This window comes from Streptomyces sp. NPDC085932 (assembly GCF_044540525.1).
GTDB classification, from domain to species: domain Bacteria; phylum Actinomycetota; class Actinomycetes; order Streptomycetales; family Streptomycetaceae; genus Streptomyces; species Streptomyces levis.
Genome location: NZ_JBITSJ010000002.1, coordinates 1,076,626 through 1,133,173, shown reverse-complemented (window position 1 = coordinate 1,133,173; position 56,548 = coordinate 1,076,626). Strand labels below are relative to the sequence as shown.

Sequence of the window (56,548 nt, the reverse complement as noted above, 5' to 3'; positions counted from 1 at the left end):
TGTAGGCGTCGTTGACGACCGTCACGCCGTCCGGGCGCTCGGTGACCTCCATCCGCCAGCGGGAGAGGGAGCCCGCCTCGGAGAGCGCGACGGCGATCTCGTCTGCGGACATGCCCAACTCGTGGGCGACGGCGGCCGCGGCGAGCGCGTTCGACACGTGGTGCTCACCGTACAGGCGCATGGTCACATCGCTTGCACCGGAGGGTGTGTGAAGCCTGAACGCGGGCTGTCCGGTGTCCGTGAGTCGCACGTTCTCGGCGCGAACGTCCGCTTCGTCGGACTCTCCGAAAAGGAGCACCTTCGCCTTCGTACGGGAGGCCATGGCCCGTACGTAGGGGTCGTCCGCGTTGAGGACGGCCGTGCCCCCGTCGGCCTCGGACGGCAGGGACTCCACGAGTTCGCCCTTGGCCTGGGCGATCTGCTCGCGGCCGCCGAACTCGCCGATGTGGGCGGATCCGACATTGAGCACCAGGCCGATCCTCGGCGGGGTCAGTTCCGTGAGGTAGCGGATGTGCCCGATGCCGCGGGCGCCCATCTCCAGGACGAGGAATCTCGTCTCCTCGGTGGCGCTGAGCGCGGTCAGCGGCAGCCCGATCTCGTTGTTGAGCGAGCCGGGCGTGAACACCGTCGGCGCCTTGCGCCGGAGCACCTGCGCGATGAGGTCCTTGGTGCTGGTCTTGCCCGCCGAGCCGGTGAGGGCGACGAGGGTGGCACCGAGGCGGGCCACGACGTGCCGCGCGAGGGCGCCGAGAGCGCTCTGGACGTCCTCCACGACGATCGCGGGCACGCCGACGGGACGGGTGCCGAGCACGGCCACCGCTCCCGCCTCGACGACCGCCGCCGCGAAGTCGTGGCCGTCCACGCGCTCCCCGGCGAAGGCCACGAACAGGCTGCCCGGCCCGGCCTCGCGGGAGTCCCGGACCACCGGTCCGGTGACCTGGACGGACGGATCCGGTATGTCGTGCGTCTGCCCGCCGACGACTTCTGCGATCTCGGCGAGGGAGAGGGCGATCACAAGTTCATCCCCTGGGTCTTCTGGATTTTCATCCCTGGGTCTTCTGGATGGCTTCGCGCAGCACCTGGCGGTCGTCGAAGGGACGGACCACCCCGGCGATGTCCTGGCCCTGCTCGTGGCCCTTGCCCGCGACCAGCACCGTGTCGCCGGGCTCGGCGCGGGCCACGGCGGCGGCGATCGCGGCGGCCCGGTCCTCGAAGACCTGCACCTCGCCGCGCTCGTGCGCGGGCACGGAGGCCGCGCCCTGCAGCATCGTGGCGAGGATCGCGAGGGGGTCCTCGCCACGGGGGTTGTCGGAGGTCAGTACGGCGGTGTCGGCGAGCCGCGCCGCCGCGGCGCCCATCGGCTCCCGCTTGGTCCGGTCCCGGTCACCGCCGCAGCCGAGGACGATGTGCAGCCTGCCCTCGGTGACCTTGCGCAGGGCGCGCAGCACGGACTCGACGGCGTCGGTCTTGTGCGCGTAGTCGACGACCGCGAGGTAGGGCTGCCCGGCGTCCACGCGCTCCAGGCGGCCCGGCACGCCGGGGACGGCGGCCACGCCGTCGGCGGCGGACTGCGGGTCGAGTCCGGCGACGGCGAGCGCGACGATCGCGGCCAGGGTGTTGGCCACGTTGAACGGGCCCGGCAGCGGCGACGTGGCGCTGATCCGCTCGCCCTTGGGCCCGACGACGGTGAACGTCGAGTCCAGCCGGCCGACCCGGACGTCCTCGGCGCGCCAGTCGGCGTCGGGGTGGCCCTCGGCGGAGTAGGTGACGACCGGGACGGTGGCTTCCTTCGCCAGCCTGCGACCGTACTCGTCGTCGACGTTGACCACGCCGAGCCTGCTCCGTTCCGGCGTGAACAGCTGCGCCTTCGCCTGGAAGTAGTCCTCCATGTCGGAGTGGAACTCCATGTGCTCCGGGCTGAGGTTGGTGAAGACGCCGATGTCGAAGACACAGCCGTCGACGCGGCCGAGCACCAGGGCGTGGCTGGAGACCTCCATGGCGACCGCCTCGACGCCGCGCTCGCGCATCACGGCGAACAGCGCCTGCAGGTCGGTGGCCTCGGGCGTGGTCCGCTCGGACTTGATGCGCTCGTCGCCGATGCGCATCTCGACCGTGCCGATCAGGCCGGTGGAGCGGACCGTCCTCAGGCCGCCCTCGACGAGGTAGGCGGTGGTGGTCTTGCCGGAGGTGCCGGTGATGCCGATCTGGAGCAGGTCCCGGCCGGGGTGGCCGTAGATCGTGGCGGCCAGCTCGCCCATCCGCCCGCGCGGGTCGTCGACGACCAGGACGGGCAGTCCGGACGCGGCGGCGCGCTCGGCGCCGGCCGGGTCGGTCAGCACGGCGGCGGCGCCCAGGCCCGCGGCCTGGTTCACGAAGTCCGCGCCGTGCAGGCGGGCGCCCGGGAGGGCGGCGTACAGGTCGCCCGGCCGCACGGCCCGCGAGTCATGGGTGATGCCCGTGACCTCGGCGGCGCCCTGCGGCGCGGGAGCACCCAGCTGAACGGCGAGTTCCGCGAGGGATGTGGCGGAGACCTGCACCGGCCTGGGCGGCCCGGGGTATGTCACGGGATGCCCCTTCTGGGTGGTTTGGGACTGATCAGCGTGTGGCACGGCGGTGAGCGTACCGGGCGTACCCGCCCGGGGGCGAAGTGAGGGGCCGGGGGTGCTCTGGTTCCCGGGGTCCGGGGTGATCGTCGTCACGAGGTGGTTCCTGGCTGTTTCGGTGCGGACCGGTGTGTGGGGCCGGTCAGCGCTGGAAGGTGACCGGGAGCTTGGCGGGCTTGGCCCCGGTCGGCGGGACCTGGAGGGACTTCAGCGCGAACTCCATGACCTGCTTGTAGACGGGTCCGCAGATCTGCCCGCCGAAGTAGCTGCCCTGGGTGGCGTTCTGGATGGCGCAGTAGACGGTGATGCGGGGTTGGTCGGCGGGCGCGAACCCGGCGAAGGACGAGGTGTAGCCGCGGTACTTGCCGGTGGCCGGATCCACGCGGTTGGCCGTGCCCGTCTTGCCCGCGACGCGGTAGCCGGGGATGCGCGCCTTGGTGCCGGTGCCCTCCTCGTCGTCCACCACGGACTCCAGCATCCGGGCGAGGGTCTTCGCCGTCTGCGCGCTCACGACCCGTGTCTTCTCCGGCTTGGGGGCGGGCGTGAAGCGGCCGTCGGGGCCCTTGGTGCCGCGGACGAGCGTGGGTTCGACGCGGACGCCGCCGTTGGCGATGGTCGAGTACACGGAGGCGGCCTGCATGGCGTTGATGGAGACGCCCTGGCCGAAAGGGATCGTGTACTGCTGCGAGGTCGACCACTTGTCCGGCGGGGCCAGGATGCCCTGGGTCTCGCCGGGGAAGCCCAGCCCGGTGTAACTGCCGAGGCCGAACTTGCGCAGGTAGTCGTAGAGGACCTTGTTGGCCTGCGCCTGCGTCTTGCCGAGCTGGCCGGTGGCGAGGATGGTGCCGATGTTGCTGGACTTGGCGAGGACGCCGTTGAGCGTCAGGTACCAGGTCGGGTGGTCGACGTCGTCCTTGAAGAGCCGGTCGCCGCGGTGCAGCCGGTTGGGCACGACCACGTGGGTCATCGGCGTGGCAACCCGCTCCTGGAGCACGGCGGCCATCGACATGACCTTGGCGGTGGAACCGGGCTCGAAGGCGTCCTGCAGCGCCGCGTTGCCGAGGGCGGCCGGGTCGGCGTCGGACAGGTCGTTGGGGTCGAACCCGGGCGAGTTGGCCATGGCCAGGATCTGGCCGGTGCGGGTGTCCTGGACGATGACGTAGCCGCGGTCGGCCGCCGACTCCTTCACCTGGTCGCTGATGGCCTTCTGGGCGGCCCACTGGATGTCCCGGTCGATGGTGAGCTCGACGTCGCTGCCCGGGACGGCGGGGGTCTCGGTGGCGCCCCCGGCGGTGGGGACGAGCCGGCCGCCGGACTGGGCGTAGCGGATCTTGCCGTCCTTGCCGGCCAGCTGCTTGTTCAGCTGCAGTTCGATGCCGCCGCCGGGCTTGCCCTCGCCGTTGACCCAGCCCAGTATCCCGGCGGCGAGGTCGCCGTTGGGGTACACGCGCTTGCTGGTGGCGACGGAGAACACGCCCGCGAGCACGTTGTGCGCCGACTTGTCCGTCTCCTCCTTCTTCGCGAGCGCGGACTTCAGGTCCTTGATCTGCTTCCAGACCTGCGGGGTCTGGCGGGAGGCCAGCTTGACGTAGCGCAGGGCCTTGTTCTTCGGCCGCAGCTTGCCGACCAGGGTCTCCTGGTCCTGGCCGAGGATCGGCGCGAGCAGGGCGGCGGCCTGCTCGGGCCCGTCGCCGATCTTCAGCATGCCGGGCGCGAACATGGTGGGGTCGGCCGTGATGTCGTAGGCGTCCTCGCTGGTGGCCAGGGCGACTCCGGAGCGGTCGGTGATCTCGCCGCGGTCCGCGGCCAGCACCTGCCCGACGTAGCGGTTCTGCTCGGCCTTGGCGGCGTACGTGCTCGCGTCGACGGCCTGCACCTGGAACAGCCGTACGACGAAGGCGAGCAGCACGAGGGTGAGCGCGAGCCCGACCAGCCGCAGCCGGGGGCGCGGGCTGCCCAGCCGGAGCGGCTTGGGCGCGGCCGGGCGTCCCGCTGCGGGCCGCCGGGCCGGCCGGGCACCGGGCCCGGGCCGGCGCCGGGCGTCGGGGCGGGCGGGCCTGGCGGGGCCGGGCACACGGCGGCGGGGCGGTTCCCTGTCGGACACTTCCGTCACCTGCCGGGGGTCGATGCGGTGCCGTCGGGCATGGCCTCGGGGGCGAGGACCAGGGGGACGTGGGCGGCGGCCGGACGGACGCCGGGAGCGGGGCTCGGGACGCCCTTGACCGTGCCGTCGGGGCCCAGGAAGGCGGGGTCGCCGCCGGGGACCATGCCGAGTTCGCGGGCACGGCGCTGGAGGGCCTCGGGCGCGGAGTAGGCGTCGATGTCCCGCTGCAGGGCCTGCTCCTCGTCGGTGAGGTTCTTGGTCTCGCGCTGGAGGTCGTCGAGCTGGAACGCGCCTTCGCTGACGGCCGAGTTCAGCACGAGGAGGCCGATGAGGCCGCCGCCGAGGAGGAGGACGACCAGGAGGACGAAGGGGGTGCGGGCGGCCTGCCCCGGGCCGGTGGGAAAGAGCCGTGCGAGACGCGCCGCCCTGCCGGTGAGTTCGGGTCTACTGCTCACGTCGCGCGCTCCCTCGGGTCCGCCCCGGCTCCGGCCCCCCGACCGGCGCTCCGCCGATCCGGAACGACCACCACCGGTCACCCGCTCGCGCTCCACCGGCCCGGGACGCCTGCCCGAGGCCCGCTCGCGCTCCACCGGCCCGAGACGCCCCCCGGTCACCGGCGCGCGCTCCACCCGCCCGGGACGACGGTCCCTCGCCCACCGGGGTTCCACCGGCCCGGGACCACCGCCCGGAAGCCGCTCGCGCTCCGACCGGCCGGGACGGCCGCCACCCGTCGCACACTCGCGTTCCACGGATCCGGGACGACGGTTCCCCACCCACCGGCGCTCCGCCGGCCCGGGACCACCGCCCGAGGCCCCCTCGCGCTCCGACCGGCCGGGACGGCCGCCACCCGTCACACACTCGCGTTCCATCGGTCCGGGACCACCCGTGGCTCACTCGACGTCCTCCCTGATGCGCTGGGCGCCGCGCAGCCGCGCCGGTGCCGCTCGCCGGTTCTCGGCGATCTCCTCCTCGGTGGGGAGTTCGGCACCGCGGGTGAGCAGCTTGAGCCGCGGCTGGTAGCGCTCGGGCACGACCGGCAGCCCGGGCGGCGCGGTGGTGGCGGCACCGGCCGCGAACACCTGCTTGACCAGCCGGTCCTCCAGCGAGTGATAGGACAGCACGGCGATCCGCCCGCCCACGTCCAGCGTCTTCACGGCGGCCGGGATCGCCCGTTCCAGGACGGCGAGTTCACCGTTGACCTCGATGCGCAGGGCCTGGAAGGTGCGCTTGGCCGGGTTGCCGCCGGTGCGCTTGGCGGCCTGCGGCAGGGCGTCGCGGATCAGCTCGACCAGCCGCGCGCTGGTGCTGAACGGCTCCTTCTCCCGCTCGCGCACGATCGCGCCGACGATCCGCTTGGCCTGCTTCTCCTCGCCGTACGCCCGCAGGATGCGGACCAGCTCGCCCGGCGGGTACGTGTTGAGGACCTCCGCGGCGCTGACCCCGGTCGTCTGGTCCATCCGCATGTCGAGCGGGGCGTCCTGGGCGTAGGCGAAGCCGCGGTCGGCCTCGTCGAGCTGCATGGAGGAGACGCCCAGGTCGAACAGGACGCCCTGCACGCGCGCGAGGCCGAGCCTGCGCAGCACGTCGGGGAGTTCGTCGTAGACGGCGTGGACGAGCGTGGCGCGCTCGCCGTAGGGCGCGAGGCGCTCGCCGGACAGGCGCAGGGCCTCCTTGTCGCGGTCGAGGGCGACGAGGCGGACGTCCGGGAACCGCTCGAGCAGCGCCTCGCTGTGGCCGCCGAGGCCGAGGGTGCAGTCGACGACCACGGCGTCCGGGCCCTGGAGGGCGGGTGCCAGCAGATCCAGGCACCGCTGGAGCATCACCGGGACGTGTCGACTCTCGCTCAAGGGGCCCTCTCAGATCCGGCGGGCCCGTACGTACGCGCCGCGCACGCGGGGAGATTCCCGGTCGTCGCCGGGGTCTCCGAAGAATTCAGTCCAGCGGGCAGAGTCTCGCCTCCCGCTTCGCGTCACTTTAGTCCACCCTGTCTCGCGGTCAATCAACCGGCCTGCGCGTCGCAGGCCCACGCCACACCACCCCTGTGGGTTACCTCACTCCAAGGACCGATGGCGTTCTTTGTCCCCTCTCACAGCGGGACGAGAACACAGGTGACCAGTAACGTCATGGTTATGACGACTTCTGCATCGGTTCCCACTGGCCCCCACGCCGCGACCACCGGCGGCACCGTCACCGACCGGCTCGTCGAAGCCAACCAGCGCTACGCCGAGGCCTTCACCGATCCGGGCATGGACGCGCGCCCGGTCCTGCACGTCGCCGTCGTGGCCTGCATGGACGCCCGCCTCGACCTGCACGCGGCCCTCGGCCTCGAACTCGGTGACTGCCACACGATCCGCAACGCGGGCGGCGTCGTCACCGACGACGTGATCCGCTCCCTCACCATCAGCCAGCGCAAGCTCGGCACCCGCAGCGTGGTCCTCATCCACCACACCGGCTGCGGCCTGGAGAGCCTGACCGAGGACTTCCGCAACGAGCTGGAGGTGGAGGTCGGCCAGCGCCCGGCGTGGGCCGTGGAGTCCTTCCGGGACGTCGACCAGGACGTCCGGCAGTCGATGCAGCGCGTGCGCACCTCCCCGTTCCTGCTGCACACCGACGACGTGCGCGGCTTCGTCTTCGACGTGAAGACCGGCCTGCTGCGCGAGGTCGACCCCGCCTGACCCGCGTCCTGACCTGGTCGCCCACCCCGTCCGGCAACCCCTGGTAGCTGTCGAAAACCTGTCAGTCACGCGTTCGAATGGTCGTAAGACCGACATATCGCGGCCAGTTGTCCACAGTCGAGTGACACGAATCGGTAACGGCAGCAAGAATGCGGGAGTGGCGTCGCGCGGAACTTTTCACGCGTGGTGTCCGTGTTCGGGGTGGGCCGGCCCGCGTCATGCGGCGTCGGCCCGGGAGAATGGGGTATCCCGTGCTTCCTGAGAGCAGGGGAAAGGCCGAGGAGGGCCGGGTGACGACCTATGACGATCGAGCGAGCCTCACTGATCTGACCGCCGTGGTGGAGCGCGTGCGGGAGTCGGTGGAAGGCGTGATCGAGGGCAAGCCCGAGGTCGTACGGCTCTCGCTGACCGTACTGCTCGCCGAGGGACATCTGCTGATCGAGGACGTCCCGGGCGTCGGCAAGACGATGCTGGCCAAGGCGCTGGCGCGGTCCATCGACTGCTCGGTGCGGCGCATCCAGTTCACGCCGGACCTGCTGCCGTCGGACATCACCGGCGTGTCCATCTGGGACCAGCAGCGCCGCGACTTCGAGTTCAAGCCGGGCGCGATCTTCGCGCAGGTGGTGATCGGCGACGAGATCAACCGCGCCTCGCCCAAGACGCAGTCCGCGCTGCTGGAGTCGATGGAGGAGCGCCAGGTCACCATCGACGGCAAGACCTACGAGCTGCCCAGCCCCTTCATGGTGGTGGCGACGCAGAACCCGGTCGAGATGGAGGGCACCTACCCGCTGCCGGAGGCCCAGCGCGACCGTTTCATGGCCCGCGTCTCCGTCGGCTATCCCAGCGCGGAGGCCGAGCTGCAGATGCTGGACGTGCACGGCGGCGTCTCGCCGCTGGAGGACCTCCAGCCCGTGGCGCACGCGCACGAGATCCTCAAGCTGATCGAGGCGGTGCGCGGCGTGCACGTGGCCGAGCCGGTGCGCCGCTACGCGGTCGACCTGGTCGGCGCCACGCGCACGCACCCCGACCTGAGACTGGGCGCCTCCCCGCGCGCCACGCTGCACCTGCTGCGCGCGGCGAAGGCGTCCGCGGCCCTGAGCGGCCGGGAGTACGCGCTGCCGGACGACGTGCAGGCCCTCGCCGTCGCCGTCCTGGCCCACCGTCTGCTGCCCACCGCCCAGGCCCAGCTCAACCGCCGCACGGCCGAGCAGGTCGTCGACGAGATCCTGCAGCGCACGCCGGTCCCGGCATCGCCCCAGCAGCAGAGCGGCTTCGGCGCCGTGGGACGCACCGCGCCCACCTATCCCTCACACCCGCCGCGGAGGCTGTGATGACCACCGCGGGGACGGGGCAGGCGGAGGCCGACCGGGGCGAGAAGGGCGGCGTCCGCACCGCCCTGGCCGGTCTGACCACCCGCGGACGCTCCTTCCTGGCCGCCGGCGTCGCGGCCGCCGTCTGCTCGTACGTGCTCGGGCAGGCGGACCTGCTGCGCGTCGGCCTGCTGCTGGCGGTGCTGCCGCTGGTGTGCGCCACGGTGCTGTACCGCACGCGCTACCGCGTCGCCGGCAGCCGCCGGCTCTCCCCCGCGCGCGTGCCCGCCGGCAGCGAGGCACGCGTCCACCTGCGGATGGACAACGTCTCGCGGCTGCCCACGGGCCTGCTGATGCTCCAGGACCGGGTGCCCTACGTGCTCGGTCCCCGGCCCCGGTTCGTGCTGGACCGGGTGGAGGCGGGTGGCCGGCGCGAGGTGTCCTACCGGGTCCGCTCCGACCTGCGCGGCCGCTACCCCCTGGGACCGCTCCAGCTGCGCCTGACCGACCCGTTCGGCATGTGCGAGCTGACCCGGTCCTTCTCCTCGTACGACACCCTGACCGTGATCCCGCGCGTGGAGCCGCTGGCGCCGGTGCGGATGAGCGGTGAGGCCAAGGGGTACGGCGACGGGCGGCAGCGCTCGCTCGCGCTCGCCGGCGAGGACGACGTGATCCCGCGCGGCTACCGCTACGGCGACGACCTGCGCCGCGTGCACTGGCGCTCGACCGCCCGCTACGGCGAGCTGATGGTGCGCCGCGAGGAGCAGCCCCAGCGCGCCCGCTGCACGGTGCTGCTCGACACCCGCGGCATCGCCTACGAGGGGGCGGGCCCGGACTCGGCCTTCGAGTGGGCCGTCGCGGGTGCCGCCTCGGTGCTGGTGCACATGCTCGAACGGGGCTTCTCCGTACGGCTGCTGACGGACACCGGCAACGCGGTCCCGGGCGAGGGCGGCGACGGCTTCGCGGGCGCCAGCCAGGAGTCGGCGGACGCGGCCGGGATGATGATGGACACCCTCGCGGTGATCGACCACTCCGACGGCGCGGGCCTGTCCCGGGCCTTCGACGTGATCCGCGGCGGGAACGAGGGGCTGCTGGTGGCCTTCCTCGGCGATCTGGACGAGGAGCAGGCGGCCGTGGTGGCCCGGATGCGGCAGCGCAGCGGGGGCGCGGTGGCCTTCGTGCTGGACAGCGGCACCTGGACGCGGGAACCGAGCGACGTGCCCGGTCCGTTGGACGGGAGCGGGGAGCGGCTGCGCATGCTGCGCGAGGCGGGGTGGACGGTCCTCGGCGTACCGCGCGGTGCCTCGCTGGACGAGCTGTGGCGGCATGCCGACCGGGAACGCCGGGGCGTGGCCGCCACGAGCGGCGGGGAGGGACCCTGATGAGCGGGCGGGTACGACTGACGCTGGGCGCGTGGGCGGCCACCTTGATGGCCGCGTGCGCCCTGCTGCCCCTCGTCGAGCCGGCCACCTGGATCGTGCAGGCGGCGTTCCTGCTGGCCGTGCAGGCGGGCGTGGGCGCCGCGGCCCGCCGGGTGCCGCTGGCCCGACCGCTCACGATCGCGGCCCAGGCCCTGGTGACGCTGCTCCTGCTGACCTTCGTCTTCGCCCGCGAGCAGGCCCTGGCCGGGCTGATCCCCGGGCCGCAGGCCTTCGAGCGCTTCGCGGCGCTGCTCGAACAGGGCGGGCAGGACATCGCGCGCTACGCGATCCCGGCGCCCCTGGAGTCCGACGGCATCCGGCTGATGCTCATCGGCGGGGTGCTCGTCATCGGACTGCTGGTGGACACCCTCGCGGTCACCTTCCGCAGCGCCGCCCCGGCCGGTCTGCCGCTGCTCGCGCTGTACTCGGTCGCTGCGGGGCTGTCCGACGGGGGCACCGACTGGCTGTGGTTCCTGGTCGCGGCGGCCGGCTATCTGATGCTGCTGCTGGCCGAGGGGCGGGACCGGCTCTCCCAGTGGGGCCGGGTCTTCGGCGGTGCCCCGCGCACGGGGACGGGCGAGCCGAGCGGCGCCGTCGCCCCGGTCCGCACCGGCCGGCGCATCGGCGTGGTCGCGCTGGGCATCGCCCTGGTGGTGCCGCTCGGCCTGCCCGCGATGAACGGCGGGTTGCTGGACTCGGTGGGAGCGGGCGCGGGCGCCGGCTCGGGCGGCGGTGGCACGATCTCCGCCGTGAACCCGCTGGTGTCCCTGCGGGACAGCCTGAACGCGGACGAGGACCAGCAGGTGCTGTCCGTGAAGACCGAGATGGCGGACGTCTCGGACCTGTATCTGCGGATCGTGTCCCTGGACGACTTCGACGGCACCACGTGGAAGCCGTCGCGACGGTCCATCACCGCCGTGCCCGAGGGCCCGTTCCCGACCCCGATCGGCCTGTCCCCCGACGTCAAGCGCGCGGAGGTCGACACCTCCATATCGGCGGCCGACTGGTACGCCCAGGACTGGCTGCCGATGCCGTACCCGCCGAGCGGGGTGCGCATCAGCGGCAACTGGCGCTACGAACCGCTGGGCATGACCCTGGTCGGTGACCACGGCCAGAACACACGCGGGCTGACGTACCAGGTCAGAAGCCTGGACGTGCAGCCGACGGCGCAGCAGCTGGCCTCCGCCGGGCCGCCGCCGGAAGCCATCCGGCGTGACTTCACCGAGCTGCCCGACTCGCTCCCGGCCGTGGTGGCCCGCACGGCCCGCCAGGTCACCGCGGACGCCGACAACCCGTACGACCAGGCGGTGAAGCTGCAGGACTGGTTCGCCGTGACCGGCGGCTTCGAGTACGACACGCAGGTGCAGGTCGGCAGCGGCTCGGAGGCGATCGCCCGGTTCCTGCGGGACAAGCAGGGCTTCTGCGTGCACTTCTCCTTCGCCATGGCGGCGATGGCCCGCTCGCTGGGCATTCCGGCCCGGGTCGCGGTGGGCTTCGCGCCCGGTTCCCCGCAGGCGGACGGCTCGGTCTCGGTGGGGCTGCGCGACGCGCACGCCTGGCCCGAGCTGTACTTCGAGGGCGTGGGCTGGACCCGCTTCGAGCCGACGCCCACCCGCGGTTCGATGCCGCCGTACACGCTGCCGGACACGCCGGGCAGCTCGGTGCCGGACGACGCCCGCCCGACCCAGTCGACGTCCGCCGCGCCGTCCGCGACGCCCTCGACGAGCGAGAGCTGCACGCCGGAGCAGAAGAAGCTGGACGGCGGCTGCGGCAGCGAGTCGCCCCAGGCGGTGCTGCCCACCGGCGACGACGGCCCGAAGTGGTACGCGTTCCTGGCCTGGGCCCTGGCCGGTCTCGCCGTACTGGCACTGCCCCTGGCACCCATGCTGTGGCGGCTGCGCACCCGCTCGGTGCGGCTGGGGGCGCACGGCCGCGCTGAGGCGGACGCGGCGCCGCACACCCTGGCCGTCTGGCAGGAGCTGACCGACACCGCGTGGGACCACGGCGTCCCGCCGGACGAGTCGCTGACCCCGCGCAAGGCGGCCGCCCGCATCGTCCGGCTGGGCGGTCTGGACGGCGCGGCGGCGGCGTCGGTGCACCGGGTGGCGGACGCGGTGGAACAGGTGCTGTACGCACCGCACCCCCGTCTCACGGCCGGTCTGACGGACGACGTCCGCCGTGCGGCGGCGGGTCTGCGGGCCGGAACCGGCCGCGTCGCGAGGCTCCGCGCGCTCCTGGCGCCGCGCTCCACCGCGCGCGTGCTGTGGGCGGTCGCGGACTGGTGGTCCGGCCTCCGGCAACGGGCCGTGTCCCTGCGCCCGAACTGGGGCAAGCAGGGCTGAGGGCTTGGCGGGGCCGGGCGGCCCCGCTGGGGGCGGTATGACCGGGGCCACGGAGGGCGGTGCGACAAGGCTGCCGGAGGCGGTACGACCGGGCCGGAACGACTGAAGCCGGCCGGACGTGGTGACGTCCGGCCGGCTTTCCCGTGCGGCTCGGTGGCGTCCGGCCTGCTCCCGGTCGGCCAGATGGCATCCGGTCGGCCTCCGGCGGCCCAGGGGGGCATCCGGCCGGCTTTCACGCAGCCCGGTGACGTCCGGCAGCTTCACCGTGCCTGGGGGGCCGGCGACACCCTGCCCACGGAAGCAGTCCCAGTCTGCCCCGGCCTGCCCAGCCGACCTCACCGGCACCAGCAACACCGGCACGGCACGGCACGGCGCCGGCACCGGCACCGGCACCGGCACCGGCAAGGTTGCCGCCCGGCGCATGCGTCAGGGGGTGACCACGGCTCGGTGGTCACCCCCTGACGAGAGGTTCATGGGGTACTGGAGAGGCTCCGCGCGGGGCTAATGGCCGCCCTGCTCGTCGCGGCGCTTCTGCCAGCGCTGCTCGATGCGGTCCATCATGGAGCGCCGTTGCCGGCCCTGACGGCGGCCCTGTGGGCCCGCGGCGGCACCGGCGGCCTGTTCCCCCGGCTTGGGGGCCTTGCGCCAGCCGGTCACGGCGAGCACCGCGCATCCCAGCATGACGAGGAAGCCCACGACGCTGAGCCAGACCTGCTTGGCGACCATTCCGGCCATGAGGAGCGCAATACCCACGAGGAAGCCCGCGACCGCCTGGTAGACCCGCCGCCGGGTGTACGTACGCAGCCCGCTTCCCTCAAGCGCCGACGCGAACTTGGGATCTTCGGCGTACAGCGCTCGCTCCATCTGCTCGAGCATGCGCTGCTCGTGCTCCGAGAGCGGCACGGAGTCCTCCTCATCGTGCAGTCGCCGGGGCGACCCGGGGGGTCCCTTCAGGATAGGCAGGGAATCGCCCCCGTGAAACCCGCCCCTCTACGCCAATTGGCCAACCGGGTTCCGCCATGGACATCCCGGCTCGCTGAGGCTTGCATTCCCCGGCGGCCGACCCGTCATGCCGGAACGGTCTCCCTCGATCATACGGCGCCAAGCCCCCATTCGGGGGGCCTGTGGCGTACTCCATCCCCAGCCAAGCCGCTGATCAGCGGCGGTACCCCAGGAGGCGGCTCAGGCCTCGCCGGCCCCGGGCGCCTCGTTGACCCCACTGGTTTCTGAGGTCTCACGGGTCTCGGCGAGCACATGGAGCTGGGTGGCCACGGAGTGGAAGGCCGGGAGCTCCGCCGCCGCCTCCTCCAGCTTCAGCAGCGCCTCCAGGGCTCCGGGCTCGGTGTCCACGAGGACGCCCGGCACGAGGTCGGCGAAGACCCGCACGCCGTGCACGGCGCCGACCCTCAGGCCCGCACCCTCGGCCAGAGCGGTGAGCTGCTCGGCGGTGAAACGGCGCGGGACCGGGTCACCCGAGCCCCATCGTCCGTTCGGGTCGTCGAGCGCCTGCCGGGCCTCCTTGAAGTGCCCGGCGAGGGCCCGGGCGAGCACGGCGCCGCCGAGCCCGGCCGCGAGCAGGCTGAGGATCCCCTCCGGCCGCAGCGCCGCCACCGCGTTGCGCACGCCCTCGGCCGGGTCGTCCACGTACTCCAGGACGCCGTGGCACAGCACCGCGTCGTAGCCGCCGCGCTCGGCCACGTCGAAGAGGCCGCGGGCGTCGCCCTGCACCCCCTTCACCCGGTCGGCGACTCCGGCCTCGGCGGCGCGGCGCTCCAGCGCGAACAGCGCGTTGGGGCTGGGGTCGACGACCGTGACCCGGTGGCCGAGGCGGGCGACGGGCACGGCGAAGTTGCCGCTGCCGCCTCCGGTGTCGAGGACGTCCAGCGACTCCCGGCCCGTGGCCTTGACCCGGCGGTCCAGGGCGTCCTGGAGGACCTCCCAGACCACGGCGGTACGGAGTGAGGCTCGGGGTCGCATCGGGTCCGACACGGCAGTTGACTCCTCGGCGCGGCACCGCCTCTTGCGCGGCGGAGCGAACGGGCTGCCTTCCCCGGTCCCGGCCAGGGGGAGGGAAGACTTCAGGCGTCCCCCACCCTATTGCCTCCGGCCCGGCACCCGGGATGACCCGGTACCGGGACTCTTCCGCCCGGTCAGCCCGCGTCCGGCATGTCCGCCCCCGCTCCCGCTTCCGGGCCGCCGGGCCGGTCCTGGTCCGGCCGGGGCTGCGGCAGCACCGGCTGGAGGACGAGCATGCGCTCGACGAGGCGGAGGAACATCGACACGTCGCGTATGAGGTCGTCGGCGTCCCGGACACTGGCCGCGCCCTCGATGCCCGCCTCGGCCCGGGCGCGGCGCCGGGCGCCGGAGGCGAACAGCGCGCTCCACTCGGACAGTTCGGGCGCGATCTCGGGGAGCACTTCCCACGCGCTTCGGATCTTGGCCCGGGCCCGGGGCGAGGTCTCCGGCCTGCCCCGGGCGGCGAGCACGGCGGCGGCGGTACGCAGGGCGGCGAGGTGTGCCGTCGCGTAGCGCTCGTTGGGGGTCTCCAGGACGGCGGCCTCGTCGAGTCCGGCACGGGCCTGGGCGAGCAGGTCGAGGGCGGCGGGCGGGGCCGAGGCCCGGCGCAGCACGGGATGCACGTCGCTCGCCGGGCCGGTCAGTGAGGGGGCAGGGCCGGTGGCGCGGCGCCGGCGGGCGGCTGCTGCGTGGTAGCTGGCCATGACGAACCTCCTGTCGTCTTGTGTGACGGCGCGTCCGTTACGGAGTGCCGTATGTGACCCATCGTGAGGTATGGCACTGACAATCCGATCTGACCTGCTGTTTTTCCAGCGAGGGCGGGAGGGTACGCCTACCGGGCTGCGGTTTCGCCGTAATCGCTGAGAGGTTCTCGATGTGGCTGTTCCAATGATCGTCGAGGAGGTCGCCGGAGGTTCCCTCCGAGGTCCGGGTGGAGCCGAGCACACGCATTTTCAAGATCGAAAAAACTGCAGCCACTCAGGCGCGTAGGCCCGGACAGCATGGCGCTGCCGGACTCACCCAAAGGCGTCGTCATCACCGGCGGCCCCGCTTTCACGTGTCCCCGCGTAGGCCGCGTACATGAGGGAATGGCAGGCCGCAGCGACGGTGGCGGCGCCTTTGAGGAAACGCATGTACCGCATGGCGGGATCCTCGCTCTTCACAGGCCGACGGGCCCGACACGTGCCTGTTGAGGCCCATCGATGTGCGGACAAAACCATGGGGGTCTGTCGTTGATGCGCTACAGGGCACACTGCAAGGCGTCGGCGTAGAGCTTGGCACCGGAGATCTTCGGGTGGAACGACTTCATCGCAGGCGCGGGCGGATCGTCGTCCGCCTCGGAACGACCGTCATCGGCGATACGTTCGGGGACTCAGTTGCGGGACAGCCACGGCAACCGCGCTCGGGACCGGAATCCAGGGGGAACACGCGCCTACGTGTTTCTGGCGCCGCGCCTCAAGCCGCGGCGCCGATTTCTCGGCGGATGCCACCTTCACCTCGTCGCTCTCCCCGTCTCGACACAACGGGACAAAGGCGGCCATATGCAGCGTTGTCTCAACACTTGTTCCCCCGAGTGGCATCCGGAGACCGGGGGTGGTCAGGCCGGGCCGTCTGAACGCACGCTCACTACAGACGCGTGGTGCCGACAGAAGTAGACACTTGCCGAGCACGTGGCAAAAAGAAGATTGTGCGGACGAAGTCTCCGGACACGATGCGCCCCGACTCCTGATCAGCGGTTTTCATTAGGAGGAACCCGGCCGGCCGGACGGCACGCTTGGGCATGTTGGCCAATTCTGACCCCCTCGAACTGCCGCGCGGGCCATGGTGCGCCAGTCGGAGTTGCTCGCCCGCCGCCGAGCCCCCGGAAAGCCAGCCCTGGCCGTCTGTGATACCGACGGAAAAGGGAAGACGGAGTTCCGTATCCGCGAGGCTCAAAACAAGCCAAGCAGACCTTTACAGATCATTCCAAGGGGATATAGTCGCACCCGTTTGCGAACCGAGAGCACGACAAGGGAGCTCAATGTTCACGCGTTCCGTCATGCGCAGCAGCATCGCCGCAGCAGCTCTGGCCCTGACCGCCGCAACCGCTACGAGTGCTCATGCCGCCGCCGGCTCGGACACCAAGGACCCTGAGGTCGTAAAGCTTGCAGGCAACAAGGGCCTCACGGTGGTCGACGGCGCCGACGGCAAAGCCCTTCTCGAAGCCAACCCCACTATCACTGCGGCTGCCGCCAACGTATGCGGCTCCGGCTACACCATCTCCGAGGGCGCCGCACGCTACGGCACCAACGCCACCCTGTACCTGTGGTGGAACGGCAAGTACAGCGGCACCAACAAGCTGTACGACAAGTACATCTGCGGTGTCCTCTTCAACGACACCGGCTCCGCGCGGTACATGGGCATCCGCTTGAAGGACAACTTCACCGATACGCCTCACGCCGAGGACTTCGGTACGTTCAGCACGTACGCCGGGCCCGTCTACCAGAAGCGCGGAGGCTGCGGCGAGGCGTACTCCTACATGAAGTCCGGAAGCACGGTCGTCGTCGACAACACTTACGAGATGTCCGGATGTAACTGAGCTTCACTCGTGGCGGGCTGTATCGTATCGCGTGACGGCACAGCCGTTGCCGCCACCGAATAGACATTCCCGGCGCGAGCCCGGCGCCCTCGTCCAGGAATCCGAATCCGTGGGATTCGATGCATCTCAAGTGCCTGAGGTATACCAGGGCGTGTAACTATCCGCCATTGCCGAATTTGTCGACGAATGCCGTCGCAATGATGGTGCGGTGCCGGTTCCGATGAATACGCCATCATGAATTCCGTGCCGGTGCCTGAATTGACGCAGGCCTGGGCCCCTCGACAGAGCCCGCCCCTCGTGGCGGCCAGGTTCGAAGCCTGCAAGCCCCCTCAGCCAGCCGACTCGGCAGGCCGCGGCCCGGCGCCCGCATGGTGCAGAGCCGGCCCACGTCCCCACAGACCGACGCCGTTTTGCCTCGACGGCGGGTCCGGAGTAAGTTTTTGCACTGACCAGTCAGTTCAAATATTGGGGAGTCTCGTGGGGGAACCGACGGGAGGGGTGCGGATCGCCGCCGAGGGTCTCGGGGTCAAGGGGCCCCGGGGGTGGGCGGTCCGCGGGATCTCGCTGGAGGCGGAGCCGGGATCGCTCGTCGCGGTGGAGGGCCCGTCCGGGTCCGGCCGGACGTGCCTGCTGCTCGCGCTGACGGGGCGCATGAAGGTCGCGGAGGGCACGGCTGCGGTGGGGGACGCCCGGCTGCCGAAGCAGCTGGCGGCGGTGCGCCGGGTCAGCGCCCTGGCACACGTCCCGGGGGTCACGGACCTGGACCCGGCGCTGACCGTCGGCGAGCACCTGCGGGAGCGTGCCCTGCTGCAGCGCCGGTTCGGCGACTCGCTGCGCGGCCTGCTACGGCCCCGTGGCGAGCGGGCGGCCGAGGCCGGGCGGCGCGTCGGCGCGGCGCTGGACGCCGCCGGTCTCGACCTGGAGACCCTGCCCAAGGGGCCGCGCACCGCCGTACGGGACCTGGAGCGCCTGGAGGCGCTGCGGCTGTCGGTCGCGCTCGCGCTGGTCGGCCGGCCCCGGCTGCTCGGCGTCGACGACACCGACCTCAAGCTCTCGGACGGCGAACGGGACGAGGCCTGGGCGCTGCTCAGGTCCCTCGCGGACGCCGGGACGACGGTGCTCGCCGTGTGCAGCGAGGCCCCCGACGGCGCCCTGCGGGTGTCCACCGGGCCGAGCCGGGACGAGCGGCACGCCGAGGAGGGCCCGGAGACCGGGAACGAGCGGATCGCCGCCGACGAGACCGCAGATCAGGGAGAGGGGAAGGCCGATGCGCTCGCCGAGACTGGCCGCGCTTGAGCTCCGCCGGTTCGGGCGGGGGAAGCTGCCGCGCGCCGCACTGGTCGCGCTGCTGGTGCTGCCGCTGCTGTACGGCGCGCTGTACCTGTGGTCGTTCTGGGATCCGTACGGCCGGCTGGACCGTATCCCCGTGGCGCTGGTGAACGACGACAAGGGGGCGACGGCCGACGGCAAGAAGATCACGGCGGGCGACGACATCACCGAGGGCCTGCGCGACAGCAAGACCTTCGACTGGCGTGAGGTCGATGCCGCCCAGGCCCGCAGGGGCGTCGAGGACGGCACCTACTACCTGTCGCTCACCATGCCCGCCGACTTCAGTGAGCGGATCGCCTCCAGCTCCGGAAACACCCCGGAGACCGGCGCACTCCAGGTGCACACCAACGACGCCAACAACTACATCGTCGGGCAGATCTCCCGGACGGTCTTCGGCGAGGTGCGGCAGGCCGCGTCCACGAAGACCTCGCGGTCCTTCCTGGACAAGATCTTCGTGTCGTTCTCCGACATCCACGGCAAGACCGTGGAGGCGGCCGAGGGCGCCGACAAGCTCAAGGGCGGCATCGGAAAGGCGGAGAAGGGCTCCAAGGACCTCGCCGACGGCCTGAAGGACGCCGAGGACGGCAGCGGAAGGCTCTCCACCGCCCTGAAGAAGCTCACCAAGGGCGCCGGCGACCTCCAGGACGGCTCGCGGGGCGTCGCGGACGGCACGCAGACGCTCGCCGACAAGGTCAACGGCACCGCCGGCAAGGTCCGCCCCTTCCTGAAGGGCAACGAGAAGACCATCGGCGACACGGCCCGGCTCGTCGCCGACTCCTCCGGGGTGATCCGCAAGCACCTGGACGCTCTGGTGAAGCGGGCCCCGACCGCCGCCAAGGGTGCCCGCGCGGCGTCCGTGACGCTGGCCGACGTCCACGCCCGGCGCTGCGAGGACCCCGTCGTGCCCGACGCCGCCTGTGCCGATCTGAAGAAGGCGAAGGAAGCGGCGGCGGACGTGACCCTCATCGCCGACGACCTCAATACGCTGATCGCTGACCAGGACGGCGACCTGGACGCGCTGGACAAGAACCTCGCGACCCTCCAGAAGCAGTCCCAGGCGCTGGCCGACCGCGCGCCCCACCTCTCCGAGGACCTGGACGACGCCGTCAAGAAGATCAACAAGCTGAACGACGGGGCCGCCCGGGTCGCCGCGGGCGCGAAGAAGCTGCACACGGGGCTCGGCAAGGCCAAGACCGGGGCCGTCGACCTGGACGAGGGCGTCGGCGAGCTGAGGACGGGCGCGGACGACCTCAACGGCGGCATCTTCAAGCTGGTCGGCGGGTCCGGCAAGCTCGCCGGCGGGCTGCACGACGGGGCGGAGCGGATCCCCGACTACGACAAGCAGGACCGCGAGCGGCGCACCGAGGTCATGGCCGACCCCGTGCGGCTCGCCTCCCAGGACCTGCACAAGGCGCCCAACTACGGCACCGGGTTCGCCCCGTACTTCATCCCGCTGTCGCTGTGGGTGGGCGCGATGGTGGCGTACATGCTGATCACGCCGATGAACCGGCGCGCACTCGCCGCCGGGGCCTCGGCGTGGCGGATCGCGCTGGCCGGCTGGCTTCCGGTGGTGGCCATCGGGGTGCTGCAGACGGTGGCCCTGATGTCGGTGCTGCACTGGGCGGTCGGCCTGCAGATGGTGCGGGCGGCCGGGACGGTGGGCTTCCTGTTCCTGGTGACGGCGTGCTTCGCGGCGATCGTGCAGTGGCTGAACGCGCGCTTCGGGGCGGCGGGCCGGATCCTCGTCCTCGCGCTGCTGATGCTGCAGCTGACCTCGGCGGGCGGTACGTACCCCGTGCAGACCAGCCCGGGCTTCTTCAACGCGCTGCACCCGTTCCTGCCGATGAGCTACGTCGTCGAGGCGCTGCGGCGGCTCATCACCGGCGGTGGTCTCGAACCGGTGTGGCACGCGTGCGTGGTGCTGACGGCGTTCACCGCCGGGGCCCTCGCGCTGACCGCCGTGGCGGCCCGCCGGCGCCAGGTGTGGACGCTGGACCGGCTGCACCCGGAGCTGAGCCTGTGAGCCCCACCGGCACATCTCCCGGAAAGGTTCCTGTGACAATCAGGGCCATGGAAAGCAGCAGTGCCGCGTCGGGCGGCAGCACGCGCCGCGAGGCCACCCGGCAGAAGCTCTACGAGGCGGCCGTCACGCTCATCGCCGAGCAGGGGTTCTCCGCCACGACCGTGGACGAGATCGCCGAGCGTGCCGGGGTCGCGAAGGGCACGGTCTACTACAACTTCGCGAGCAAGTCGGTCCTCTTCGAGGAGCTGCTGCGGCACGGGGTGGGGCTCCTGACCGCCTCCCTCAGGGAAGCGGCCGAGCGCACCGCCCGGGACGGCGGCGGCAAGGTCGACGCCCTGGACGCGATGATCCGCGCGGGCCTGGTCTTCATCGACCGCTACCCGGCCTTCACGCAGCTCTACGTGGCCGAGCTGTGGCGCACCAACCGGGCCTGGCAGTCGACGCTGATGGTGGTGCGGCAGGAGGCCGTCGCGGTGGTGGAGGGCGTCCTGCGCGAGGGCGTCGGCAACGGCGAGTTCAGCGAGGAGATCGATGTGCCGCTGACCGCGGCGGCGCTGGTCGGCATGGTTCTGGTGGCCGCGCTCGACTGGAAGTCCTTCCAGCCGGAGCGCTCCCTGGACGACGTCCACGCGGCCCTGTCCCGGCTGCTCCAGGGGCGGGTCAGCGGCTGCCGCTGACGAGGCGGCCGGCGCCCATGTGAAAGCGCCGGTCCGCTGTGGCCGCGTCCCCCGCGGGCCACCTCGGACCGGCGCCTTCCTTGCTCCCCCGTTTTCTCCTGCTCCCCCGTGCGTCCCCCCGCAGGACCCCCGTTGCGGTCGTCCCCCGGTTCTCCCCCGTGCCTCGCTCCCGCCGACACCCGTCGGCAGAAGGAGCGGATCGCGGGCCGGCCCCGTTCCGGCGCCCCGTGTCGCCGGTGCCGGAGCCGAGCCCCTCTCCGTGTCTCCACTCTCTCCTCCGCGCAGGTCCTGCCCCATCCGCGCGCGTACTCAACTCCCCCACTAGGTACGGGTACTCAGCCCTGCGCGCTCAGCCCCACACCGCCGTGCCGCCGCCTGGTCACGAGCGCGCCCGCGCCCGTACTCGCCGGGTGGCCCGGCAGGACTGTCGGCGGGGGCCGATAAAGTCCCTGGCATGGCACGGATTGCGGTGATCGGCGCCGGGATGGGCGCGCTGGCGGCCGCCGCCCGGCTGGCCGTCGCGGGCCACCGGGTGGCGGTGTACGAACGGACGGACACCTACGGCGGAGCCCTGCGCCGCTTCGAGCGGGACGGTTTCTCCTTCGACACCGGCCCCGGCCTGCTCCCGCTGCCCGCCGTCTACCGCGACCTGTTCGTCAAGACCGGCAAGGAGCCGCTGGAGGCGTGCGTCGAGCTGGTCCAGGTGGACCCCTCGTCACGGCACGTGTTCGCGGACGGCACGGCGGTGTCGCTGCCGAACGCCTCGCGCGCCGGGGTCGTCGCCGCCCTGGACGAGGCCCTCGGCGCGGGCGCCGGGAAGCGGTGGGGCGACTTCCTGGTCCGGGCCAGGGAGGCCTGGGACCGCACCCGCCGCCCGCTCCTGGAGGAGCCCCTGTGGCCCGACTGGCAGGTGCTGGCGGAGCGCGAGCCCTACCCCGCGGTGCCCCACAAACGCCTGCTGCGCACCCGCCGGGCGGGCACGCTGGCCGAGGTCGGAGCCTGGGAGCTGCGCGACCCGCGGCTCACGGCCCTGCTGGAGGGGTACGCCCTCACGCAGGGCCTGGACCCCCGGGCCACCCCGGCGAGCGCGGCCGTCCTGCCGTACATGGAGCACGCCTTCGGCACGTGGTACGTGGGCGGCGGGCTGCGCGAGCTGGCCCGGGCGGTGTACGAGCGGTGCGTGGCGCGGCGGGTGGAGTTCCACTTCGGCGCCGAGGTCGCCGCCGTGCGGGAGAAGGACGGCCGGGCCTGCGGGGTCGAGCTGGCCGACGGGACGCTCGCCCCCGCCGACTTCGTGGTGGCCGGGGTCGCGCCGGGCGTCCTGGAGCGGCTGACGGCGGGCCACGGGGTGCGGGCCGAGGGCGAGGTGCCGCCGCAGCAGCCCGCGGCCGCCCGGCTGACCGTCCTGCTCGCCCTGCGCGGCGCCCGCCCCGAGGGCACGGCCCACCGCACGGTGGTGCACGCCCCGGACCGTCAGGCCGAGTTGGAGGCCCTGTTCGGCACGGCGGCTCCGGACGCGGAACCGACCGTGACGATCCTTCGGCCCGGTGACCCGCGTTCCGCCCCGGAGGGCCACGAGGCGGTCGTGCTGACGACGGTGGTGCCCGCCCGGCTCGACGGTCCCTACGACGCTCCGGCCGAGCGCGTGATCGCCGCCGCCGGGCGCGCCGTGCCGGATCTGCGCGAGCGTCTGCTGTGGCAGGAGGTGATCACCCCGGCCGGGATCGCGGAGGCGACGGGCGCGGAGGGCGGGGCGGTGCCCGTCCCGGCGCTGGCGGCTGCCGGGGGGCGGCTGCTGCACCCGTCCAACACCACACGCGTGCCCGGTCTGTTCGCCGTGGGCGGCTGGGCGCACCCGGGCGGCGGTCTGCCGCACGCGGGCATGTCGGGCGCGCTGGTCGCGGGACTGATCGTGGAGGGACCGGAGTTCCGGGGCTCTCAGTGACCGGCCCGACCCGCCGGGCCGGGGGCTTCAGAAACGGTACTGCTCGTCGAAGCCGTTGCCGTGCGGCTGCTGCCCGCCGCCCTGGTAGGGGTAGGCCTGCTCGGGCGGCAGCTCCTGCCCGTACTCGTCGGTGTTGCGCTGCTGCGGCACCCACACCCCGCCGGGCGGGGTCTCGCCGCCGTAGGTCCCGGCGTACTGGTCCTGTCCGTACCCCTGCTGCTGGCCGTAGTACTGCTGGTCGCCGTAGCCGCTGTCGTACGGGGCCCCGCCGTAGGAGGACGAGCCGATGTACGGGTCCGAGTAGGCGGCGTACTGCTGCTGGCCGCCCGCCTCGTAGCCCTGCTGGGCGTAGCCCGAGTAGTCGTAGGCGTGGGACGGGTCGCCGTTCTGGGCGGCGTACTGGTCCTGCGGCCGGGCGTCGGGCTGGGGGTGGCCGTTGTCGCCGTAGACGCCGTAGGAGCCGGTGTCCTCGGGCATGGGCTGCGGCTCGTAGACGGCGGTGGTCTCGGCGGCGGCGTGGCCCGTGCGCACCGGGGTGAAGACGTCGTCGCGGTCGTAGTCGTCGTCGTGGCCGTAGGCGGACTCGCGGCGGTGGTCGCCGGGCTCGTCGCCGTAGCCGCCGTCGGCCGCCTCCAGGCCGGAGACCTCCAGGGTCGGCTCCTGGCGGCCGCGCTCACCGCGGCCCCGGCGCTTGCTGCCGCCGAACATCGGGGCGTTGACCGCCCAGCCGGCCGCGAAGCCGCTGCGGAAGGAGAGGGTGACGTAGGTCTGCCCGACCGCGAAGGCCGCAGCGCCCAGTCCGATCACCACGACGGACGGGATCAGGACACCGACCACGACGCCGAGGAAGCCCGCGAAGGCCAGCAGCCGCCAGCGCAGCCGCGCCTTGTACTGCAGCAGCACCTCGCCCAGCAGCCACAGCGCGACGATGCCGAACGCGATGTAGAGGACCGCCCAGCCCATGTACGCCCCTCTCCCAGTGGCCGCTACGCAGTGTGTCGTATACCGGTGCGAACGGTCTAGGCCTGCGATGGGTGGTGCAGGCCCAGGTTCTCGTAGATTTCCAGTGTCGCGGTGGAGTTGTTGAGCGTGATGAAGTGCAAGCCGGGCACACCCTCGGCGAGCAGCCGCGCGCAGAACTCCGTGGCGAATTCGATCCCAATGGAGCGTACAGCGGCCGGATCGTCTTGTGCTGTGAGGATCCGCTCTTTCAGGGCGGCCGGGAACGCGGCGTTGGTGAGCGAGCCGATCCGCTCCAGCGACCGCACGCTGGCGATCGGCATGACCTCGGGGATGATCGGCGTGTCGCAGCCGGCCGCCGTGACGCGGTCGCGCAGCCGGAGGTAGTCCTCCGGGTGGAAGAACATCTGCGTGATGGCGTAGTCGGCGCCCGCGCGGCACTTGTCGACGAAGTGGCGGACGTCGGTGTCCCAGTCGGTGGAGCGCGGGTGCATCGCCGGGAAGGCGGCGACGCCCACGCAGAAGTCGCCGGACGCCTTGATCAGCTCGACGAGTTCGGCGGCGTAGGCCAGGCCGCGGGGGTGCGGCACCCACTCGCCCATCGGGTCGCCGGGCGGGTCGCCGCGCAGCGCGAGCATGTTGCGGATCCCGGCGTCGGCGTACTGGCCGATGATGTTGCGCAGGTCCGCCACCGAGTGGTCGACGGCGGTGAGGTGCGCGATCGGCGTGAGGGTGGTGTCGGAGGCGATCGCCTCGGTCGCCTTGACCGTGCCCGCGCGGGTGGAGCCGCCGGCGCCGTAGGTCACGGAGACGAAGTCGGGCGCCACGGCCTCGACCCGCCGCAGGGCGTTCCACAGCATCCGCTCGCCCTTCGGGGTCTTCGGGGCGTAGAACTCGAACGAGTACGTCGTCTTGCCGGTCGCGAGCATGTCGCGGACGGTGCGCGCGTGGTCCGACCTGATGGATGCGGTGCCGAGGGCCATACGGGCAGGTTAGCCAGGGGCGGTCGGTCACCCAACCGGGCGCAGCGATTTGACCCATTTGTCCACTTGTTGTCCACCCCTTGGACAACAAGTCCGGCGACCGCCGCTCCCGGGCCGCCGACCGGGCTACTTCTCCCGCAGCCGCTTGGCGAACTCGGCCGCCGCCTCGCCCGGGTCGTCGGCCTCGGTGATCGCCCGTACGACGACGACGCGCCGGGCCCCCGCCTCCAGGACCTGGTCGAGGGTGGTCAGGTCGATGCCGCCGATGGCGAACCAGGGGCGGTCGGTGCCGAGGGCGGCGGTGTACCGGACGAGGTCCAGGCCGGGGGCGTGGCGGCCGGGCTTGGTGGGGGTGGGCCAGCAGGGGCCGGTGCAGAAGTAGTCCACGCCGTCCTGCGCGGCGGCTGCGGCGGCCTCGGACTCGGCGTGGGTGGAGCGGCCGATCAGGACGTCGTCGCCGAGGATCGCGCGGGCCGCCGGGACCGGGAGGTCGCCCTGGCCGAGGTGGAGCACGTCCGCGCCGGCGGCGTGGGCGACGTCCGCCCGGTCGTTGACCGCGAGCAGCTTGCCGTGCCGGGCGCAGGCGTCGGCGAAGACGGCCAGGTGCTCCAGCTCCTCCGCGGCCTCCATGCCCTTGTCGCGCAGCTGCACGATGTCGACGCCGCCCGCCAGCACGGCGTCCAGGAACTCCGCGAGGTCGCCCTGCCGCTTGCGCGCGTCGGTGCACAGGTAGACCCGGGCGTCGGCGAGCCGGGCGCGGGCGGTGGTGGCGGCGGTGCCGGGCATGGATGTCCCCCTGGAGGTCGGTGCCGCGGGTGTGCCCGCGGTACGTCGGTGCCGTACGGGTGCGTGTGCGGTGCGGGGAGGACCCACGCCCGCCACGACGCCCCCGGCACCCTACGCCCGCCCCTCGGCCGGGGCGCCCCGGGAGCCGGAACGGGCGCGGCCGGTCCCCGGGCCGTGACCCCGCGGGCCACGGCCCCACACGGGCGGTTGTTCAGGCCCGGCCCCGCTCGCACGGTGCCGGGCGGTTGTCCGATCGCGGCCGGGTCAGACCGCGAGCGCCTGGGCGCGGCGCTTCACCTCCGTGCCGCGGTTCTCACGGAGCGCCTGCGCCGGCGTGCCGGGCAGGGACGGGTCGGGGGTGAAGAGCCACTCCAGCATCTCTTCCACCGTGAAGCCGTCGTCCCGCAGGAGCGTCAGGGTCCCGGACAGGCCCTTGACGACCTTGTCCCCGTCGATGAAGTCGGCGGGGACGTGCAGCGCGCGGTTCTCACCGCGGCGTACGGCGATGAGCTGGCCCTCCTTGACCAGCTGCCGCACCCGCGTCACCTCGACGCCGAACTGTTCGGCGATGTCGGGGAGGGTGAGCCAGGCAGGGACGAGAGCATCGATCTTTGCGTCAATCTCGGTCACGGAAACCAGCCTGCCATCCGCCACTGACAGTCGGAAGTCGGCCCGGTCCACCCGGGCGGACGCGCCGGGCGCGGACGCCCGCCCCGGCTAGGCCACCGCCGCCTTCATCGGCCGGGCCGGGTCCGCCAGCAGCACCGGGTTCATCACCGTGCCCGACTCGATCAGACGGCGCCCCTGCGCCAGGTCGCGGGGGCGGCCCACCGCCAGCAGGGCGACCAGCCGCTCGCCGCGCAGCCAGCACACCGTCCACGCCGGGCCGGAGGGGTCGCCGCGCCACAGGGTCGTGTCGGCGTCCGCGTGGTGCCCGGCGTACTGCACGAACCGGCCGAACTGCTCGGACCAGAAGTACGGGACCGGGTCGTAGACCGCCGGCGTCTCGCCCGTGGCCCGGCCGACGATGTTCGCGGCGACGGTGCGCGGGCCCTGGAGGGCGTTGTCCCAGTGGTGCACCAGCAGCCGCTCGCCGTAGCGCCCCGACGGGAAGGAGGCGCAGTCGCCGACGGCGTACACGTCCGGCACGGACGTGCGCAGGTGCGCGTCGGCCACGACCTCGCCGTGGGCGCCGAGCTCGATCCCGGAACCGGCGAGCCAGGCCGTCGCCGGGCGGGCGCCGATGCCGACCACGACCGCGCCCGCGGGCAGCCGCGCACCGTCGTCGAGCAGGACCGCGCCGGGCTCGACGCGCTCCACGCGCGCGTGGGTGCGCAGCACCGCTCCCGCGTCGCCGTACCAGCCGGCCATCGGGGCGGCGACCTCGGCGGGCAGCGCCCCGGCGAGCGGCCGTTCGGCGGCCTCCACCACGGTCACCGCACAGCCCGCCTCGCGCGCGGCGGTGGCGAACTCCGCGCCGATCCAGCCCGCGCCGACGACCACGATGTCGTGCTGGCGGGCGAGGACCGGGCGCAGCCGCTCGGCGTCGTCCAGGGTGCGCAGCAGGTGCACGCCGGGCACGCCCTCCGCGCCGGGCAGCCGGACCGGTTCGGCGCCGGTGGCCACGACCAGGACGTCGTAGGGCACGGGCCCGTCCTCGGTGTCCAGTGCGTGATCGCCGGGGCGCACGCCCAGCACCTCGCAGCCGAGCCGCAGTTCGATGCCGAGGGCCTCGAAGTCGACGTCGAAGGCGGAGCCCTCGGACTTGCCGAGCAGGACGGCCTTGGACAACGGCGGCCGGTCGTAGGGCTGGTGGGGCTCGGCGCCGATCAGCAGCACCGTGCCGGCGAAGCCCCGCTCCCGCAGCGCGACCGCGGTCTGCACACCGGCCATGCCCGCGCCCGCCACGACCACGCGCCGCGGCGCGGACGACCCTGAGTCCTGCGTCTGCTCGCTCACCTGATCACCATAGTCAACTGACGTTTCGTCAGTCAGTGCCCATGCGCCGTGACCTGCTCCACAGCGCCGGCCCGCCGCCCGGGTCCGTCATTCCGGATACCCGCAAACGGCCGGTGTACGACGGCACCGTGGCCGGTTCCGCACGGAGGCTCCCTTACCGCACCCCGCGGGGTCCCGCTAGGGTGGCCCCGCAGAGACTCGCGGGAGCCCGGACGCACCGGGCTGAGAGGGAGGCTGGCGGCCTCCGACCGTACGAACCTGATCCGGGTCATGCCGGCGAAGGGAGGGGCTGGACGCCCATGTCGCGTACGCGAACCTCAGACGTCCTCGTCATCGGGGGCGGGATCATCGGGCTGGTCACGGCCTGGCGGGCCGCGCAGCGCGGACTCGCCACGGCGGTGGTGGACCCCGAGCCGGGCGGCGGTGCCGCGCAGGTGGCGGCGGGGATGCTGGCCGCCGTCACGGAACTGCACTACGGCGAGCAGACCCTGCTCGGCCTGAACCTCGCCTCCGCCCGGCGCTACCCGGACTTCGCGGCCGAGCTCACCGAGCTGACCGGCCACGACCTCGGCTACCGCCGCTGCGGCACCCTCGCCGTGGCCCTGGACGCCGACGACCGGGCCCACCTGCGCGAGCTGCACGCCCTGCAGCAGCAGTCGGGGCTGGACTCCCAGTGGCTGTCGGGGCGCGAGTGTCGGCGCCTGGAGCCGATGCTCGCGCCGGGCGTGCGCGGGGGCCTGCGGGTGGACGGGGATCACCAGATCGACCCCCGGCGGCTGGCCGGGGCGCTGGTCGCCGCGTGCGAGCGGGCCGGGGTGGTCTTCCACCGGGTGTGGGCCGAGCGGCTCACCGTGACCGGGGACCGGGCCACCGGTGCCGTCACGGCCGACGGCACCGGACTGGCCGCCGGGCAGGTCGTCCTGGCCGGGGGCAGCCTGAGCGGCCGCCTGGCCGGGGTCCCGCAGGAGGTCCTGCCTCCCGTACGGCCCGTGAAGGGGCAGGTCCTGCGGCTGGCCATGCCGGGGCGGCACGGGCCGTTCCTGAACCGGACCGTGCGCGCCGTCGTGCGCGGCAGCCACGTCTACCTGGTGCCGCGCGAGAGCGGGGAGCTGGTCGTCGGGGCGACCAGCGAGGAGCTCGGCTGGGACACCACCGTGACCGCGGGTGGCGTGTACGAGCTGCTGCGCGACGCGCACGAGCTGGTCCCCGGGATCACCGAGCTGCCGCTCACCGAGACCCGTGCCGGACTGCGCCCCGGCTCCCCCGACAACGCGCCCCTGCTCGGCCCGGCCGGCCTGGACGGCCTGCTGCTGGCCACCGGGCACCACCGCAACGGCGTGCTGCTCACGCCGGTGACCGGCGACGCCTTGGCGCACGCCCTCACCACGGGTGAACTCCCCGAGGAGGCCCGCCCCTTCACCCCCAGGCGCTTCAGTACCGCCACCGCACTCACGGAGCAGCCCGCATGAACATCTCCGTCAACGGTCAGCCCCGGGACGTCCGGCCCGGCACGGCTCTCGACACCGTCGTGAAGTCGCTCACCACGTCGTCCTCGGGAGTGGCCGCCGCCCTCAACGAGACCGTCGTCCCGCGCACGCAGTGGCCCTCCACGCCCCTCTCCGAGGGAGACCGCGTGGAAGTCCTGACCGCCGTCCAAGGAGGCTGACCATGGCCGACGATCCGTTCGTCCTCGGGGACCTGTCCCTCACCTCCCGTCTGATCATGGGCACGGGCGGGGCGCCCAGCCTCGACGTGCTGGAGCGGTCGCTGGTGGCGTCCGGCACGGAGCTGACGACGGTCGCGATGCGCCGCGTGAACCCCTCGGTGCACGGCTCGGTGCTGTCCGTCCTCGACCGGCTCGGCATCCGGGTGCTGCCCAACACCGCGGGCTGCTTCACCGCCGGCGAGGCCGTCCTCACGGCCCGGCTCGCGCGCGAGGCCCTCGGCACCGACCTGATCAAGCTGGAGGTCATCGCCGACGAGCGCACGCTGCTGCCCGACCCGATCGAGCTGCTGGAGGCGGCCGAGACGCTGGTCGACGACGGTTTCACGGTGCTGCCGTACACCAACGACGACCCCGTACTGGCCCGCAGACTGGAGGACGTGGGCTGCGCGGCGGTCATGCCGCTCGGCTCGCCCATCGGCTCCGGGCTCGGCATCCGCAACCCGCACAACTTCCAGCTGATCGTCGAGCACGCGCGCGTGCCGGTGATCCTGGACGCGGGAGCCGGGACGGCCTCGGACGCGGCGCTGGCGATGGAGCTGGGGTGCGCGGGTGTGATGCTCGCCTCGGCGGTGACCCGGGCGCAGGAGCCGGTGCTGATGGCCGACGCCATGCGGCATGCCGTGGAGGCGGGGCGGCTGGCCCACCGGGCGGGGCGGATCCCGCGGCGGCATTTCGCGCAGGCGTCGTCGCCGGCGGAGGGCCTGGCCGCGCTGGATCCCGAGCGTCCAACCTTCCAGTAGGGGACACGTCACAGGACGGCTGCAGTCCCGCCCCGAATCCGCCGGGGGGACGGGGCTGTCGGTCGTGGCTCGTAGACTCCCCTGCGTGGACACGACCCTTCAGGACCCCTTGGTCGGGCAGGTGCTCGACGGCCGGTACCGCGTCGACGCGCGGATCGCGGTCGGCGGGATGGCCACGGTCTACCGGGCCGTGGACACCCGCCTCGACCGGGTCCTCGCGCTCAAGGTGATGCACCCCTCCCTCGCGGTCGACGCCTCGTTCGTCGAGCGGTTCATCCGCGAGGCGAAGTCGGTCGCCCGGCTGGCCCACCCGAACGTGGTGCAGGTCTTCGACCAGGGCACCGACGGCTCGTACGTCTACCTGGCCATGGAGTACGTCGCGGGCTGCACGCTGCGTGACGTGCTGCGCGAGCGCGGGGCGCTGCAGCCGCGGGCCGCCCTGGACATCCTGGAGCCGGTGCTGGCCGCCCTGGGCGCCGCGCACCGCGCCGGGTTCGTGCACCGCGACATGAAGCCCGAGAACGTCCTGATAGGGGACGACGGCCGGGTCAAGGTCGCCGACTTCGGCCTCGTCCGCGCGGTGGACACGGTGACCAACACCACCGGCACGGTGCTGGGCACGGTCTCGTACCTGGCCCCCGAGCAGATAGAGAACGGCACGGCGGACCCCCGGGTCGACGTCTACGCGTGCGGCGTGATGCTGTACGAGATGCTGACCGGCGACAAGCCGCACGACGGGGACTCCCCGGCCGTGATCCTCTACAAGCACCTGCACGAGGACGTCCCGCCGCCCTCGGCCGCCGTCCCCGGCCTGGCCTACGAGCTGGACGAGATGGTGGCCTCGGCGACCGCGCGCACGCCGGAGATCCGCCCCTACGACGCGGTGGCCCTGCTCGCGCTGGTCCGGGACGGGCGCGGCCGGCTGAGCGAGGAGCAGCTGGACGCGGTACCGCCCCAGGCGCTCGCGGCCGGACACGACAACGCGGACGACCGCACGAGCGTGATCCCGCGCGCCCTGACCACACCGCGCCCCCTGCCGGTGCACGAGGACGAGCCGCCCGGGGCGGAGCACCACCGCACGAGCCGCCTCGCCTCCCCGCCGCCGCCCCCGCCCCGCTCGGGATCCCGGCGCGGCCCGATGACGATCGTGGTCGCCGTCCTGCTGGTGCTCGGCCTCGGCACGGGCATCTGGTACATCAACTCGGGCCAGTTCACCGAGGTCCCCCCGCTGCTGGACAAGACCCAGGCCCAGGCCGAGGACCGGCTGGCGGACGCCGGCCTGGAGCTCGGCAAGGTCGAGCACGCCCACAGCGACACCGTCGAGCGCGGCCGGATCATCGGCAGCGACCCGGAGGCCGGGACGCGCATCCGCGGCAACGACGCGGTGGGCATCACCGTCTCGGACGGCCCCGAGACCGTGCGGGTGCCCGCCCTGGCCGGCCGGAAGCTGGCCGAGGCCCGGTCCCTGCTGAAGCAGGACGGGCTGGAGCCGGGCATGGTCACCCGCGCGTTCAGCGAGGACGTGCCGCGCGGCTCGGTGGTCTCGGCGCGGCCGGCGGACGGTACGAAGGTGCGCGCGGGCACGGCCGTCGCGCTCGTCGTCAGCAAGGGCAGCCCGATCGACGTCCCCGACGTCACCGGTGACGACGAGGCCGACGCCCGGGCCGAGCTGGAGGACGCCGGCCTGAAGGTGCGCATCGCCACCGAGCGGGTCACCTCCTCCGAGTTCGACAAGGGCCAGGTCGTGAAGCAGAGCCCGAACGCCGGAGGCCGGGTGGCCGAGGGCGACACGGTCACGCTGACGCTGTCCAAGGGCCCCGAGATGATCGAGGTGCCGGACGTGGTCGGCGACAGCGTCGACGAGGCCCGGCAGGCCCTGGAGGGCGCCGGGTTCCAGGTCGACGAGGACCGCGGTCTGCTCGGCCTGTTCGGCGACACCGTCAAGGGCCAGTCGGTCGAGGGCGGCGAGACGGCGCCCAAGGGCTCGACGATCACGATCGAGATCAGGTGACGGCCGGGCGCACGGCCCGTGGACGGGGCACGGCCGGGGGCATGACACCCTGAACGGGTGAACCATCAGCTGTCCGGCCGCACCCGCAACCCCGTCGGCGGCCACGTCCCCGTCGCCGGTGGCCTCCACCGCATCGGCCTGTCCTACGCCCGTGATCTGCGGGCGGAGACCGTCCAGGTCTTCGTCGCCAACCCGCGCGGTTGGGCCACACCGGCCGGGAACCCGCAGCAGGACGAGGCGTTCCGCGCGGCGTGCGAGGCCGAGTCGGTCCCGGCGTACGTGCACGCCCCCTACCTGATCAACTTCGGCTCGCACACCGAGGCGACCGTGGAGCGGTCGGTGGAGTCGCTGCGGCACTCACTGCGGCGGGGACGGGCGATCGGGGCGCGGGGCGTGGTGGTGCACACGGGCAGCGCGACCGGCGGCCGGGACCGGTCCGTGGCGCTGAAGCAGGTGCGTGAGCACCTGCTGCCGCTGCTCGACGAGCTGACCCACGACGACGACCCGTACCTGCTGCTGGAGTCGACGGCCGGCCAGGGCGCCTCCCTGTGCTCGCGGACGTGGGACTTCGGCCCGTACTTCGAGGCGCTGGACGCCCATCCGATGCTGGGCGTGTGCCTGGACACCTGCCACATCTTCGCGGCGGGGCACGACCTGACGGGCCCGAGCGGGATGCACCAGACGCTGGACCTGCTGGTGGACACGGTCGGCGAGGGACGGCTGAAGCTGATCCACGCCAACGACTCCAAGGACGTGGTGGGCGCCCACAAGGACCGGCACGAGAACATCGGCGTCGGCCACATCGGCGAGGACCCGTTCCGGGCCCTGATGACGCACCCCGCGACCGAAGGCGTACCACTGATCATCGAGACGCCGGGCGGCAAGGAGGGGCACGCCGGGGACGTGGAGCGGCTGAAGAAGCTGCGCGACGCCTGACGCCCTCAGAGGTCGGGGCCGTCGCCCGGTTCCTCCTGGTAGGAGTAGCGCTGCTCGCGCCACGGGTCGCCGATGTTGTGGTAGCCGCGCTCCTCCCAGAAACCGCGCCGGTCGGCGGTCATGTACTCCACGCCGCGCACCCACTTGGGGCCCTTCCAGGCGTACAGGTGGGGCACGATCAGGCGGAGCGGGAAGCCGTGCTCGGCGGTGAGGAGTTCGCCGTCCTTGTGGGTGGCGAACAGGACCCGCTCGTCGGCGAAGTCCGACAGCCGGAGGTTGGAGCTGAAGCCGTACTCGGCCCACACCATCACATGGGTGACGTCGTCCGCGGGAGGGGCGAGGTCGAGGATCGTGCGGGCGGGGATGCCGCCCCACTCGGCGCCCAGCATGCTGAACTTCGTGACGCAGTGCAGATCGGCCACGACGCTGGTGTGGGGCAGGGCCGTGAACTCCTCGTGGCTCCAGCAGTGCTTGGCGCCGTCGGCGGTGGCCCCGAAGACCCGGAACTCCCAGCGCTCGGGCCGGAACTTGGGGACGGGCCCGTAGTGCGTGACCGGCCAGCCGCGCTGCACCCGCTGCCCCGGGGGAAGCCCGCTCTGCGTCTCTCCTGCCGCGTCGCGCCCTTCTCCCGATGCGTGTCCCAGCGGCTGACCCATGACTCCATCCTGACAGACCTCGGGTGATGCCCCCGACCCGGGCCACCGCAAAACGGTCAATCGGCACTAAGCATGCCCTTACTTACTAAGTGAAGACTTACTGGACGATCTTCGCCGACGGTGGAATCATGCGGCGCAACCTGCCAGTTCCCCCCGCGTTGGAAGGAGCCTCTGCGATGCAGGGCGACCCCGAGGTCCTCGAATTCCTGAACGAGCAGTTGACCGGCGAGCTGACGGCGATCAACCAGTACTGGCTGCACTACCGGATCCAGGACAACAAAGGCTGGACCAAGCTCGCCAAGTACACGCGTGAAGAATCCATCGACGAGATGAAGCACGCGGACAAGATCACCGAGCGCATCCTCATGCTGGACGGGCTGCCCAACTACCAGCGGCTCTTCCACGTCCGGGTCGGCCAGACGGTCACCGAGATGTTCCAGGCCGACCGGCAGGTCGAGGTCGAGGCCATCGACCGCCTCAGGCGCGGCATCGAGGTGATGCGCAGCAAGGGCGACGTCACGTCCGCGAACCTCTTCGAGGAGATCCTCGCCGACGAGGAGCACCACATCGACTACCTGGACACGCAGCTGGAGCTGATCGACAAGCTCGGTGAGGCGCTGTACATCGCCCAGCAGATCGAGCAGCCGAGCTAGCAGGAGGAGACGAGGCCCGCCGTCAGGCGGCGTCCTCCAGCTCCGCGAGCACCGGCTCGCCCTTGTCGGCGAGCTCACGGCGCGGGCAGGCACCCCGGCCCAGGATGGCCTGGATCCGGCGCACGCACGACCCGCAGTCCGTGCCCGCCTTGCAGGCGGAGGCTATCTGGCGGGGGGTGCAGGCGCCGCTGTCCGCGTGCTGCTTGACCTGCTGCTCGGTGATCCCGAAGCAACTGCAGACGTACACGCGGTTCACCTCCCGACGGGGTCGTTCTCTGATGCCGTCCCGTTGATCGGTGAGGCAAACCTAACCTTACCCGCCGGGTGGGAGGCGCAAAAGTCGAGAGGGGCGCGGATCCGGTGTGATCCGCGCCCCAGACGATGCCCTGTAACAGGCGGACCCGTTACTGGTCCCTGTACATCTCGGCGACGAGGAAGGCCAGGTCGAGCGACTGGCTGCGGTTGAGCCGCGGGTCGCAGGCCGTCTCGTAGCGCTGGTGCAGATCGTCGACGAAGATCTCGTCGCCGCCGCCCACGCACTCGGTGACGTCGTCGCCGGTGAGCTCCACGTGGATGCCGCCCGGGTGCGTGCCGAGCGCCTTGTGGACCTCGAAGAAGCCCTTGACCTCGTCGAGCACGTCGTCGAAGCGGCGGGTCTTGTGCCCGGAGGCCGCCTCGAAGGTGTTGCCGTGCATCGGGTCGGTCACCCAGGCCACGGTCGCGCCGGAGGCGGTGACCTTCTCGACCAGCTCGGGGAGCTTGTCGCGGACCTTGTCGGCGCCCATGCGGACGATGAACGTCAGCCGGCCGGGCTCACGCTCCGGGTCGAGGCGCTCGATGTACTGCATCGCGTCCTCGGCCGTGGTCGTCGGACCCAGCTTGATGCCGATCGGGTTGCGGATCCTCGACGCGAACTCGATGTGCGCGTGGTCCAGCTGCCGGGTGCGCTCGCCGATCCACACCATGTGCGCGGAGACGTCGTAGAGCTGCCCGGTGCGCGAGTCGACCCGGGTGAGGGCGGACTCGTAGTCGAGCAGCAGCGCCTCGTGCGAGGAGAAGAACTCGACGGTCTTGAACTCCTCCGGGTCGGCCCCGCAGGCGTGCATGAAGTTCAGCGCGTTGTCGATCTCGCGGGCGAGCTGCTCGTAGCGCTGCCCGGACGGGGACGACTTCACGAAGTCCTGGTTCCAGGCGTGGACCTGGCGCAGGTCGGCGTAACCGCCGGTGGTGAAGGCGCGCACCAGGTTCAGCGTGGAGGCGGAGGCGTGGTACATCCGCTTCAGCCGCTCGGGATCCGGGACGCGGGCCTCTTCGGTGAAGTCGAAGCCGTTGACGGAGTCGCCGCGGTAGGTCGGCAGCGTCACGCCGTCGCGGGTCTCGGTCGGCTTGGAGCGCGGCTTGGAGTACTGGCCGGCGATCCGGCCGACCTTCACGACCGGCACGGACGCGGCGTACGTGAGCACGGCGCCCATCTGGAGCAGGGTCTTCAGCTTGTTGCGGATGTGGTCCGCGGACACCGCGTCGAAGGCCTCGGCGCAGTCGCCGCCCTGGAGGAGGAACGCCTCTCCCTTGGCGACGGCCGCCATCCGGGCGCGCAGCTGGTCGCACTCGCCCGCGAAGACGAGCGGCGGATACGACTCGAGGTCCGCGATCACTGCGCGCAGAGCCTCGGTGTCGGGGTACTCGGGCTGCTGCGCCGCGGGCAGGTCTCGCCAGGTGTTGCCAGCACTCGCGCTGGTCTTAGCGTTCACGGTCACGGCCTCAACACTACGGGGTCGGGTCGGGGGTCCAGACCCATGCCCATCCATTGAGACACCGCGTACACCCCTCGGACATGGGGTAAGGTGCCCGGCATGTTCGCGCACTCGACCCAGACCTGGTGGTGGACCGCTCATCCGGCGGCCCGCTGACTGCGCGTACTCGAGACTTCGCGAAGGCCGCCCGAGGGGCGGCCTTCGGTGTTTTCCGGGGTCCGTTCCTCTCCCTCCGAGTCCCTCTGAGAAGGAGCACGGACCCATGAACCTGCTCGGCTTGCCGGACGACACCCGTCCGTTCGCCCTGCTGCGCCGCCGTACCCCGGGCCACGACCACGAGCTGGTCGAGGTCCTGATCGGCCCGGTCGCCACCCACGAGCGGCTGGCCGACCTCCCCGACGAGAGCCTCGCGCTCGTGCCCTTCCGGCAGATCCGCGAGCGCGGCTTCGACGTCCGCGACGACGGCACGCCCCTGCTGGCGCTCACGCCCCAGGAGTCGTTCACCGTCCCGCTGGCCGAGGCCCTGGAGCAGCTTCCGGCGCACGACGTGCGCGTCGACGACGGGGGCTTCGACCTCCCCGACGAGGAGTACGCGCGGATCGTCGGGCGCGTGCTGGAGGAGGAGATCGGCCGGGGCGAGGGCGCCAACTTCGTGATCCGCCGGACGTACGAGGGCGAGATCCCCGGGTTCGGGCGGGCCGACGCCCTGGCGCTGTTCCGGCGGCTGCTGGAGGGCGAGCGGGGCGCGTACTGGACGTTCGTGGTGCACACCGGGGAGCGGACCCTGGTGGGAGCGAGCCCCGAGGTGCACGTGCGGATGTCCGGCGGCACCGTCGTCATGAACCCGATCAGCGGCACCTACCGCTATCCCGCCGAGGGGCCGACCCCGGAGCACCTGCTGGACTTCCTCGCCGACGGCAAGGAGATCGAGGAGCTGTCGATGGTCGTCGACGAGGAGCTCAAGATGATGTGCACCGTCGGTGACATGGGCGGGGTCGTCGTCGGGCCCCGGCTGAAGGAGATGGCCCACCTCGCGCACACCGAGTACGAGCTGCGCGGCCGGTCCTCGCTGGACGTGCGGGAGGTGCTGCGGCAGACCCTCTTCGCGGCGACCGTGACCGGGTCGCCGATGCAGAACGCCTGCCGGGTCATCGAGCGGCACGAGCGGGGCGGCCGGGGCTACTACGCCGGAGCGCTGGCCCTCGTCGGCCGGGACGCGGGAGGCGCCCAGACCCTCGACTCGCCCATCCTCATCCGCACCGCCGACATCCGTGCCGACGGGCGGCTGCGGGTGCCGGTCGGCGCGACCCTGGTGCGCGGCTCGGACCCGGCGGGCGAGGTCGCGGAGACCCACGCCAAGGCGGCCGGTGTACTGGCGGCCCTGGGCGTACGGCCGTCGCCGCCGCGTGCCGCGCACGCGCGCGTGCGGCTCGCCGACGATCCCCGCGTGCGGGCCGCGCTGGACGGGCGCCGGGCCTCGCTCGCGCCGTTCTGGCTGCGGATGCAGGAGCGGTCCCCGGAACTCGCCGGGCACGCCTTGGTCGTCGACGGGGAGGACACCTTCACGGCGATGCTCGCGCACGTGCTGCGCTCCGGCGGCCTGGAGGTGAGCGTGCGGCGGTACGACGAACCGGGGCTGCGGGAGGCGGTGCTCGGGCACGAGGGAACGGTGGTGCTGGGCCCCGGGCCGGGCGATCCGTCCGATCTGGCCGATCCGAAGATGCGGTTCCTGCGCTCCCTGAGCGCCGAGGTGATCCGGGCGGAGCGGCAGGGCGTGCTGGGCGTCTGCCTCGGCCACGAGCTGATCGCCGCCGAGCTGGGTCTGGACATCGTGCGCAAGGAGGTGCCGTACCAGGGGGCGCAGACGGAGATCGACCTGTTCGGGCGGCGGGAGACCGTCGGGTTCTACAACAGCTACGTGGCCCGCTGTGACGACGGGACGGCCGCCGGGCTCTCGGCCCACGGGGTCGAGGTCTCCCGTGCCGCGAACGGTGAGGTGCACGCGCTGCGCGGGCCCGGGTTCGCCGGTGTGCAGTTCCATCCCGAGTCGGTGCTGACGCTGAACGGGGCTCGGGTGGTGCGGGACCTGGTGGGGCAGCTGCGGGGCACGGGCGCGCCCTCGGCCTGACCCGGTGCCGGCCGGGGCCGTGCGGTCCCGGCCGGCACCGCGGCCCCGCGGTCAGCCGAAGAAGACACCGACCTCGTCGTACAGCGTGGGGTCCACCGTCTTCAGACGGGCCGTGGCGTCCGCGAGCGGGACGCGGACGATGTCGGTGCCGCGCAGGGCGACCATCGTGCCGAAGGCCCCGTCGCGGACGCAGTCGATGGCGTGCAGGCCGAAGCGGGTGGCGAGCCAGCGGTCGAACGCGCTGGGGGTGCCGCCGCGCTGGACGTGCCCCAGGACGGTGGTGCGGGCCTCCTTGCCCGTGCGCTTCTCGATCTCCTTGGCGAGCCACTCCCCGACCCCGGACAGCCGGACGTGCCCGAAGGAGTCGAGGGACTGGTCCTTGAGGACCATGTCGCCGTCCTTCGGCATGGCGCCCTCGGCGACGACGACGATCGGCGCGTACGAGGCCCGGAAACGGGAGGTCACCCAGTCGCACACCTGCTCGACGTCGAAGCGCTGCTCGGGGATGAGGATGACGTTGGCCCCGCCGGCCAGGCCCGAGTGCAGGGCGATCCAGCCGGCGTGCCGGCCCATCACCTCGACGACCAGGACCCGCATGTGGGACTCGGCGGTGGTGTGCAGCCGGTCGATGGCCTCGGTGGCGATGCCGACCGCGGTGTCGAAGCCGAAGGTGTAGTCGGTGGCCGACAGGTCGTTGTCGATGGTCTTCGGCACGCCCACGCAGGGCACGCCGTGCGCGTCGGACAGGCGGGCGGCCACGCCCAGGGTGTCCTCCCCGCCGATCACGATGAGCGCCTCGACCTCCAGCCGGGCGAGGTTCTCCTTGATCCGGCGGATGCCGTCCTCCTCCTTCAGCGGATTGGTCCGCGAGGAGCCGAGGATCGTGCCGCCGCGGGGCAGGATGCCGCGCACCGCCGGGATGTCGAGGGGGACGGTGGCGTTCTCCAGGGGTCCTCGCCAGCCGTCCCGGAAGCCGGTGAAGTCGTAGCCGTACTCCTGTACGCCCTTGCGGACGACGGCCCGGATGACGGCGTTGAGGCCGGGGCAGTCGCCGCCTCCGGTCAGTACTCCGACGCGCATGGAACAGTCCCTTCGCCGCAGGTGCCTGACGAAGGGTCAGTGTGACGTGCCTCTCACTCGTCGTCGAGGCCGCGCTCGATCGCGTACCTGACCAGTTCGACGCGGTTGTGCAACTGGAGCTTGCCGAGGGTGTTCTGGACGTGGTTCTGCACCGTGCGGTGCGAGATGACCAGGCGCTCGGCGATCTGCTTGTAGCTCAGGCCCTTGGCGACCAGGCGCAGCACCTCGGTCTCGCGGTCGGTGAGCCGGGGCGCCTTGGGTTCGTCGGTGTCGGGGGCCGGGGCGGGTTCGGAGGCGAGGCGGCGGTACTCGCCGAGGACCAGTCCGGCCAGGCCGGGCGTGAAGACCGGGTCGCCGACGGCCGTGCGGCGGACCGCGTCCTGCAGCTCCTCGGTGGAGGCGGACTTCAGCAGATAGCCCGTGGCACCGGACTTCACCGCCTCCAGGACGTCGGCGTGCTCGCCGCTCGCGGACAGCACCAGCACGCGCAGCGCCGGGTTCGCGGCCACGACCTCCTTGCAGACCTGGACGCCGGGCTTGCCGGGCAGGTTCAGGTCGAGCACCAGCACGTCCGGGGCGGCGGCCTTGGCGCGGCGCACGGCCTGCTCGCCGTCGCCGGCGGTCGCGACCACCTCGAAGCCCGACTCGCCCAGGTCGCGGGCGACCGCGTCGCGCCACATGGGGTGGTCGTCGACCACCATGACCTTGACCGGGTCCCGGTCCCCACCGCTGTGCGTCATCGCCGCTCCGCCTTCCCCCGTGCGTCCGTCACGTCCTTCGGTACCTTCAGTTCGACCTCGGTGCCCTGGCCCGGCACCGAGATCAGTTCCGCGCTGCCGCCGAGGTCGCGCAGCCGGCCGCGGATCGACAGGGCGACGCCGAGCCGCCCCTCGCCCTCGGCCTGGGCCAGCCGCCCCTCCGGGATGCCGGGCCCGTCGTCCCGGACGGTGACGATCACCTCGTCCGGTTCGTCCTCGACCAGGATCCAGGCGCGCGCCTGCTCCCCGGCGTGCTTGCGGACGTTGTCCAGGGCGGCCCCGACCGCGGCGGCCAGCTCCCGGGCGGCGGCCGGCGCCAGCGGCACGGGCGCGCCCGGTTCGGCCAGGCTGACCCTGGCTCCCGCGTACGGCGCGAGCAGGGCGCGCAGGTCGACGGAGCCGCCGGCCGGTTCCTCCCCGTCCGGTCCGTCCTCGACCGCCCGGACGAGCGCGCCCTCGGCGGCGTCCTCCGAGACCCGGGAGACGGGTACCAGACCGCCGGAGACCAGGGTGCGCAGCGCGACCTCCTGCTCGCCCGCCATCCGGCCCAGTTCGGCTGCCTCGCCGCCGATCACCGCCCCGCGCCGCTGCACCATCGCCAGCACCTGGAGGACGCTGTCGTGGATGTCCCGGGCCAGGCGCTCCCGTTCCCGTGTCGCGGCCTCGATCTCCAGGGCGCGGGCGAGGGTGCGCTCGGAGGCGCGGGCGACCTCGACGACGTAGCCGATGGCGATGGAGGCGATGCAGACCAGGATCACGTTGTGGACGGTGTCGCGGGCCGGGCTGCCGCGCTCGATCAGGTTGGCGACGGCCACGAGGCCGGAGGCGAGGGCCGCCCAGCGCCAGCCGCCCTTGATGGCGAAGGCCAGGACGGCACCGGCCGTCCATATCGACGGCAGGGTCGGGCCGCCGGACTGGACCCGCTCGTGCGCGTCGGCGACGGGCGTGAGCAGGATGCCCGTGAGGGCGACGGTCAGGTCGGCGGCGAGGAACCCCTTGGTGCAGCGGGCGGCGTTCGCGACCCGGGGCAGCGTGGCCACGGTCCAGGCGGCCAGCACGGCGAAGTAGGCGACGGCGACCCAGGGGCGGGTGAACTCCTCGTGGGCGGTGGCGAAGAGGCCGACCGCGTACAGCATCGTGAGCACCCGGTAGCCCGTGAGCGCACGCCACAGCGGCTGCTCGACCGACATCCTCATCACGCGCTCGCGTCCGGCCATGTCCCCCACCCCCCGGACCGCCCCCGGCTAGGGCTCGGTCCGCGACTCCCCGGTCTGCTGGTCCTTCTTGGCCTTTTCCTTCTCGGCCTGTTCCTTCTCCGCCCGCGCGAGCGCGGCCTTGGCCGCCTTGTCGGCTTCCTTCTCCGCCTTCGCCGCCTCCGCGAGCTGCCGCTTCATGGCCGTCGCGTACATGTCGACGTACTCCTGGCCGGAGAGCTTCATGATCTCGTACATGACCTCGTCGGTCACCGCGCGCAGCACGAAGCGGTCGTGCTCCATGCCCTGGTAGCGGCTGAAGTCCAGCGGCTTGCCGATGCGGATGCCGGGCCGCATCAGCTTGGGCATCACCTTGCCGGGCGGCTGGATCTTCTCCGTGTCGATCATGGCGACCGGGATGACGGGGGCGCCGGTCGCGAGCGCCACGCGCGCGAGGCCGCCCGGCTTGCCCCGGTAGAGCCGGCCGTCGGGCGAGCGCGTGCCCTCCGGGTAGATCCCGAACAGCTCGCCGCGCTCCAGCACCTCGATGCCGCTCCTGATGGCGGCCTCACCCGCGCCGCGCGCACCGGAGCGGTCCACGGGCAGCTGCCCGACTCCCCTGAAGAAGGCGGCCGTCAGCCGGCCCTTCACGCCGGGCGTGGTGAAGTACTCGGCCTTCGCGATGAACGTGACCTTGCGGTCCAGCACCGCGGGCAGGAAGAACGAGTCGGAGAACGACAGGTGGTTGCTCGCCAGGATCGCGGCCCCCTCGGCGGGGACGTTCTCCAGGCCTTCCACCCAGGGCCTGAAGGCGACCTTGAGCGGTCCCCCCACAGCGACCTTCATCGCGCCGTACAACAACCGAGTGCCTCCTGTATGTGTCGGTCAGACCTTAACCCGGAGCGCCGTCAAAGGCGCCGACGGCCCTGGTCGGTGTCAGTGCGGTCGCGTACGGTGAAGGTCCCGCGAACGACGTGCGACCCCTTCCATGACGTTCCGTGACCACCCGTGATCGTGTCCGTCCCTTCTCACGACCTGGAGGCCGAAGGTGCCGGTCCTTGCCGGAGCCGAGCCGTTTCGCCACGAGGGCGGGGAGGTCGCCGTCCTCCTCTGCCACGGTTTCACCGGTTCACCGCAGTCGCTGCGCCCCTGGGCGGAGCACCTCGCCGAGCACGGCCTGACCGTCTCGCTGCCGCTGCTGCCCGGGCACGGCACCCGCTGGGAGGACCTGCGGATCACGGGCTGGCAGGACTGGTACGCGGAGGTGGACCGCGAGCTGCGCGCGCTGTGCGAGCGCCGCGCGAAGGTCTTCGTGGCCGGTCTGTCCATGGGCGGCGCCCTGGCCCTGCGTCTGGCCGCCCGGCACGGCGACGCCGTCGGCGGCGTGGTGGTCGTCAACCCGGCGAACAAGGTGCACGGCCTGGCCGCGCACGCCCTGCCGGTGGTCCGCCACCTCGTCCCGGCGACGAAGGGCATCGCCAGTGACATCGCCAAGCCGGACAGCCGGGAGCTGGGTTACGACCGGGTGCCGCTGCACGCGGCGCACTCCCTGCGGCAGTTCTTCCGGATCGTCGACGGGGAACTGCCCCAGGTCACCCAGCCGGTGCTGCTGCTGCGCAGCCCGCAGGACCACGTCGTGCCGCCCGCCGACTCGGCCCGTGTGCTCAGCCGCATCTCGTCGACGGACGTGACGGAGGTCATCCTGGAACAGAGCTACCACGTGGCCACGTTGGACCATGACGCGGACCGGATCCACGAGGAGAGCCTCGCGTTCATCGGCCGGCTCGCGCCCGGCCTCGTCAAGGAGCCCGGTCTCGGCAAGGAAGGGACGACCACAGGTGGCTGAGCACGACTCCGACCGCGAGGGCCGCGAGCCGGACGAGAAGGGCGTCCCGTTCGACGAGGATGCCGCCTGGGCGGCGATCGTCGCGGGGTACGGCGAGGAGCCGCCGGACCCGCCGGGTGCCAAGCCGTTCAAGTCGGTCGAGGATCTCGCGCTGCTGGAGTCCCCGACCAACGACGACCGGGTGGACACGGCGGCCGAGGCCGGGACGGCCCCCGCCGAGGCCGTCAAGCCCGGGGAGCCGGACGGGCCGGAGCCCAAGCCCACGGGCGACAAGCCGGACAAGCCGGCCGGGCCGCTGGGTGGCTCGGTCTCCTTCGCGCCCGGGGTGGGTCCGCGCGACTACACCGCGCCCGAGCCCACCGAGGACGACTTCGACGCCGACGACGAGGGCCATTTCGTGCCGCCGGAGCCGCCGCCGCTGCCGACCGCCGATCCGACGGCGAAGTTCGCCTGGCTCGGGGTGCTCGGCGGGCCGGTGCTGCTCCTGCTGGCCGTCCTGCTCGGCTGGGAGATGACCTGGTGGCTGACCACCCTGGGGATCGGCGGGTTCCTCGGCGGGTTCGCCACGCTGGTGATGCGGATGCGGACGGACGACGAGGAGGACGACGATCCCGGGCGGGGAGCGGTCGTCTAGGACGCGGGCACGTGGAGGGCGGCCAGGACCGGCAGATGGTCCGTGGCCGCCCTCAGGTCTGTCCCGGTCACCCCGGGCAGGTCCGTCGGCACGCCGCAGCCCAGCACGCGGATGCCCTCGGTCGCGAAGATCGCGTCGATGCGCTGGTGGGGGTCGGCCGGGGTCCAGGTGTGCTCGCCGCCCCAGGGGGCCGCGGCCCGGCAGTCGGTGAGGGCGCCGGACAGGCGGCGGAAGGCGGGGCCGTCGGGGCGTTCGTTCAGGTCGCCGCCGGCGATCGCGTGCTCCACGCCCAGCCCGGCCAGCCGGTCCAGGAGCAGACCGGCCTGCTCGTGACGCTCGTCCTTCTGCAGGGACAGGTGACAGCTCAGGACACCGAGGCGGGCGCCGGCGACGCGGACGACCGCGGTGGCGAAGCCGCGGCGGTGCAGGCCGGGGGTGTGGGGCAGGAGGACGTCCTCGGTGCGTTCGACGCTCACCCGGAGCGAGCTGAGGATCGCCGGGCCCGTGGTGGTCGCGCCGCCGGTGACGATCACCAGGTCGGAGGCGAGGGCCAGGCGGGCGAGTTTCTTGCGCCAGCGGAAGAAGCGGGGGGCTTCCTGGATGAGGACCAGGTCGGGCTCGCACGCCCTGATGACACGGGCCAGGGCGGCGGTGTCGTCCCGCATCGAGCGGATGTTGTAGCCGAGGACCCTGATGACTGCGGAACCGTCGGGTTCGGTACGCGAGTTGGGGAGCAGCGACATGTGATCAATTTACGCCCGAAGGGGCGGGGTGCGGGGACGGTGCGCGAGTCGCATGTGGCTGATCGCGCGGTTCCCCGCGCCCCTTCGGGCGCTCGTCCTGACGCCGTTTACATGATCGGGTCGGGTTCCCTCGCCAGGTCGGCGGCGCCGACCAGGCCCGCCTTGTTGCCCAGTTCCGCGGCACGGACCTCGGCCACCGGGCGCCAGTTGCCGCCCACCAGCCAGCGCTTGTAGGACTTGCGGATCGGGCCCAGGACCAGTTCGCCCTCGTCGGAGAGACCGCCGCCGACGATGAACGCGGAGGGGTCGAAGAGGGAGGCGAGGTCGGCGAGGCCCGCGCCGACCCAGCGAGCCAGCTCCCGGTAGGAGTCGACGGCCACGCGGTCGCCCTGGCGGGCGGCCATGGAGATGTGCTTGCCCTCGATGCCGTCGGGCGTGCCGTTGCCGAGGCCGAGCAGGATCTCGGCGTTCTCGGGGGTGGCGTTGGCGCGCTGCTTGGCGTACCTCACCAGCGCCCGGCCCGAGGCGTACTGCTCCCAGCAGCCCTGCGAGCCGCAGCCGCACAGCAGGCCGTCCGGCACCATCCGGATGTGGCCGAACTCGGCGGCCACGCCGAAGTGGCCGCGGCGCAGCTTGTTGCCGATGATGATGCCGCCGCCGAGGCCGGTGCCCAGCGTGATGCAGATGACGTTGCGGTGGCCCTTGCCCGCGCCGAACTTGTACTCGCCCCACGCGGCGGCGTTCGCGTCGTTCTCGACGACCACCGGGAGGCCCACGCGGGCCTCGACCTTCTCCTTGAGCGGCTCGTTGCGCCAGTGGATGTTGGGCGCGAAGTAGACCTCCGAGCGCTGCCGGTTGACGTAACCGGCTGCCCCGATGCCCACGCCGACGATGTCGTGTCCGACGCGTGCGCCGTCCACCGCCGAGGCGATGGCGTCCACGATGCCCTCGGGCGTACCCGGGGTCGGCACCTTGTGGGTCGAGAGGATGTTGCCTTCCTCATCGACCACGCCGGCCGCGATCTTCGTGCCGCCGATGTCGACGCCGATGGTGAGTCCCATGAATCCCTCAGTTTCGGTCGAGCCCCGCTACGGCCAACGGTACCCGAGGCCCTGCCGTCGGGTTCCGGTCGTCCGCTCGGTGGGCACCCTCCGGCGGCGGTGCGCCGGGGCCGCTCGGCCGGGGACCGCGGGCTCAGTCGAGGTCGATGCGCTCGCCCGGGCCGGCGTCGTCCCCCGGGTCGTGGCGTTCGTCCTGGTCGCGCGGGTCGTCCTGGTCGTCTCGGCCGGTCCAGCGGCGCTCCTGGGCCTGCACGGCGGAGCGGTAGGCGGCGAGCAGTTCGTTCCCGGCGGCCGCCAGGTGGTCGAAGACGTCCGGATTGCGCTCGATGACCGGTTCGACGGCCGCCTTGGCCTGGTCGACGACCTGCCGCACGACCTGCTGGGCGGCCGGCCCCGCGACCGCGCCGAACAGCGGGGACTGCAGGCCGGAGAGCCGGTCCGCGACGGCGTCGACGAACTTCTTCAGCTCCTCGGCCGCGGAGCCGGGGGGCGTGCCGTACCGGCTGCGGCGGCGGGCCTTCTCCGCTTCGAGGTCCTCGGCGCACGCGGTCGCCCAGGCGTCGGCGTCGGTCGCCCGCGTCTCGTCCACGGCTTCGTCGGGGGCGTCGCCGGACGGGGGGAGCTGTTCGCTCATGACGGACTCCTGCCTACGGTTCGTCCCTACGACGTTACCCGAACGGGCGTACCGGCCGGAGTCATCCGGAGCGGGGCCACAGCTTCGGGTCGGGGGCGAAGCGGATGCGCAGCTCGCCCTCGCGCAGGGCCGCCCCGTCGACGGTGCAGCGGCGCAGCGCCGAGGGCAGCGGGACGACGCGGCGGAAGGGGCCCGCGGTGACCACGAGTTCGTCGCCGCGCCGCACGAGGTCGAGTGCGTCGCGCAGGGCGCCGGGCAGCGGGATGTGCCAGACGAGCACGCCGTCCTCGCCGAGCCGGTCGGTCACGGGCCACTCGACGGCGGGGGCGGCCGTGCCGGGGCCGGGCACGGCCAGGGCGGCGAGGTCGTCGCCGCCGCGCGGGTCGCGGCCGAGGTGGGCGACGGTGCGGACGTCGTGGCTCTCGCGCCACTCGTCCAGCGTCTTGCGCTGCTGGGCGACCGGGCCGGCCAGCCAGGTGTCCGGTGAGGCCTCGGGCAGGACGCGGTTGGCGACGACGACGTCGGTGCGCAGGCCGCGCAGGGCGAGGCCGAGGCCGGCGGTGCGCAGCGCGTCGGCGCCGGCCGGGCCGGGCTCGGCGACCAGCCGTACGACGGTGTCGCGGTCGGCGACGACGGCCTCCACGGCGGCCAGCTCCACGTCCCAGCGGGCCGCCGTCTCGTACAGCCACTCCGCGGGCATAGGGACGCCGGCGAGCCGGCCGAGGACGGGGCGCAGGGCGCGGGCGGCCTGCCGTTCGGGCGGGAGCAGGCGGCGCAGGTAGCGGCGGAGTTCCTCGGGCAGGGCGAGCAGGGCGAGGGCCTGCGGGACCGGGGGCAGGTCGACGACGAGGAGCTCGTGCCTCTCCGACAGCGCGGCGTCGCGCAGGGCGCGCAGCAGGGCGAGTTCCTCCGCTCCGGGCAGGGGGGTGAGCTCCTCCGCGTCGAGCCGGGAGGCGCCGAGGAGGTCGAGGGCGGAGGCGGCGCGGTCCTGGAGGGCGGTGAGGTCCCGGCGGAAGTCCCGCGCGGGGTCGGGTCGCCAGGCGGTGAGGTGCGGGGCGGCCTCGACCGGGGTGGGGCCGGTCGGGACGCCGAGGGCGGCACCGAGGGTGTCCGTGCGGTCGGTGCCGAGCACGAGGGTGTCCGTGCCGCGCGCCGCCGCGGCCAGGGCGGTCGCGGCGGCGAGGGTGGTACGGCCGCTGCCGCCGGGGCCGGTGATCAGGAGGGTGCGCATGGGGGTGAACGGTACCGGCGTCGACCAGGTGCCTGATGTGGGGCCGCCGGACGGGGCCTTGCGCACACCCCGGCGGCACGACCGTCCGCAGCTCAGCCCGCCCAGGGCCGCGGAACTGCGCGACCGGCCACGACGCGGCCGCACCCGGCCAAGCACAGGCACCGCGCGGGCGCGGCCCCTACTTGCCCGACTCCACCCGCTTCTTCAGCCCCGCCAGCGCCCGGTCGATGATGACCTTCTCCGCCTTGCGCTTGATCATGCCGAGCATGGGGATCTTGACGTCGACGGTCAGCGCGTACGTGACCTCCGTCCCGCCCGCCCCCGCCGGCTTCAGCAGGTAGGTGCCGTCGAGGGAGCGCAGCATCTGGGACTTCACCAGCGTCCAGGAGACCTCGTTCGCCCCGGTCCAGGTGTACGCGAGCACCTGGTCGTCCTTGATCGCACCGGCGTCCATGACGAGACGGACCTGCTCCGCCCGGCCCTGGGCGTCGGTCTTGAGGACCTCCGCCTCCTTCACCTCGCCGGTCCAGTCCGGGTAGCGCGCGAAGTCGGCGATGACCGCCATGACATCGGCCGGGGCCGCCTCGATGGTGATGCTCGAGCTGGTGTGTTCCGCCATCGCCGTGGCTCCTCCAGATGCGGGCCGGTAAGAGGGTCGTGCGCACGTGTGTGCAGCGTGAAGGCTACCGCGCACGGGGCCCGCCGATCTCACCCGACCTGGGGCGTCCTCACCACTCCAGCGCCCACGGCTTCCCGGTCCCGGCGAAGTGCCCCACGTTCACGCACTCGGTCGCCCCGATCCGCATCCTGCGCACCAGCGGCTGGTGCACGTGCCCGAAGAGGGAGTAGCGGGGGCGGGTGCGGCGGATGGCGTCCAGCAGGGCCCGGCTGCCCCGTTCGAAGCGGCGCGCGACGGTGTCGTAGACGAGCTCGGGGACCTCGGGCGGGATGTGCGTGCACAGCACGTCGACCTCGCCGACCGCCTCGATCTTCGCCGCGTATTCCTCGTCGCTGATCTCGTACGGCGTCCGCATGGGCGTGCGCAGGCCGCCGCCCACGAAGCCGAACACCCGGCCACCGATCTCCACGCGCTGGCCGTCGAGGACGGTCGTGCCGGGGCCGGCGTACTCCTGCCACAGGGGCGGCATGTCGACGTTGCCGTAGGTGGCGTACGTCGGAGTGGGGAACGCGGCGAACAGCTCCGCGTACTGCTTGCGCACCGCCTTCTCGATCACCGCGGCCCGGTCGGCGCCGATGCCGACCCACAGCCGGGCCCCGAACTCCCGGGCCTCCTCGAAGCGGCGGGCGGTGCGCAGCGCGACGATGCGGTCGGCGTTCTCGACCCCGAACAGGTCGGGGAAGATGCCGCGCGAGTGATCGGCGTAGTCGAGGAAGAGGACGAGATCGCCCAGGCAGATCAGGGCGTCGGCGCCCTCGCCGGCTCTGGCCAGGTCACGGGCGTTGCCGTGCACGTCGCTGACCACGTGCACGCGCGTCCTGCTGTCTGCGACGGGTGTGGGTGCCATGACGATCAAGCGTAAGCGTGTGCGGCATACGTGAACAATGGCGGTCCTACCTGCGGTTACTGGCGACTGATTCCGGCCGTGGACTACTGTGCGCGAAGGAATACCCAACTGTGTGACGCAGCGAACATCTCGACGGGACCCCCTGTCGGAGAGCCATACCGGCGGGTAACGTCCGGGCAGTCCAGTCGTGCTCTGCATTTCAACAAGTGAGTGCCCGAGCACCTGCCCGAGCCTTGGACCGCACCGTCGCAGCACACACCGTCGTGGCGCCGGCGCCCTATGAGGAGCAGCAGTCTTGCGCGAGTTCAGCCTTCCGGCTTTGTACGAGGTCCCCGCGGACGGGAACCTGACCGACATCGTCCGCAGAAACGCCGCGCAGCACCCGGACGTCGCCGTGATCGCCCGCAAGGTCGGGGGCTCCTGGCAGGACGTCTCGGCCACCGCCTTCCTCGCCGAGGTGCACACGGCCGCCAAGGGCCTGATCGCCGCCGGGGTCCAGCCGGGCGACCGGGTGGGCCTGATGTCCCGCACCCGCTACGAGTGGACGCTGCTCGACTTCGCGATCTGGAGCGCCGGCGCGGTGACGGTGCCCGTGTACGAGACCAGTTCGCCGGAACAGGTGCGGTGGATCCTCGGCGACTCGGGGGCGACCGCCTGTGTCGTGGAGACCGGCGCGCACACGGCCGCCGTCGAGTCGGTGCGCGACGGGCTGCCGGCGCTCAAGCACGTCTGGCAGATCGAGGGCGGCGGCCTGGACGAGCTGGGCCGGCTCGGCCAGGACGTCACGGACGAGACGGTCGAGGAGCGCGGCTCCATCGCCAAGGCCGACGACCCGGCCACCATCGTCTACACCTCCGGCACCACCGGCCGACCCAAGGGCTGCGTGCTCACCCACCGCAGCTTCTTCGCGGAGTGCGGCAACATCGTGGAGCGGCTGCGTCCGCTGTTCCGCACGGGCGAGTGCTCGGTGCTGCTCTTCCTGCCGCTCGCGCACGTCTTCGGGCGGCTGGTGCAGATCGCGCCGATGATGGCGCCGATCAAGCTCGGCTGCGTCCCGGACATCAAGAACCTCACCGACGAGCTGGCCGCGTTCCGCCCCACGCTGATCCTCGGCGTGCCGCGCGTCTTCGAGAAGGTCTACAACTCGGCGCGCGCCAAGGCGCAGGCCGACGGCAAGGGCAAGATCTTCGACAGGGCCGCCGACACCGCGATCGCCTACAGCAAGGCGCTGGACACGCCCTCGGGCGCGTCCCTGGGCCTGCGGATCAAACACAAGGTGTTCGACAAGCTCGTCTACGGCAAGCTCCGCGCGGTCCTGGGCGGCCGGGGCGAGTACGCCATCTCCGGCGGCGCTCCGCTCGGCGAGCGGCTCGGGCACTTCTTCCGCGGCATCGGCTTCACGGTGCTGGAGGGCTACGGCCTCACCGAGTCCTGCGCGGCCACCGCGTTCAACCCCTGGGACCGGCAGAAGATCGGCACGGTCGGCCAGCCGCTGCCCGGCTCGGTGGTGCGGATCGCCGACGACGGCGAGGTGCTGCTGCACGGCGAGCACCTGTTCAAGGAGTACTGGAACAACCCGGGCGCGACCGCGGAGGCGCTGGCCGACGGCTGGTTCCACACCGGTGACATCGGCACCCTCGACGAGGACGGCTACCTCAGGATCACCGGCCGCAAGAAGGAGATCATCGTCACCGCGGGCGGCAAGAACGTCGCCCCGGCCGTGATCGAGGACCGCATCCGGGCGCACGCGCTGGTCGCGGAGTGCATGGTGGTGGGCGACGGGCGGCCGTTCGTCGGCGCGCTGGTCACCATCGACGAGGAGTTCCTGGGCCGTTGGTGCGCGGACCACGGCAAGCCGGCGGGTTCCACCGCGGCGTCGCTGTGCGAGGACCCGGACCTGCTGGCCGCGATCCAGGCGGCGGTCGACGACGGCAACGCCGCGGTGTCGAAGGCGGAATCGGTGCGGAAGTTCCGCATTCTGTCCTCCCAGTTCTCGGAGGAGTCGGGCCACCTGACGCCCTCGCTGAAGCTGAAGCGGAACGTGGTGGCGAAGGACTACGCGCACGAGATCGAGGCGATCTACGCGAAGTGACCCCTCGGGTCGGCTAGGGCGCGGTGTCCTCGGCGAGGACCCGCGCCATCGTGCGTTCGGCGAGGGCCGTGATGGTCACGAAGGGGTTGACCCCGAGCGACCCGGGCACGAGCGAGCCGTCGGTGACGTACAGCCTGGGGTATCCCTTCACGCGGCCGTAGTCGTCGGTCGCCTTGCCCAGCACGCAGCCGCCCAGCGGGTGGTACGTGAAGTCGTCGGCGAAGACCTTGCTGCCGGAGCCGAACAGGTCGTACCGGTAGATCGTCGCGTTGGCCGCGTTGATGCGGTCGAACAGTCTCTTGGCCATGGCGGCGGAGACCGCGCTGTGGGCGGCGGTCCAGCCCAGGCGCAGCGCGCCCGAGGCGGTGTCGTAGGAGAACGACGCCCGCTCCCGGTTCCGGGTGATCGCCAGGTACAGGCTCACCCAGTGCTCCAGGCCGGTCGGCAGCGGGGCGATCTCGGCGAACACCGGGTTGGCGTCGTTGGCCCAGTCGTCGATGCCCATGACCGGCATGGTCGACTGGTCGGCGCCGACCGTGTCCCACAGGTGGTTGGCCCGGCCGAGCATCACGTTGCCGTTGGGTCCCCAGCCGGCGCCGACGCTCGCGGGCAGGTCGGGCAGGGCGCCCGTCTCCCGGGCGCGCAGCAGCAGTTCGGTGGTGCCGAGGCTGCCGCCGCCGAGGAAGAGGTACGTGCAGCCGTACTCCCTGGTCCCGACGACACGGCCGGTGTCGTCGACACGGTCGGCGGTCAGGATCCAGGTGCCGTCCGGCGCTCTGCTGACCGCGCGGACCTTCTCCAGGGTGTGCAGGGTGACGTGGCCGGTGCCGAGGGCGGCGGCGAGGTAGGTCTTGTCGAGGCTGCGTTTGCCGTGGTTGTTGCCGTAGATGACCTCGCCCGCGAGCGCGGACTTCGGTGCGGTGCCGGCCGCCTCGCGCTGCATGTGACCGAAGTCGTAGACGCTCGGCACGAAGGTGGTGCGCAGGCCGGCCCGCTCGGCGTGCTTGCGGGAGACGCGGGTGAAGCGGTACCAGTCCGTCGACTCGAACCAGGCGGGGTCGACGGTGTTGACCCCGAGGGCGGCGCGGGCGCGCGGGAAGTAGGTGCCGTACATCTCGCCGGCGTCGACGGTGGGGAACTGCTCGGCGAAGTACGCGCGGGGCGGGGTGACCGCCATGCTCCCGTTGACCAGGGAGCCGCCGCCGACGCCCCGGCCGACGTAGACCGCCATGTGGTCGAAGCGGACGCGGTCCAGGACGCCCGGGTAGCGGCCGATGTCGCGGTTGACGACGTCCAGCCAGAGGAAGGTGCCGAGCGGGGCCTCGGTGCGGGTGCGGAACCACATGGAGCGCTGGTCCGGGGCGCGGGTGGAGCAGAAGACCTTGCCGTCGGGGCCGGGGGTGTTCCAGAGGCGGCCCATCTCCAGGACGAGCGTGCGGATGCCGGCCCGGGCGAGGCGGAGGGCGGCGACCGCGCCGCCGTAGCCGGAGCCGACGACGATGGCGGGGGCGGTGTCGACGGCGTCGGGCTGGGCGGCTCGGGCGCTGTCGAGACCGATGCGGGTGAAGCCGAGGGCGGCGGCCGTCCGGAGGGCTGCCATGCCGAGGATGTGACGTCTTGTCAGGTGACGGTTCGTCAGGTTCGCTGTCATGGGCGCAGCATCGGCGGTATGCGGGGTTCCGCCTAGTGGGGTGCCGCCTGATCGTTGCGAGCGGGTGCGGGCGGCCTGTGGCTCGTCGCGCGGTTCCCCGCGCCCTGTCGGGGGCGGGCCGTACTAGAGCAGGTCCTTGAGATGCTCGGCGAGGAGGTCCCAGCGCCACTTCTCCTCGACCCACGCGCGGCCCCGCTCCCCCATCCTGCGGCGCAGTTCGGCGTCGCCGAGGAGGGTGGTGATGCGGTCGGCCGCCTCCTCCGGGGAGCCGCCGCGCACCACCCAGCCGGTCTCGCCGTCCAGGACCGCGTCCGGGGCGCCGCCCGAGTCGCCGGCGACGACCGGGAGGCCCGTCGCGGAGGCCTCCAGGTAGACGATGCCGAGGCCCTCGACGTCCAGGCCGCCGCGGCGCGTGCGGCAGGGCATCGCGAAGACGTCGCCGGCGCCGTAGTGGGCGGGGAGCTCCGACCAGGGGACGGAGCCGGTGAAGCGGACCGAGGCGGCGACGCCCGTCTCGTGCGCGAGACGCCGCAGGTCCTTCTCGTACGGGCCGCCCCCGACGATGAGCAGCACCGTGTCCGGCTCGGCCGCGAGGATCCTCGGCATGGCCTGGATCAGGGTGTCCTGCCCCTTGCGCCGGACCAGGCGGGAGACGCAGACCACGACCGGGCGGTCCGTGAGGCCGAGGCGGGCCCGGATCCCGTCGCCGCCCGAGCCGGGGTGGAAGGTCTTCTCGTCGACGCCCGGCGGCAGCTGGACCATGCGGGCGGCCGCCTCCGGCGTGAGGGCGCCGGCGATCCGTGAGCGCGTGTACTCGCCGAGGTAGGTGATCGTGTCCGTGGCGTCCCCGATGCGGCGCAGCAGCTGCCGGGCGGCGGGCAGCTGCGCCCAGCCGGCCTCGTGGCCGTGCGTGGTGGCCACCAGCCGCTCGGCGCCCGCCGCGCGCAGGGCCGGTGCCATCAGACCGAGCGGGGCCGCCGCCCCGAACCACACCGAGGTGCAGCCGTGCTCGCGGAGCAGCCCGACGGCCCGCCGGGTGGCGCCGGGCGTGGGCAGCAGCATGGTCGTACGGTCGCGCACGACGGTGAAGGGCTGCTCGGCGTCGAAGGCGCGGGTCGCCTCGATCCCCTCCCGGCTCCGCTTCCAGGTCGACGCGTAGACGACCAGGTCCCGCGGGTCCAGCCGCAGCGCCATGTTGTGCAGGAACGCCTGGATGCCGCCCGGGCGGGGCGGGAAGTCGTTCGTCACGATCAAGGTCTTGCGCACGCCGCCGACCCTATCGAACGGCCCCTCACGGCCCTGCCCGGCGGCCCGTGTGGCACGCTCACAGCTGACGGGCCCATCATGGCCCTCTCGACACGGCACGCGAACGGGCAGGGATCACGTGAAGACGACGGGCACGAGGCGGTCCCTGGCATGGCTGCCGGTGGTCTGGTGTCTCACGAGGCTGACGCTGCTGCTGTTCGTGCTGAAGGTGTACGTCTTCCCCGGCCCGGACGTCACCAGCGACGTGCAGGTGATCTACCAGGGCTGGTACGGCGTGCTGCGCAGCGGAACGTTCCCTCTGGAGGACGTCACCTGGCAGTACCCGCCGGCCGCCGCGCTGGCGATCCTCTCCCCCGGCCTGCTGCCCTTCCTGGACTACGCGACGGCGTTCTTCGTGCTGGTGTGCGTCACCGACCTGGTCGTGCTGGCGCTGCTGGCGTACGCGGGACGCCGCCCGGGGCGGTCGCCGCGCGGCGCCTGGGTGTGGGTGATCGGCGTGCCGCTGCTCGGGCCGACGGTGTACGCCCGCTACGACGTGATGGTCACGGCGGTCGCGGTCGCGGCGCTGCTCGCGGGCGCCCGGCACCCGCGGGCGATGGGCGCCCTGGCGGCGTTCGGCGCGCTGCTGAAGGTCTGGCCCGCGATGCTGCTGCTGGCCGCCCGCCGCGGCAGCGCCTGGGTGTCGGCCCTGGTGACCGGGGTCGTGGTGGCGGGCGCCTCCGCCCTGGCCATGCCGGGCGCGTTCGCCTTCCTGACCTTCCAGCGCGACCGGGGCACCGAGGTGGAGTCGCTGGGCGCGCTGGTCTTCCACGTCGCCCGGCACTTCGGCTGGCAGGGCGAGGTGCGGCTGAACTACGGCTCGATCGAGTTCCTCGGGCCGTACGTGCAGGAGGTCAGCACGGGCGCGCTGTTCCTGACGGGGGCGGCGTTCGGCTGGCTGGTGCTGTGGCGGCTGCTGGCCCGGCGCTTCGAGGAGCACACCCTCGCCGACGCGGCGTTCGTGGCGGTGCTGATGTTCACCACCACCAGCCGCGTGATCAGCCCCCAGTACATGGTGTGGCTCGTCGGGCTCGCGGCGGTGTGCCTGTGCTTCCCGGGCAGCCGGATGCGGATGCCGGTCGCCCTGGTGCTCGTGGCGTGCTTCGTGACGGTGCTGGAGTTCCCGCTGTACTTCGCCAGTGTGGTGGCCAGCGACGGCCTCGGCCTGACCCTGCTGTTCCTGCGCAACGGCCTGCTGGTGGCGGCCACGCTGATCGCGGCTCGGGCGCTGTGGCGGGCCACGGTCCCGACCGCGCTCCCCGCCCCCCGGCCCGCTCGGCCCGCCGTCACCGGCGAGACGCCCGTCTCCTCCTGAGCCGGGAGCCGCCGGAGCACCCTCACGCCCCCGGCCCGCCCGAGGGGGCGGCGCCTCTCAGCCCAGCTGCGACCGCAGATAGCCCCGCCACTGCTCGGTGAAGGCCTCCGGTGTGGTCCCCAGGACCTCGCGCATCGCGTCCTCCACCGCCCCGGCGCGCTCGTCGTGCTCGCCCACGGCCCGGTAGAACGCGCGCAGCCGTGCCTCGCCCCAGCGGTCGGCGATCATCCGGCACGCCGTCCAGCCGCTCTCGTAGGCCCGGGCCAGCCGGCTCGCGTCGCCGGTGAAGCCGAAGTCCTCGTCGGCCGGGAGCGCCGGCGGGAGCCGGTCCTGGTCGACGGCGCGGGTCAGTTCGGGGGCGGCCTCGGCGGGCGTGCGGCCGACGGAGCGGTAGCCGACCCAGTCGGCGAAGCCCTCGGACAGCCACAGCGGCGTGGCCGCGGTGGTCCGGGCGCGGGTGGCGACATGGGTGGTCTCGTGGGTGACGACGACCTGCTCGCCGAGGCTGCCGAGGAGGGCGAACGCGTCCGGGTTGACGATGATCCGGTCCGCCGGCGCCCGGGCCGGGGCGCCCGTCTCACCGGTCGTGACGGCCGCGATGCCGCGGTAGGAGGAGGCGGGCGAACCGAGCAGTCCGGCCATCCCCTCCAGCGACTTCGGGACGAGCACGACGACGCGCCCGCTCCACCGCGCGCCCCACGCGTCCGACACGGCCGGCACCGCCCGGTCCGCCAGCTCGGCGAAGCCGCGCAGGGACCGGTCGGACTGCCCGACGCCGAGGACGAGGCTGTGCGTGCCCCGCACGATCCGCACCGCGCCCTGGTCCCACAGCTGCTGCGCGGACTTCTTCGCGGGCCGGTCGTCGACGACGGACCACCGGCCGTCGGCGTCCCGGCTCAGCCGCAGGGTGCGCCCGGCGGTGACCGGCGCCCGGTCGTACCCGGCGACGCTGTAGCGCAGTTCGGCGTCGGCGGTGGCCGTGTCGCCGCTGCGGCGCAGTGCGGTCACGCGGTAGGACCAGTCGGCCACGGGCACGGCCCGCAGCCGGCCGAAGTCGGTCCCGGCGCCCGTCCGTTCGTAGGCCCGCTCGTCGCGGTCGACGACCGCGGCGGCCCGCCGGTCCAGCAGCCGCTGGACGTCGGCCGTGGCGCTGTCGGCGGCGGA

Annotated in this window: 50 protein-coding genes and 1 riboswitch (2 of these 51 running past the window's edge); of the genes, 21 read left to right on the top strand and 29 right to left on the bottom strand. The window is 72.8% G+C overall.

Annotated elements, in window-relative coordinates; translation table 11 throughout:
• From murF to rsmH, 5 genes are all read right to left on the bottom strand, one after another.
• A protein-coding gene (gene murF, locus ACIGAQ_RS14255) for a UDP-N-acetylmuramoyl-tripeptide--D-alanyl-D-alanine ligase (protein WP_311687647.1) crosses the window boundary here: on the bottom strand, positions 1–1,015 show its 5' portion. It extends 401 nt beyond the left edge of the window; 1,015 of the gene's 1,416 nt are visible here — the first part of the coding sequence; the start codon lies at positions 1,013–1,015; its stop codon lies off the left edge, out of view.
• A gap of 28 nt (positions 1,016–1,043) precedes the next feature.
• On the bottom strand, positions 1,044–2,564 hold the full coding sequence (locus ACIGAQ_RS14250) for a UDP-N-acetylmuramoyl-L-alanyl-D-glutamate--2,6-diaminopimelate ligase (RefSeq protein WP_362280460.1): 1,521 nt from the start codon (positions 2,562–2,564) through the stop codon (positions 1,044–1,046).
• A 181-nt stretch (positions 2,565–2,745) separates the two neighbouring features.
• Positions 2,746–4,707: a peptidoglycan D,D-transpeptidase FtsI family protein gene (locus ACIGAQ_RS14245; RefSeq protein WP_399782489.1), complete on the bottom strand. Its 1,962-nt coding sequence runs from the start codon at positions 4,705–4,707 to the stop codon at positions 2,746–2,748.
• Between the two features lie 5 nt (positions 4,708–4,712).
• The gene (locus ACIGAQ_RS14240) at positions 4,713–5,162 is read right to left on the bottom strand and encodes a septum formation initiator family protein (protein WP_311687643.1); all 450 of its coding nucleotides are present in this window, start codon (positions 5,160–5,162) and stop codon (positions 4,713–4,715) included.
• A 435-nt stretch (positions 5,163–5,597) separates the two neighbouring features.
• Positions 5,598–6,554, bottom strand: a complete 957-nt coding sequence (gene rsmH / locus ACIGAQ_RS14235; protein ID WP_362280453.1) for a 16S rRNA (cytosine(1402)-N(4))-methyltransferase RsmH — start codon at positions 6,552–6,554, stop codon at positions 5,598–5,600.
• Positions 6,555–6,836: 282 nt separating this feature from the next.
• Between rsmH and ACIGAQ_RS14230 the strand changes: the two genes are divergently transcribed.
• From ACIGAQ_RS14230 to ACIGAQ_RS14215, 4 genes are all read left to right on the top strand, one after another.
• Complete coding sequence (locus ACIGAQ_RS14230; protein ID WP_362280450.1) at positions 6,837–7,382, top strand: carbonic anhydrase; 546 nt, start codon at positions 6,837–6,839, stop codon at positions 7,380–7,382.
• 290 nt (positions 7,383–7,672) lie between these two features.
• Positions 7,673–8,713 (top strand): MoxR family ATPase, encoded by a 1,041-nt coding sequence (locus ACIGAQ_RS14225; protein ID WP_094052499.1) that lies wholly within the window; start codon positions 7,673–7,675, stop codon positions 8,711–8,713.
• Entirely contained in the window at positions 8,713–10,074 is a 1,362-nt protein-coding gene (locus ACIGAQ_RS14220) for a DUF58 domain-containing protein (protein WP_362280447.1), read from the top strand. The genes ACIGAQ_RS14225 and ACIGAQ_RS14220 overlap by 1 nt, the downstream gene beginning before the upstream one ends.
• Entirely contained in the window at positions 10,074–12,455 is a 2,382-nt protein-coding gene (locus ACIGAQ_RS14215) for a DUF3488 and DUF4129 domain-containing transglutaminase family protein (protein WP_399782484.1), read from the top strand. Before ACIGAQ_RS14220 ends, ACIGAQ_RS14215 begins: the two co-directional genes overlap by 1 nt.
• Positions 12,456–12,956: 501 nt before the next feature.
• On the opposite strand, the gene ACIGAQ_RS14210 is transcribed toward ACIGAQ_RS14215, so the two are convergent.
• The 3 genes from ACIGAQ_RS14210 to ACIGAQ_RS14200 all read right to left on the bottom strand — a co-directional run bounded on the left by ACIGAQ_RS14210 (position 12,957) and on the right by ACIGAQ_RS14200 (position 15,175).
• Positions 12,957–13,358: a DUF3040 domain-containing protein gene (locus ACIGAQ_RS14210; protein WP_094052497.1), complete on the bottom strand. Its 402-nt coding sequence runs from the start codon at positions 13,356–13,358 to the stop codon at positions 12,957–12,959.
• A 279-nt stretch (positions 13,359–13,637) separates the two neighbouring features.
• Positions 13,638–14,444, bottom strand: coding sequence for a methyltransferase (locus ACIGAQ_RS14205; protein WP_362280442.1), 807 nt, complete (start codon positions 14,442–14,444; stop codon positions 13,638–13,640).
• A gap of 161 nt (positions 14,445–14,605) precedes the next feature.
• A complete protein-coding gene (locus tag ACIGAQ_RS14200) occupies positions 14,606–15,175 on the bottom strand; it encodes an SAV_6107 family HEPN domain-containing protein (protein WP_311687622.1) in 570 nt (189 codons plus the stop codon).
• A gap of 1,334 nt (positions 15,176–16,509) precedes the next feature.
• Between ACIGAQ_RS14200 and ACIGAQ_RS14195 the strand changes: the two genes are divergently transcribed.
• The 5 genes from ACIGAQ_RS14195 to ACIGAQ_RS14175 all read left to right on the top strand — a co-directional run bounded on the left by ACIGAQ_RS14195 (position 16,510) and on the right by ACIGAQ_RS14175 (position 23,023).
• Positions 16,510–17,049 carry a hypothetical protein gene (locus tag ACIGAQ_RS14195; RefSeq protein ID WP_399782479.1) on the top strand — a complete coding sequence of 180 codons (540 nt, stop codon included), beginning with the start codon at positions 16,510–16,512 and terminating at the stop codon, positions 17,047–17,049.
• Between the two features lie 477 nt (positions 17,050–17,526).
• Positions 17,527–18,345 (top strand): ATP-binding cassette domain-containing protein, encoded by an 819-nt coding sequence (locus ACIGAQ_RS14190; protein WP_399782476.1) that lies wholly within the window; start codon positions 17,527–17,529, stop codon positions 18,343–18,345.
• A complete protein-coding gene (locus tag ACIGAQ_RS14185; RefSeq protein WP_399782473.1) occupies positions 18,317–20,401 on the top strand; it encodes a YhgE/Pip family protein in 2,085 nt (694 codons plus the stop codon). The genes ACIGAQ_RS14190 and ACIGAQ_RS14185 overlap by 29 nt, the downstream gene beginning before the upstream one ends.
• Positions 20,402–20,448: 47 nt before the next feature.
• The gene (locus ACIGAQ_RS14180) at positions 20,449–21,078 is read left to right on the top strand and encodes a TetR/AcrR family transcriptional regulator (protein WP_311687616.1); all 630 of its coding nucleotides are present in this window, start codon (positions 20,449–20,451) and stop codon (positions 21,076–21,078) included.
• 454 nt (positions 21,079–21,532) lie between these two features.
• Entirely contained in the window at positions 21,533–23,023 is a 1,491-nt protein-coding gene (locus tag ACIGAQ_RS14175) for a phytoene desaturase family protein (RefSeq protein WP_399782470.1), read from the top strand.
• A 27-nt stretch (positions 23,024–23,050) separates the two neighbouring features.
• On the opposite strand, the gene ACIGAQ_RS14170 is transcribed toward ACIGAQ_RS14175, so the two are convergent.
• The 5 genes from ACIGAQ_RS14170 to ACIGAQ_RS14150 all read right to left on the bottom strand — a co-directional run bounded on the left by ACIGAQ_RS14170 (position 23,051) and on the right by ACIGAQ_RS14150 (position 27,711).
• The gene (locus ACIGAQ_RS14170) at positions 23,051–23,986 is read right to left on the bottom strand and encodes a hypothetical protein (RefSeq protein WP_311687612.1); all 936 of its coding nucleotides are present in this window, start codon (positions 23,984–23,986) and stop codon (positions 23,051–23,053) included.
• Between the two features lie 56 nt (positions 23,987–24,042).
• The gene (metF, locus tag ACIGAQ_RS14165; RefSeq protein WP_399782466.1) at positions 24,043–24,966 is read right to left on the bottom strand and encodes a methylenetetrahydrofolate reductase [NAD(P)H]; all 924 of its coding nucleotides are present in this window, start codon (positions 24,964–24,966) and stop codon (positions 24,043–24,045) included.
• A 126-nt stretch (positions 24,967–25,092) separates the two neighbouring features.
• Positions 25,093–25,752 (bottom strand): thiamine phosphate synthase, encoded by a 660-nt coding sequence (gene thiE / locus ACIGAQ_RS14160; protein ID WP_362280421.1) that lies wholly within the window; start codon positions 25,750–25,752, stop codon positions 25,093–25,095.
• Positions 25,753–26,016: 264 nt separating this feature from the next.
• The gene (locus ACIGAQ_RS14155) at positions 26,017–26,382 is read right to left on the bottom strand and encodes an Rv2175c family DNA-binding protein (RefSeq protein ID WP_094052488.1); all 366 of its coding nucleotides are present in this window, start codon (positions 26,380–26,382) and stop codon (positions 26,017–26,019) included.
• Positions 26,383–26,469: 87 nt separating this feature from the next.
• Entirely contained in the window at positions 26,470–27,711 is a 1,242-nt protein-coding gene (locus ACIGAQ_RS14150; protein ID WP_362280418.1) for an FAD-dependent oxidoreductase, read from the bottom strand.
• A gap of 190 nt (positions 27,712–27,901) precedes the next feature.
• Positions 27,902–28,013: riboswitch (TPP riboswitch) on the top strand.
• On the opposite strand from ACIGAQ_RS14150, the gene thiO reads away from it, so the two are divergent.
• The 5 genes from thiO (at position 28,011) to ACIGAQ_RS14125 (ending at position 33,124) form a co-directional block, all read left to right on the top strand.
• Positions 28,011–29,180, top strand: a complete 1,170-nt coding sequence (thiO, locus tag ACIGAQ_RS14145; RefSeq protein WP_399782461.1) for a glycine oxidase ThiO — start codon at positions 28,011–28,013, stop codon at positions 29,178–29,180. (Overlaps the previous riboswitch by 3 nt.)
• Complete coding sequence (gene thiS / locus ACIGAQ_RS14140; RefSeq protein WP_399782458.1) at positions 29,177–29,377, top strand: sulfur carrier protein ThiS; 201 nt, start codon at positions 29,177–29,179, stop codon at positions 29,375–29,377. Before thiO ends, thiS begins: the two co-directional genes overlap by 4 nt.
• A 2-nt stretch (positions 29,378–29,379) precedes the next feature.
• On the top strand, positions 29,380–30,177 hold the full coding sequence (locus tag ACIGAQ_RS14135) for a thiazole synthase (RefSeq protein ID WP_399782455.1): 798 nt from the start codon (positions 29,380–29,382) through the stop codon (positions 30,175–30,177).
• 85 nt (positions 30,178–30,262) lie between these two features.
• On the top strand, positions 30,263–32,188 hold the full coding sequence (gene pknB / locus ACIGAQ_RS14130; protein ID WP_399782452.1) for a Stk1 family PASTA domain-containing Ser/Thr kinase: 1,926 nt from the start codon (positions 30,263–30,265) through the stop codon (positions 32,186–32,188).
• A 57-nt stretch (positions 32,189–32,245) separates the two neighbouring features.
• Positions 32,246–33,124: a deoxyribonuclease IV gene (locus ACIGAQ_RS14125; RefSeq protein WP_311687594.1), complete on the top strand. Its 879-nt coding sequence runs from the start codon at positions 32,246–32,248 to the stop codon at positions 33,122–33,124.
• 5 nt (positions 33,125–33,129) lie between these two features.
• Here the strand turns inward: ACIGAQ_RS14125 and ACIGAQ_RS14120 are convergent, their stop codons facing one another.
• Positions 33,130–33,780: a sulfite oxidase-like oxidoreductase gene (locus ACIGAQ_RS14120; protein ID WP_311687592.1), complete on the bottom strand. Its 651-nt coding sequence runs from the start codon at positions 33,778–33,780 to the stop codon at positions 33,130–33,132.
• 176 nt (positions 33,781–33,956) lie between these two features.
• On the opposite strand from ACIGAQ_RS14120, the gene bfr reads away from it, so the two are divergent.
• Positions 33,957–34,433, top strand: a complete 477-nt coding sequence (gene bfr, locus ACIGAQ_RS14115; RefSeq protein WP_311687589.1) for a bacterioferritin — start codon at positions 33,957–33,959, stop codon at positions 34,431–34,433.
• A gap of 22 nt (positions 34,434–34,455) precedes the next feature.
• Here the strand turns inward: bfr and ACIGAQ_RS14110 are convergent, their stop codons facing one another.
• Positions 34,456–34,689: a (2Fe-2S)-binding protein gene (locus ACIGAQ_RS14110; protein WP_362280398.1), complete on the bottom strand. Its 234-nt coding sequence runs from the start codon at positions 34,687–34,689 to the stop codon at positions 34,456–34,458.
• Positions 34,690–34,837: 148 nt separating this feature from the next.
• Positions 34,838–36,190, bottom strand: a complete 1,353-nt coding sequence (locus ACIGAQ_RS14105) for a class II 3-deoxy-7-phosphoheptulonate synthase (RefSeq protein ID WP_311687585.1) — start codon at positions 36,188–36,190, stop codon at positions 34,838–34,840.
• A gap of 96 nt (positions 36,191–36,286) precedes the next feature.
• Here ACIGAQ_RS14105 and ACIGAQ_RS14100 point away from each other — a divergent pair, with 96 nt between their 5' ends.
• Both ACIGAQ_RS14100 and ACIGAQ_RS14095 read left to right on the top strand, forming a co-directional pair.
• Positions 36,287–36,343: a trp operon leader peptide gene (locus ACIGAQ_RS14100; RefSeq protein WP_078625594.1), complete on the top strand. Its 57-nt coding sequence runs from the start codon at positions 36,287–36,289 to the stop codon at positions 36,341–36,343.
• A 106-nt stretch (positions 36,344–36,449) separates the two neighbouring features.
• Complete coding sequence (locus ACIGAQ_RS14095) at positions 36,450–38,315, top strand: anthranilate synthase family protein (RefSeq protein WP_399782446.1); 1,866 nt, start codon at positions 36,450–36,452, stop codon at positions 38,313–38,315.
• 51 nt (positions 38,316–38,366) lie between these two features.
• Here ACIGAQ_RS14095 and ACIGAQ_RS14090 read toward each other — a convergent pair whose 3' ends face one another.
• Genes ACIGAQ_RS14090 through ACIGAQ_RS14075 form a run of 4 tightly spaced genes read right to left on the bottom strand, consistent with a single transcriptional unit; the run spans position 38,367 to position 42,192 of the window.
• Positions 38,367–39,395, bottom strand: a complete 1,029-nt coding sequence (locus tag ACIGAQ_RS14090) for a 6-phosphofructokinase (protein WP_311687581.1) — start codon at positions 39,393–39,395, stop codon at positions 38,367–38,369.
• 53 nt (positions 39,396–39,448) lie between these two features.
• Positions 39,449–40,135: a response regulator transcription factor gene (locus ACIGAQ_RS14085; RefSeq protein WP_311687579.1), complete on the bottom strand. Its 687-nt coding sequence runs from the start codon at positions 40,133–40,135 to the stop codon at positions 39,449–39,451.
• The gene (gene macS, locus ACIGAQ_RS14080) at positions 40,132–41,370 is read right to left on the bottom strand and encodes a MacS family sensor histidine kinase (RefSeq protein ID WP_399782442.1); all 1,239 of its coding nucleotides are present in this window, start codon (positions 41,368–41,370) and stop codon (positions 40,132–40,134) included. Before macS ends, ACIGAQ_RS14085 begins: the two co-directional genes overlap by 4 nt.
• Before the next feature lie 27 nt (positions 41,371–41,397).
• On the bottom strand, positions 41,398–42,192 hold the full coding sequence (locus ACIGAQ_RS14075) for a lysophospholipid acyltransferase family protein (protein ID WP_399782440.1): 795 nt from the start codon (positions 42,190–42,192) through the stop codon (positions 41,398–41,400).
• 202 nt (positions 42,193–42,394) lie between these two features.
• Between ACIGAQ_RS14075 and ACIGAQ_RS14070 the strand changes: the two genes are divergently transcribed.
• Complete coding sequence (locus ACIGAQ_RS14070; protein ID WP_399782437.1) at positions 42,395–43,192, top strand: alpha/beta hydrolase; 798 nt, start codon at positions 42,395–42,397, stop codon at positions 43,190–43,192.
• On the top strand, positions 43,185–43,826 hold the full coding sequence (locus ACIGAQ_RS14065) for a hypothetical protein (protein WP_399782434.1): 642 nt from the start codon (positions 43,185–43,187) through the stop codon (positions 43,824–43,826). The genes ACIGAQ_RS14070 and ACIGAQ_RS14065 overlap by 8 nt, the downstream gene beginning before the upstream one ends.
• Here ACIGAQ_RS14065 and ACIGAQ_RS14060 read toward each other — a convergent pair.
• The 6 genes from ACIGAQ_RS14060 to ACIGAQ_RS14035 form a co-directional block, all read right to left on the bottom strand.
• Positions 43,823–44,569 (bottom strand): endonuclease/exonuclease/phosphatase family protein, encoded by a 747-nt coding sequence (locus ACIGAQ_RS14060; protein WP_362280385.1) that lies wholly within the window; start codon positions 44,567–44,569, stop codon positions 43,823–43,825. The two genes, ACIGAQ_RS14065 and ACIGAQ_RS14060, sit on opposite strands and share 4 nt — an antisense overlap.
• Before the next feature lie 107 nt (positions 44,570–44,676).
• Entirely contained in the window at positions 44,677–45,630 is a 954-nt protein-coding gene (locus tag ACIGAQ_RS14055; RefSeq protein ID WP_094052469.1) for an ROK family glucokinase, read from the bottom strand.
• Positions 45,631–45,763: 133 nt separating this feature from the next.
• A complete protein-coding gene (locus ACIGAQ_RS14050) occupies positions 45,764–46,264 on the bottom strand; it encodes a DUF5304 domain-containing protein (protein ID WP_399782430.1) in 501 nt (166 codons plus the stop codon).
• Between the two features lie 61 nt (positions 46,265–46,325).
• Positions 46,326–47,495: an ArsA-related P-loop ATPase gene (locus ACIGAQ_RS14045; RefSeq protein ID WP_362280379.1), complete on the bottom strand. Its 1,170-nt coding sequence runs from the start codon at positions 47,493–47,495 to the stop codon at positions 46,326–46,328.
• Between the two features lie 178 nt (positions 47,496–47,673).
• On the bottom strand, positions 47,674–48,114 hold the full coding sequence (locus ACIGAQ_RS14040; RefSeq protein ID WP_311687561.1) for an SRPBCC family protein: 441 nt from the start codon (positions 48,112–48,114) through the stop codon (positions 47,674–47,676).
• A gap of 109 nt (positions 48,115–48,223) precedes the next feature.
• Entirely contained in the window at positions 48,224–49,021 is a 798-nt protein-coding gene (locus ACIGAQ_RS14035) for a metallophosphoesterase (protein ID WP_399782425.1), read from the bottom strand.
• Between the two features lie 295 nt (positions 49,022–49,316).
• On the opposite strand from ACIGAQ_RS14035, the gene ACIGAQ_RS14030 reads away from it, so the two are divergent.
• Positions 49,317–51,113 carry an AMP-dependent synthetase/ligase gene (locus tag ACIGAQ_RS14030; protein ID WP_311687557.1) on the top strand — a complete coding sequence of 599 codons (1,797 nt, stop codon included), beginning with the start codon at positions 49,317–49,319 and terminating at the stop codon, positions 51,111–51,113.
• Between the two features lie 13 nt (positions 51,114–51,126).
• Here the strand turns inward: ACIGAQ_RS14030 and ACIGAQ_RS14025 are convergent, their stop codons facing one another.
• Together ACIGAQ_RS14025 and ACIGAQ_RS14020 are read right to left on the bottom strand one after the other, a co-directional pair.
• On the bottom strand, positions 51,127–52,713 hold the full coding sequence (locus tag ACIGAQ_RS14025; protein WP_399782422.1) for a GMC oxidoreductase: 1,587 nt from the start codon (positions 52,711–52,713) through the stop codon (positions 51,127–51,129).
• A gap of 174 nt (positions 52,714–52,887) precedes the next feature.
• On the bottom strand, positions 52,888–54,030 hold the full coding sequence (locus ACIGAQ_RS14020; RefSeq protein ID WP_362280369.1) for a glycosyltransferase family 4 protein: 1,143 nt from the start codon (positions 54,028–54,030) through the stop codon (positions 52,888–52,890).
• A gap of 118 nt (positions 54,031–54,148) precedes the next feature.
• Between ACIGAQ_RS14020 and ACIGAQ_RS14015 the strand changes: the two genes are divergently transcribed.
• Positions 54,149–55,384, top strand: coding sequence for a glycosyltransferase 87 family protein (locus tag ACIGAQ_RS14015; protein WP_399782419.1), 1,236 nt, complete (start codon positions 54,149–54,151; stop codon positions 55,382–55,384).
• Between the two features lie 57 nt (positions 55,385–55,441).
• Here the strand turns inward: ACIGAQ_RS14015 and ACIGAQ_RS14010 are convergent, their stop codons facing one another.
• Positions 55,442–56,548: the 3' portion of a hypothetical protein gene (locus ACIGAQ_RS14010; RefSeq protein ID WP_362280363.1), read on the bottom strand. The gene runs 78 nt beyond the window's last position; 1,107 of the gene's 1,185 nt are visible here — the last part of the coding sequence; its start codon lies beyond the right edge, outside the window; it ends in the stop codon at positions 55,442–55,444.

What these genes read in the sequence shown, in the direction of transcription:
- macS (WP_399782442.1), bottom strand. Translation starts at nt 41,370, where the DNA reads ATGGCCGGACGCGAGCGCGTGATGAGGATGTCGGTCGAGCAGCCGCTG.
- ACIGAQ_RS14050 (WP_399782430.1), bottom strand. Translation starts at nt 46,264, where the DNA reads ATGAGCGAACAGCTCCCCCCGTCCGGCGACGCCCCCGACGAAGCCGTG.
- ACIGAQ_RS14215 (WP_399782484.1), top strand. Translation starts at nt 10,074, where the DNA reads ATGAGCGGGCGGGTACGACTGACGCTGGGCGCGTGGGCGGCCACCTTG.
- bfr (WP_311687589.1), top strand. Translation starts at nt 33,957, where the DNA reads ATGCAGGGCGACCCCGAGGTCCTCGAATTCCTGAACGAGCAGTTGACC.
- ACIGAQ_RS14185 (WP_399782473.1), top strand. Translation starts at nt 18,317, where the DNA reads ATGCGCTCGCCGAGACTGGCCGCGCTTGAGCTCCGCCGGTTCGGGCGG.
- ACIGAQ_RS14220 (WP_362280447.1), top strand. Translation starts at nt 8,713, where the DNA reads ATGACCACCGCGGGGACGGGGCAGGCGGAGGCCGACCGGGGCGAGAAG.
- ACIGAQ_RS14060 (WP_362280385.1), bottom strand. Translation starts at nt 44,569, where the DNA reads ATGTCGCTGCTCCCCAACTCGCGTACCGAACCCGACGGTTCCGCAGTC.
- ACIGAQ_RS14085 (WP_311687579.1), bottom strand. Translation starts at nt 40,135, where the DNA reads ATGACGCACAGCGGTGGGGACCGGGACCCGGTCAAGGTCATGGTGGTC.
- ACIGAQ_RS14075 (WP_399782440.1), bottom strand. Translation starts at nt 42,192, where the DNA reads ATGAAGGTCGCTGTGGGGGGACCGCTCAAGGTCGCCTTCAGGCCCTGG.
- thiO (WP_399782461.1), top strand. Translation starts at nt 28,011, where the DNA reads ATGTCGCGTACGCGAACCTCAGACGTCCTCGTCATCGGGGGCGGGATC.
- ACIGAQ_RS14035 (WP_399782425.1), bottom strand. Translation starts at nt 49,021, where the DNA reads ATGGCACCCACACCCGTCGCAGACAGCAGGACGCGCGTGCACGTGGTC.
- ACIGAQ_RS14045 (WP_362280379.1), bottom strand. Translation starts at nt 47,495, where the DNA reads ATGCGCACCCTCCTGATCACCGGCCCCGGCGGCAGCGGCCGTACCACC.
- metF (WP_399782466.1), bottom strand. Translation starts at nt 24,966, where the DNA reads ATGGCCCTCGGCACCGCATCCATCAGGTCGGACCACGCGCGCACCGTC.
- ACIGAQ_RS14170 (WP_311687612.1), bottom strand. Translation starts at nt 23,986, where the DNA reads ATGGGCTGGGCGGTCCTCTACATCGCGTTCGGCATCGTCGCGCTGTGG.
- ACIGAQ_RS14195 (WP_399782479.1), top strand. Translation starts at nt 16,510, where the DNA reads ATGCGCAGCAGCATCGCCGCAGCAGCTCTGGCCCTGACCGCCGCAACC.
- thiS (WP_399782458.1), top strand. Translation starts at nt 29,177, where the DNA reads ATGAACATCTCCGTCAACGGTCAGCCCCGGGACGTCCGGCCCGGCACG.
- ACIGAQ_RS14175 (WP_399782470.1), top strand. Translation starts at nt 21,533, where the DNA reads ATGGCACGGATTGCGGTGATCGGCGCCGGGATGGGCGCGCTGGCGGCC.
- thiE (WP_362280421.1), bottom strand. Translation starts at nt 25,752, where the DNA reads ATGCCCGGCACCGCCGCCACCACCGCCCGCGCCCGGCTCGCCGACGCC.
- ACIGAQ_RS14200 (WP_311687622.1), bottom strand. Translation starts at nt 15,175, where the DNA reads ATGGCCAGCTACCACGCAGCAGCCGCCCGCCGGCGCCGCGCCACCGGC.
- ACIGAQ_RS14055 (WP_094052469.1), bottom strand. Translation starts at nt 45,630, where the DNA reads ATGGGACTCACCATCGGCGTCGACATCGGCGGCACGAAGATCGCGGCC.
- ACIGAQ_RS14095 (WP_399782446.1), top strand. Translation starts at nt 36,450, where the DNA reads ATGAACCTGCTCGGCTTGCCGGACGACACCCGTCCGTTCGCCCTGCTG.
- ACIGAQ_RS14040 (WP_311687561.1), bottom strand. Translation starts at nt 48,114, where the DNA reads ATGGCGGAACACACCAGCTCGAGCATCACCATCGAGGCGGCCCCGGCC.
- ACIGAQ_RS14090 (WP_311687581.1), bottom strand. Translation starts at nt 39,395, where the DNA reads ATGCGCGTCGGAGTACTGACCGGAGGCGGCGACTGCCCCGGCCTCAAC.
- ACIGAQ_RS14230 (WP_362280450.1), top strand. Translation starts at nt 6,837, where the DNA reads ATGACGACTTCTGCATCGGTTCCCACTGGCCCCCACGCCGCGACCACC.
- ACIGAQ_RS14135 (WP_399782455.1), top strand. Translation starts at nt 29,380, where the DNA reads ATGGCCGACGATCCGTTCGTCCTCGGGGACCTGTCCCTCACCTCCCGT.
- ACIGAQ_RS14180 (WP_311687616.1), top strand. Translation starts at nt 20,449, where the DNA reads ATGGAAAGCAGCAGTGCCGCGTCGGGCGGCAGCACGCGCCGCGAGGCC.
- ACIGAQ_RS14025 (WP_399782422.1), bottom strand. Translation starts at nt 52,713, where the DNA reads ATGGCAGCCCTCCGGACGGCCGCCGCCCTCGGCTTCACCCGCATCGGT.
- ACIGAQ_RS14120 (WP_311687592.1), bottom strand. Translation starts at nt 33,780, where the DNA reads ATGGGTCAGCCGCTGGGACACGCATCGGGAGAAGGGCGCGACGCGGCA.